Raw genomic sequence first — 56,727 nt, forward strand, 5'->3', positions numbered from 1 at the left:
CCGCGGAGGCCCTGGGCAGCGAAGGAGTGCCCTGGAGCCAGCAGCCCTCCCATCACCACCTCGGGCGAATCGACCTGCTCAGCAGTGAGGCCTACGCCGCGAAGGTCCGTTCGGACAGCCAGCAACGGCTCGTCTACAGCTTCGCTGACCGCCTCCAGGAAACCCTCGGGGTCCTCGACGACGTCCGGCAGGGCGCGGCTCGCGCCGAGACCATGCTCGCGACCTTGGCCAACGACCTGGCCGCGACCGGGCTGCTGAACCGGGCCCCCGCCGACACCCCGGCGCCGGGACCCGCGCAGCCCGAACCGCAGCACACCACCACCGCATCGGCCACCAGGAACGTCCCCGACGGCCGTGCGAGTACCGCTGAATCCCCTCCGGAGGGCGGACACCGAATCGGCGACGCGGTCGGTGCTGCACTCGTCGGCGGCAGCGCGTGGTCGAGCGAGGAACCCGCACACCCCTCGATCAACGATCGGGAGTCCGCCGCGAACGACCCGGAGGTCGGCCGGTGACCCCGCCGGAGCCAACCGGGCCGTCGAACCCACAACGCACCAACGGGATCGGCAACACCATGCGAGCCCGCGGGGTAAGGCCCGTCGCTGGACCGCGTATCGGCGACTGCCCGCCGAGTCGCCGCCGTGACGCGGCAAACGCATTCCCCGCCATTCGGCGTGGCACCTCGCCAGTTGGTGATCACCGAGATCGCCTCTGCCGCACCTGCATCGGTTCCGGCGCCGCGGACGTTCACCGCACCTGCGGAGTCGGGGTCCGACCGGTAAGTCAACCGGTCCCGTGCGAAGTCGAGGAAGGAGTTCGCTCGTGACCGATCCCTCCATGTACCTGTTGTCGGACGTGCCGGCCTGGAAGATTCGGGTGCTCGCACGGATCCATGCCCTGGCCGCGGACTGGTCTGCGACCCGCCGCCGAGGCTACGAGCACTATTCGGGTACTGAACACGACGCCCTGATCAGCTGGCGTACCGACCTGCAGAAGCTGATCGATCAGCGCACCGATCTCGAGGCCCGAGCGGTTGCTGTCGGGATTCCGGAACCGGCGATCGAGTTCGTGCGCGAGAACGGCTACCGGGGACAACGGTTCGCCGACAGCTTCCCCGGCGCGAGTACCAGCGGCAACCCCGCACGGGAGGTCCTGATCGACGCCGTCGCCCAGGATCTGTGGGATTTGCAGCAGATGCTGGTGCTGGGCGCGGCCCGCCAGCACCGACGGTTCGCCGCGGGCAGATTCACCGAAACAAACATCGGGGCCCGGGCCCGCTTCGATCGCAACACCGTCAGCTTGTGGGCACGCGCCGGAAGCCTGGCCGCAGCACTGCAACTGACCGAGACGGAGCGAGATCGGCTGTGGGTCAACGATATTCAGGGCTGGTCCCGGATCATCACCGCAACAGTGGCCCGATACGGCAGGCGTGAGCTCGAGCGGCAGTGGCACGCCCACGCGCGGCGAGATATCGAACTGGCGACGGTTCAGAACCTCGGTGACTTGCCGACGCCGGCACTGGGCACCGCGGCCCGGCGCGCGAGTAGCCTGCCGCCGCTGGGACAGATGATTTCCGCCGCCGAGCAGGCCGTCGCCCAGTACATCGAGCACGGCTCCCCACAGCGCGGCGCCCCGATGGCAACCGCCGTGCAGGAGTTGCTGCCGGACCCGGAGGCAACCGCCAACCCGATCGAGCAACCCCACCATGATCACGGCCTGGATCGGCGGCCCTGTGACCCGGGACTCGAATTATGAACGCCCCCAGCACGGGTGCCGAACACCCCGATCGAGCCCTCCCACGCGACGGCGCACAACCGTCCGGCGGCACGAACTCGGACACGGACACCTCGGCCGGTGTGGAAACCCGGACGCCCGAGGTTCGCGCCGAGCACGCGGAGTTGCTGCGGCAGATCCACCAACTCGCGACAGAGGGTACGCGCAGGCGACAGAACATCACCGCGGAGGCGGCGGGCGATATCGCGGTGATGGCACAGCTGGTCTCCCGCGCCGCCGCGCTCGACCTCCACCGGGCCGCGATCGAGATGCACGCGCGCAGCAGCGGAGTGCTCGACCACTGGATCAACTGGGCGCGCCTTCTAGGACAGACCGGCCGGGACTGGCCCGACAACCGCCCGCCCGAGCTCCCAGCTCTGCGCGGACGACACGCCGGATTGCACCGCGTCGAGCAGGACGCCCGCTGCCTGACCGACATGGCAGCCGTTGCCGCGACACACGAATACCGACACGGCGGCGCGGACTCCACGGCGCGAGGTCCGTTCGGCCGCGCGATGGACGCGCGGTGGTTGCGTGCCGCGTATCGAGCCCGAGCGATCGGCATGACCGGCCACGAACGCAGCGATCTGTGGGCCATGAACTCTCACGACTGGTCCACGCACGTCGCGCAGGTCATGCAGATGACCCGCGAGGACGTGGCCATGCTGTGGGGCCACTACACCGATCCCGCCGCCACCGGCGACCTGCTTGTATCCCTGCACCAACTGCGCCAGCACAGCGGCCATGTCGGAGCACCGGTCTACACGCACGCGGACACCGAGCTGCTGCCCCGTGCCCCGGCCTACTACCTCACGAAAGCCCGCGAGGCCCTGCAAGGGCTGATTGCCCCTCACCCGCAAGCCAATCCAGCGATCGGCGGGGCTATCGCCGATGTCCTGCCGGCCACCGGCGCAGGCAGGGAATGGGACACCTCCGCACCCGACGCCCGAGCCGGCCAGATCCCCGAGACCGCACACAACCCAGGCGCGGGACAGGACCTGTAGCACCCCAACATCTTTCGATCACTGCGACCGGTGAACAACATGAAGGAACCTCCGCCATGACTGAACCCGATCCCACCCCCGACCCGATGCCCGCATGGCACGCCGAACTACTACGACAGATCTCACGCCTGTCCGCCGAAGTCATCCGCGTGAGTCGGCTCGACCTCGACGGCTACGACGGCACCGCCGCCGACGCCCAGGCCGACTGGCAGCATCACCTCAACGCCCTGGCAGGGGAACTCGAGCGCACCGAACAGGTCGCCTTGTCCGCAGGCATCCCCGCCGAAACGATTACCCGGGCCCGCCTACCCGCACACTCGGTGAACCGGTCATCACAACAGGTACCCGAATTGCCGGTGCCGCACACGGTTCCGACGCATGTCGGGGAGTTCCTGGTCGACATGATCGCGGTGGACCAGTACAACCTCGAGCGGATGGTGATCCTCACCGCCGCCCGAGAGCTGCGAATCGGGCAGGGGGCGTACCTGTTCGGCGCAGACCCGGCGTCCATCGCCACGGTCGTCCGCAACATGGCACTGCTGCATCAGCGGATCACCACCATGGCCGCCGCCGCACAGATCACCGAGGCCGAGGGCTCCCGGATCTGGGGCCACCAGATCGAGGACTGGCGGCGAATGGCCCAGGCCACCGTACACAGGATGGACGACCTGGACCTGGAACACGCCTGGCGGCACTACACCATCCCCAACACCGACCCGTCGATCCCGCTCTACCCGGGCATCGACCCACCCGTAGCCACCGGCCACACGATGCCGCCGACCCCGAGCGAACTCATCGCCCAGGCGAAGACCGCCCTGGGCGCGGCCGGTTCGACCACCCCGGCAGAGGGCGCGACGGAACACGCCCCGCGCGCCGGCCAGGCCATCGAGGCGGCCCTGCCGGACGAGGCGACCCGATCGTGGCAACCGGACCTGAACGCCGAGCACGATGCACAACCACCGCAGGGGGACGCCGGCCTGGACCCCTGAACTGTCCCCACGAGCACCTCCTCCCGACCGTGCTGGTCGTAGGCGCCGAACAGCACAGTCCCCCACAACTATTCACACCCACGCGAGGGACATCCACCCTGCCGCACCCTCTGTCCGCGCAACATCGCGCGGCACACAGGTGCGGACCGCTTCGACAGTGCGAGGCCCACCGGCGATGTCCGACAACACCTTTGACCACCAACCATTCCCGTCACGGCCTACCGATGCCCCCGGCTCCGTGGACAATCTGCTACCCCGGCTGTACCGCACCAGAGCCGTGCCCCGCGAATTCCGCGACGGGCCCATCACCCAGCTGTACGGCGCACGCGGCGAACAGGATCTCGCCGCGGCACGGCACCTGCGCGAGGTGCAGAACCTTGCGGCGATGATCACCGGCGCCATCGGCGGTGCGGTGATGGATGAGAGCCCCGCTGTCCGGCAGCGGATCCTGACCCAGGCGCTCGAGCAGGCCCGCCGCGCCGCGCTCGCCGCGGCTGTACCGGCCTGGGATATCGAGGTCGCCGCCGAGCATGGCTCACGCGGCGTGCCCTGGGTACAAGCCCCAGCGCACCGCTACCTCGGACGTATCGAGCAACTCACCGACGAGCTGGCCGCGGCCCAGCAGGAATCCGCCTACCTGTACGACGCGGTCATCGAATCCTACGAGCGCGAACAGAACGCCGAACACGACAACGCAATCCTTCGCGCCCGACTGGCCGAAATCACCACGCCAGCCGCGGACACGGCCGTGCCTACACGCACCGAGAACCTCACCGCGGCCGCATTGTCGGTCGTTCCTGACGCGTCAGGGATCACCGACGACCGGGACGGACCCGGGCAGTCCCGGTCCTGCGGTGAACCCATCGCCGACGCGATCGCCGCGACGACACTCGCCACCGACACGACCCTATGGAATTCCGGTAGCGAGTCGCCGCCTACCCAGCTCCGGCCCCCGACGCAGCCCGGGCGGGAGGTCGAGCGATGAACTGGCCCAGGACCCGACCCGGAATCACCGATCCCGAGCACTACCGGCACATCGCCGAGCAGACGGTGCGAGAGCTCCGTGCCGGTTTCGCGCACCACCACCTGCTGCACAAGACCGCCAGATTCGGCGAAACCGCCGAGCAGACAGCGCAATACAAGAACTGGGCCACCGAACTCGACACCCAGTGGAGCCAACATCCCCATCAGCGGTTGCGCCAGATGTGGGCCGATCTGCACCCTGTGGTCGAATTGTGGGAGCGCCACCCCGAGCTCGCGCGCCAGATCGCGGACCAGCTCGCACGCGCCTGCACCGCAGGAGACCTGTCACCCGACTCGGACCTGTGGAACACCTGGGAACAGGCCCGCGAGCTGACCGGCCACTCGCACCCGGCACCTACCGGATCCGAGCAAGACGGCTACCGGCACTACCCGCAACCAGACCTCGAGCCCGCCGCCACCCGCACCACCGACCGAGCCGCCCTGCCGGGGCCCGATCGCCGTTCCGCGGTCGACAAGACCCTCGGCGCGCCACGCACACCTGCCCCACTGCTGAACCCGGACCAGGTCGCCGACGTGATCAGCAGCACCACCGACGTCCTTACCGTCGAGACGTTCACCGCCCGCGCCGACGAACGAGAACTGCTACTGCCGCCGGTGCTCCGTGGCTATCCGACGGTCGAGAGCAGCAGTCGGGTCGATGACCTGCAGGCGCGGCTCCTTCAGCAAATACAGAACCTGGCCGCCGAGCACGCACACGAGGCCGACGGATTCACCGGCGTGCAGGCCGAGGAGCAGAGGCGCATCGATCGGCTCGACCGAATCGGCAGCGCCCTGAGCCAAGCCCGCGCCGACGCCATCGAGGCCGGGGTAACGCAGCAGGACACCGACCGCGCCTATCGGACCGGCCGAGACGGCAACCTTCTACCTCTCGAGCCCACCGAGCCCGGGTTCGAACAACCCACTGGCCCACTGGCACAGCGTTTTCCAGGCGGTGCCCCGGACTGGCACGATGCCGCACCCGCCGCCAGCAGGGTTCCCGGGGCCGGGCGCGGGGGCATGGCGATCACGGCCGCGGTCCAGGACGTCTTGCCCTCCGAGGGCACCACCGACTGGGACCAGAGTCCTCAACAGCCGTGCGAACCGTCATCGGCGCAGGTGACGGAGGTCGCACCGTGAAAACCAGTGCTGCACATGCCCATTCGCATCCACCCGTTGCGCGGTGGTCGATCCGGGCGGTGCCGTCATGATGGCCCGGGAAACTCGTCGTCGCCGCACCGGAGGCCTGGGGGAGGAGACGTGGCTGCTGCTGGTGGGGCTGGGGGTGATCGGTCTGGTGCTGCTGGTGTGGGCGGTACTGGATCTGGGCAGCTGGCTGTCTGGGCAACCCATCGTCGGCAACCCGTTCATCGCCGCCCTGGACCTGCTGCTAGGTCTGCACCGGTGGCCGTGGCAATCCACCGTGATCACCGCCGTTACCGTCGCTGCCGCAACGCCTCTCGGAGTACGGGCACGTCGACGATGGCCCCGCCCCAGCGGGATCGACGCCGCCGCACGCACGATGCGGCACCCGCGCACCATCACCCTGGCCCGCCGTCAAGACAACGCCGCCGACGCGAAACGGCTGTTGAAGGACGCTCCGGCGCGCGTGCGAGCGATGGCCGGGCCGCCCTTGGGGCAAACCGTGCTCGGCGATGTGGACCTGTACCTGCCGGCCGAGCAAGCGGTGGTGATCGCCGCCGGGCAGCGCATGGGCAAAACGATGGCGTGGGGGATCCCGGCGATCCTGTCCGCGTGGGGTCCGGTGCTGGCCACCTCGAACAAGCCGGACCTGTACCGGCACACCGTGGGCGGGCGCGAGAAGCAGGGCAGGGTGTGGCTGTGCGACCTGCAGGCGGTCACCGGACGCCCCCAATGCACGTTCTGGGTGAATCTCCTGGCCCAAGTGCCGCACCTTCCGGCGGCACGCAAACTTGCCGCGTTCTTCGTTTCCGGCTCCTCGGGCTCGGCATCGGAAAAGGCAAATGCCAAGGTGGACAGTTATTTCGACGGCGGCGCACAAGAACTGCTCGCCCTCTACATGTTCGCAGCCGCCTGTGTCGACGGCGATCTGCTGCACGTGGCCGAATGGCTCTCGGCGGACCAGGACCAAACCCCCGCTTTGATTCTGCACCGCAAGGGCCACCCCGTGCCTGCCCGCCGGATCATGGACGCCCAAGCCCTCTATGCCCGCCAACGCGACGGCCTGTACGACATGGCGCGGAGATTTCTCAACACGTTGTCGGACGAGGGATACGCACAGCTGGTGACCCCGCCCGCCCGTAAGCGGTTCAGCGTGTACGAGGGCGCGCAGGGGGTCGTCATCGATGTCGAGCTTCAACCGATGACGCACCAACTCCCCGAGTTCAAGCCTGCCGACTTCGTCACCAGTACCGCTGACACTCTCTATGCGCTGTCGATGAAGGGCCCCGATTCGGCGGCGGCGCTGACTGCGGCGCTGGTGGGGCAGATCCTGGAAGCCGGGTTGGCCATCGCACGTTCCCGCACAAGCGGGCGGCTCGAGGTGCCGCTGTTGGCGGTGCTGGACGAGGCCGCTAACTGTGCCCGGATCGGTGAACTGCCCGAGTACTACACCTATTGCGCCAGCTGCGGAATCATCCTCATCACGATCCTGCAGGTCCTCGAGCAGGGCGAAGACCTGTGGAGCGTCAGCGGCCTGCGCACCATGCGTGCCCAAAGCATCGAAATATACGGCGGCAACATCAGCACGCCCGGCTATCTCGAAGACTGGGTCAAACTCATTGACGAGCACGACGTCGCCGACCACTCCCGCTCCGTTGGCCCCGGCGGGATCCAACGCACCAGATCCTGGCGCGCCGAACCCGTACTGAATGTAGCCAAACTCGGTGCCCTGCCCAAAGACCGTGCCCTGATCCGACTCCCGGGCCACGAACCGATCCTGATCCGAAAACTCTACTGGTGGAACAACCCTGCACTGGCCCCGATCGTCAATGCCTCACTACGCAAGTTCGACAACCCCCCCGATGGCCCACCATCGCGAACCGGAAACGACAGCGGGCCAACAGGAGTCGAACTATGAGCACTCCGCTGAACCAACTTCCTGCCGGTGCACCGAGCGGGCAGGGAGCAACGCGGGCCCCGATACCCCCGAAATACGGCGACTTCGTGAGCTTCGCCGAGAAATGGCTGTTCCCCTTCGTGACGGTCCGGCTCGCCGAGGCCAACCGGGAACAAACCTTCACCTGGTGCACGCAATGGTGGCGCCACCGCCCCGTCGCGGTCCGAATAGCGCACCTGCACACCGCGTTCGAGCAAACGCGTCGTAGCCGCAGCGGCAGCGCGGTATCGACTTACCTGCTCTCCCACATCGACGGCCACTGCCGGGTAATTCTGGACGCGGCCAACGGGCCCCTGCATCGCTGCACCCGCGCCAAACATGTTGCCCTGCCCTCACTTCCGTTCGACCCGGTGCCGCCGGGATGGTTCGGGCCACCCACGACACCGCCTGCCGAGCGCAAGAACCCGCCACGGTTCGCGCACTTCAGCGACTTCGTCGAGCAGTGGTTACTGCCGGTGATCGCGGTCCGGATCGCGGGCAACAACCGCGAGGGTCAATTCACCTGGTGCCGGCAATGGTGGGCCCACCACGGAGTCGCGGTGCGGTTCGCGGCCCTGCATGCGGTCTTCGAAGCAGCCCGCCTCGCCGACGACCAAACCGCCATGAGCAGCCTATTCATCTCCCACATTGACGCCCACATGCGGCACATCCTCGACGCCGCCGCAGGACCCCTACACCGCTGCACCCCCGACCGGCACATCCCCCACCCCGGCCTGCCCACCAGCAAGGTCCCACCGAATTGGTTCGGCGTCCTCGGCGCTCACCTCAGGGCCGAAGACCTGGGATTCGGCCCGGACTTCCGCGCCCTCTCCAACCTCTGAACGGCTCCGCAGAAGCACGACTTGCGTTGCGCCGCAGCAAATATGCGATCCAACCACGTATCACAGGAAGAAGAATCCAATGAACAACAACCCCAGCGACGCCGACCAGCTGTCATTCGAAATACGGGCCGCGGCCGGCCGCACCGAGTTCCGGAAATTCCGGGGCTTGAACCAGCTGGCCGGGGCACCGAATGCCGAACGATCAGCCCGGCAGATGTGGCTGGCCCACAAATCAGGAATGCTGTCCAGAGCGCTGAGCGTGGAAAACGACCAGACGATCGAACAGGTATGGGCCACAGCGGGATTACAAGGCGCCGTGATCGCGCGCTCCCTCGCGCTGGTGGCCGTGTCACACGGAGAGGTGATCGGCGGCCTGACCGCCGGGCCGCCCCTCGGCCTCATCGCCCACCTCGTCGCGATCGATCGCACCGCGGTCCGGCGTGCGGTGAAGGCGATGGTGAAAATCCACACCCTCGCCGTCCTACCGGAATACGAACGCAACGGCATCGGTCGAGCCCTGCTGAACGACGCCATCAACACCTACACCGCCGCCGATGCCGCGGTCATGTACGGGCAAGTCGCCACCGGCAACACCAGGTTCTATCGGCGCACCGGATTCACCATCCACCCCACAGGACACCCCCTCACGTTCACCCCCCACGAAATCCCGCTGGTACAGATCGCCGAGGGCGGGGAATCCTTCTTCTCTCTACAGCTTTCGCTGCAACCGTGATGGACACCCCGACCCGCGTGCAGCGCAGAATTCTGCGCGCGATCCAGAACAAGACAGTGTCCACGGGACGCCGCGTGGAACGGATGCGGCTGCAACGCCAGCTGACCGGGCAGGAACCGCATCCGGCGTGGTACGAGCAGTTCTTCGCGCGCTCGATGGTGCGGCAACTCGAAGACGCCGCCCTCGCCGGTGGCGTCCCCGCAGCGTGGATCGAGCACGTCATCGAACGAGGCCAGCGAGGAGTCCGGTGGGATCCCGATCGCTACCTGCGCCAACCGGAACCGATCAACCGCGGGCGAATACTTCAGGAGCTGAGCCAGGATTCACAGAGAATCCGCGACATGGCAGCCATCAACGCAATCTACGGTGAACTCGGCCGGGCGGCCGAGGCCGGGACCGCTACGGGGTTCGACCGCAACCTGCGCAACCTGTGGCGCCGCACGGTCGCCGTGACACAGGTCCTCGACATCACTGAGCCCGAAGCCAGCCAGCTATGGCAGACGGACGAATGGGTCCCCACCGCCGCAGCCGACATCGGCGCCGCCGCCCGACGGGGCGAACTTGAGCGCCTCTGGCGCAGCGGTGCTCGCGCCGATACCACGGCGTACAAGCTTCAAGCCGACGCGCTACGCCGAATCGGCCTCACACCCGAACACGCCCAACATCCCCCACCAACACCCCAGCAGATCACCGACCGGATACGCGAAGCACTCGCCGTCGAGACTGCCCCCGAGCCGACCGACCCGGCCATCAAAGACCCTGGCATTGAGATCGCCGCCGCGATCGACGCAGTCACCCCGGCGCTTGACCGAACGCGCGCTATTGATCCGGACAGTATCCCGTGGGAACAAGACAACGGCATGCCGAACTGCTCGGGGATGGATCCATGACTCGCGCTCCCCTGTCACGTAGGTCACAAGTGGCCCTACCTGGTGTTCACGACCCCTGGCAAACGGCAGGTTCGCCGAGCGCAGCCGCATACAACCGTCCGAATCTGCTCGACCACCTTGGGCTCTTCAAGCATGCAGAACCAACACATCTCCCACAGTCTGCCGACGCCCGGACCCTACTGGTCAGCGGATATCAACTATCTCGTCGAGCGCAGTGCGGGCGGCGCTCAAGAGTACGAGACGACTGTCAAGGAACCGCTCGCCGATCTCTTCGATCTGCTGCTGACGGCTGTGCAGGTCATCGGCGGAACGAGCATGGGCCTCAGCGAATTCGCGGACTTCGTGCACCAGCGTGCCGAACTGCGAAAGCAGCTCTTGAGTAGCGGAGGCAACCTGATCCGGGCCCTCGAGCAGCACCGAATCGGCCACCTGCTCGGTCCACGCAGCTACGTCGCTGCGGGCGCCATCGTCACGAAAGATGTTCCGCCGTAGCATATTGCGACTTGGAAGCAAAGTTATTGGTGGGGAACATCATTGAGTAGGGGCAGACGGTCCGATTGCTCTCGGGAGGTCGGATCTGAATCATATAGTTTGTCGCTGTGACCGATGCGGGGATTCTTGATCACGTCAGGCGGGGTCCCACAACGAACCTGGCCGTCTGGCCGATCAGGCGCGTACAAGTCAGCGCGGCCAGCCGATCTCGGATACGTCCAGGTCGCTACGGACGCCCTTGAACGATGGTTGCCTGAGTACTCCGTCCTGGGTGAACTCGCGATAGTCCACATCCACCGCGATGACTGCCTCGCACCAATGGGCGGAGCGTGCGATGTCGCGGGGTGGCTCTACATCCAGCGGAGGATCCGGGCGTGTGATCTGTTCGAGCGCATCCCGCATTGCCCTGCGGCCGGCGACCGTGAAGCCGCTGCCAACGGAACCGACATACTGTAAGCGGCCTTCGAGTCGCCCTGCGACGACAATCGAGCCGAGGTTGCCGCGGTTGGCGCCGCGACCTTCCGACCAGCCGACCACGACGACGGTCTCCCGCTTCCGCAGCGGCACCTTCCGCCATGCCCTGGACCTTCGGCCGGGCTGATACGTCGAATCGACTCGCTTCAAAACGATGCCCTCGACATTGGAATCAGCTGCGAGCTGCAGCATCCGGTCGGGGTCCTCACCGATCCACGTCGGCGGCACGCGAATCGGGCCGCCATCGAGCTGTAGTTCGTCGAGGCGTTCGCGCCGGTCGAGGTAGGGGAGATTCGTGACCGATTCCCCGGCGATCTCGAGAACGTCGAAGACGAAATAGCGTACGGGCACCGACTCGCGCAACGCCGTGGACGGTCCGGTGCCCAGCCTGCGCTGCAGCCTGCCGAAGTCAGGGGCGCCGGTGGCGGGATCCGGCGCGACGACCTCACCGTCCAACACCAATCCAGTGATGCCAGGAAACGCTTCGGCAAGCTCCGGAAACGAGGGAGTCACGTCCTGGCCGTTGCGGGTCCAAAACCGGGCTCCGGTTCCGGAAATCTGCGAAATCGCCCGGATCCCATCCCATTTCAACTCGATCGCTACCGCAGGATCTGCCTGGGACGGCCGCTCGGAAGCGGTCGCCAGCATCGGCATCGGCGGACGAGCCACAATGCAGCAGCATACATTCAGAAACAACCGACTGGTCGTTATTGTGAGAGTGCCGTCAGCCTGCGGCCGTGCGGCAGGCGGATGGCGTGCCGGTGCGGAGTTCAGCTCGGAGGTCTAGGGCCTCCATGCTGGCAGCCAACTTGCTCGCCATGTGTTCGAGCTGGTCGGGTGTGATGTGCTTGCCGAAGGCCGCCGCGTCAAGGAGTTGGCGACGGACCTCATTGATCTGTCGCGTCGCGAACTTCATCAATGGGCATGCAGGCATGCTTCGACTCTTGTCTTGCGTCAAGATCTTGGCAGGGTCTGAAGGTCTGCAACCTGGATGCCGGGTGGACATCCCCGACAGTTCAGGGCGGGCCGATTCGAGACGGTGCGCCGCTATCACCTGGATTTGAACCGCCTTGTGCTGGAAGACCCCGAGGTCTACTCGCCGTGCATCGGCAAGCTTGTCGAGCCGCCTGGCATCGAGGCCCGCCAGTTCTATTACACCGCATCCTGGATGCGGTATGGCCTGATGGGCTATGAGGCCGGCGCCATCAGCGAACAGTCGTTGCGAGACGATGTGGTTGGCGCCTTGTTCCGCAGCGACATCGGCCGCGACTACTGGACTCGGACAAAGCCATTGTGGGGGGAGGCGATGTCGAGCTACAACCGCCGGACGCGGGAATTCAAGCGCATCGTCGACGACGAGTTCCAAAGAGCCGTAGCTGCAGGACCTCCGGTGGTTACGTGGGCTGCGATCCGCGCCTCACAGCAGCAGACAGCTGCTTCTCCCCAGGAGCCATCCGGTTCCCGCAAACGGACGAACCGGCTCACACCCGGTCATGTCGCCGTCCTCACTCTCGGCACTGGCATCGCACTCGGCATCGCGATCTCGAAGTCGACCCTCAGCCGCTTCGAGCGGTGAATCTGCTGTTCCGGCTGGACCCGCTGTCTTGAAACCTTGGATTCGAGACAGCTGCGGCCGGGGTCGCCCCGCGCGACGACCCGCAGGTCGCTCAGTCTCGAAATCTGCACTCATGGGGCGATCCTGCCGACCCCTTGGTACCGGGCCCGCGGGATCCGGTGACGCGAAAAGTCACGCTTATAGGTAGCGGTATGGGTAATTCCACAGATGTGGGGTTGTTGTCTCCGGCGCAGGGTGGTTGTCGTCCAGGAAAAACAGCCCGGCTGGGAACCGAATCACCATGACAACTGCTCTGCTACCCCTTGCCTACGGCTATGTGCGCGACGGTCTCCTCGATGACCGTGACTTCGGTTCGAGTGAAGACAAGCTGCGTGAGACCGCCCGCTCGCTCGGTTACGAACTGGGGACGGTATTCCACGAGCCCGGACCGCAGAACGCGGCGTTGCCTCCCGCGTTCGCCGATATGGTCCAGGAATGCCGGCGCGCTGCAGCGCATGCGGTGATCACTGTTCGTGGACACATGTCGGACATGGCCGTGTGCCGGATGGTGCTGGTGGCGATCCTGGACGTGCGGGCCGGCGCCGCAGTCCACGAAGTCTCGGTGTAAACCGGCTGCCTGCCCTACCGACTCCGGTACCCGATGACCGGGCCGAACGCCTCACGCCACGCGCGTGGCACGTCCAAGCGCCCAAGGTGCTCACCCAGCACCGCGATTCCTGTGCGCCTGGACCACAGACCAGAAAATCCGGGGTGAAGTCGGTGCGGTTGTACCAGCAGGTGAACCCGTTGGCATACACCCCGCACTGATCGCGTCGGGCACGATCACCTCGACCTCGATGTCACCCTCCTGGGGGCCGGGCGGGGCCGGGTCCTCGCTCACCACCGCACACCCTGCGTTCCCCCTTGTTGCGCAGAGGCAGCGCGGCGCGGCGGCCGTACCGGTTTCCCTATACGCCCGCCGCGCCGGCACCGTTGTTCACAGACCGCACGGACCCGCGATCATCGCGGTCAGTTGCCCTGCATGTGACGGGCCTGCTGGCGGATCTGATGCAGGGCCATCTCCCACTGCCCGGCCTTGTCCTGGGCGCGGGTGCCTTGGTCCTCGGCCTGCTGGGCGAGCTGGGTGGCCTGATCGGCCTGATCCGCGGCCGAGGACGCGCGCTGCTGACACTGGGTGGCTTCCCCTTGGGCCTGCTGGGCCTGGGCCACGGCACGGTCGGCTTCACCTTGGGCCTGCTGGGCCTGATTCGACGCCAGCACCGCGGCCTGGCGAGCCTGCTGCGCCTGCTGATTGGCCTGGCTGGCGTTCTGCTGCGCGGTCTGGGCCTGATTCTGCACCTGCCTAGCCTGGGCCTGGGCCTGGCGTGCAAGCCCGGCCGCCTGCATCGCGTACTGGCGTGTGCTCTGAGCCTCCCCCCGCGCCTCGTCCAAGCGCATCCGCAGCATCTCGATCTCCCCGCGTATATCTGCCACATCCCCACGCTGACCCTGCGACGAGGTAGACCGGTTCTCCGTGCTCGTATCCTGCTGTACTGCCATTTCGAGCTCCCTTCCGAAAAGAGTGGATTCGTTGGGTTCCGACTGGGACGAACTCGTGTGACCGGCTGATACTCGCACCACAATCACCGGACATCAGCAATCTTGCGGCAATCATACGGAAATCGTGATGAAACACGCCTGGAGCTACTCACGCAACGCCCGGATCGCCCGAAACGGGCCGATCGGTGTTATTTCCGGTTCGGTCACTACAAGCGTCGTAGAGCTGGGTGAGGGCTGCTGTCTCGCGGGCTGTGGCACGCGCAAAGCACGACACGTGCAGCGTGCCGGTTTTTCGGCGACGAGGGTGATCGGAGCCGTATCAACCGGCAACCGGGTCATGCCCATCGTCGGGGATTCGGGCGGACCTCAGGCAGGGGTGGTAGTTCGATCGTGGGGTCGTCGAGGTCACGGCGCAGCCGGGTGCAGAACGCCTCCAGTGATCCGTAGCGGGCCAGGATCTGCTCCAGCAACCGCCACGCAGCCCCATCGGCCCCGTCGAGTACTGCCGCCTCCACCTGTTGCCCCTTTTCGCGTCGGCCGATCGGCGGGTGAACGTAGCTTGCGGGCGAGGAACTCCGCGCGGAACGGAGCGGAATCCGATCGCAAGCCCGCAGGGTGTTTCGGGGGCCGCGCAGAGTCCTCGCTGTCCCACCGCGAGCAGGCCGAGTACCCGGTCTACGATGGCGCCGATCACGCTATCGCGCACAGTCGCTTTCCTGGAGACGCCACACCTGCTCTGGCCTGCGCCCATGCATACAGCGTTTCCGACTCGGGGTGCGACTGGTATCCGCGAAATGTCACGCTAATTAGCGCCGGATCGGGCGGATTTACTTCTCGCCCCCATGGTGGAGCCGGTGAAGGGGTTGCGGCGGCTGGTGAGTCGCTGGTGCAGCGTCTGCTGGATGGTTTCGCGGACCTGATTGGCGACCTCGAACCGGGTCGTCGGATCCTCGGCGGCCTCCGGGCCGTATGCGCCGGTGGGGATGGGTTCGCCGAATTCGATGTACCACTTCGAGGGAAGTGGGATACAGCCCACAAGGCCCAGGTGCGGGAAAAGGGGCGTCACCGGGAAGTACGGTAGCCCGAGCTGCCGTGCCAGCGGTTTGATGTCGGCGAGCTTGGGATAGATCTCCTCCGAGCCGACGATCGAGCACGGGATGATCGGCACCCCCGTCTTGATGGCCGCCGAGGCGAACCCGCAGCGTCCGAAGCGTTGCAGCTTGTAGCGTTCGCTGTAGGGCTTGCCGACACCCTTGAAGCCCTCGGGGAACACGCCCGTCAGCTCGCCGGTGCGCAACAGTCGCTCGGCGTCGGCGGGGCAGGCCAGGGTATGTCCTGCTTTGCGGGCCAGCTCGCCCACGATCGGTAGGTCGAAGACGAGGCCGGCGGCCAGCAGGCGCAGCGCCCGCTGCTTGGGATGACGATCGTGCACGGCCACCTGCAGCATCAAACCGTCCAGCGCCACCACACCGGCATGGTTGGCCACGATCAGCGCGCCCTCGGACTCGGGGAGGTTCTCGATGCCGTTGACCTGCACCCGGAACCACAGCTGCGCCAGCGGCCGCAGTACCGGCAGGATCACCGACTCCAACAGGTGCTCGTCGAGGCCGAACTCGTCGAGCTGATAGTCCCCGGTGAGGCGGCGGCGGGCGAAGTCGGCCGTGCCGCGGAGGCCCGCGGCGACCTTGCCTCGCGCCAGATCGCCGAGCGTCTGCGGCTGCCGCGGCACTGCCTCGGCCAGCCGTTCGGTCAGCGACAGCACCGGGCTCAGTGCCGACTGCCCCGGCCAGCGGTCGTGCAGCCGAATCACTCGGTCACCTCATTCATCGATGTGCTCCCGCTCCGACGCCGACCAGGCCGAGAAGCCTGGGCTCTGCCGCGTCGATCCACCGTGGATCGAGGACGGGCCGGCTGCAATTCGACTCGCGACAAGTCGAATGCCTGCACTGTTGTGGTGGGTTTCCCGATACGCATGACGTGGACCACCGTTCGATTCGTTCTGAGGAACTGGAACCGTGGAGCGTGGAGCACAGAAACGGGACGAGCGGTTCGAATCGTATCCCGGTCGGGCGTGGAGGCGCTCAGCGCACCTCTCGGGTGTCTATTTAGGGTAGACCTTCACCGGACAGGACTCGCCGATGGCGACGCTGCTGCTATCGGTGATGGGCGCCTTCGCCGAGTTCGAACGTGCCCTGATCCTCGAGCGTCAGCGCGAAGGTATCGCCGCAGCCAAGACCCGTGGCGTCTATACCGGCCGCAAACCCGCGCTCACCGACGAGCAGGCTAATCGGCTGCGCGAGCGCGCCGCGGCGGGTGAGCGGAAGTCGGTGCTGGCCAAGGAGTTCGGTATCAGCCGGGAAACCGTCTACAGCTACCTGCGAGCCGAGACCGCCACAAGCTGAACTCGGCGCCGCGGTCTCTCCGCGCAGACGACTTCGAGCCAAAAGCACCGTGGTGCAGGTGAGTTCGCGCGCGCCGATGTTCGAAGTCCCCTGCACGCACACCAGAAACTGCACGTCACCCGTGCAGACGACTTCGACAACCGACACCACCGATAGATCACCCCCTACCAGGGGATATGCCGAACTTCGTTGGATTTTCGGCGAGTACTACCGGAACCCCGATTACTACCACCGGATCTCGGGAAGGCCGAAGGTGCGGAACAGGGTGGGGGTGTGGAAGATGTCCATCCGTGCAATGCCTTCCAGGGTCGGCGTGAGAACATGCAGGTTGACTGCGTGGAGTCGGCCGTCGTCGCGGCGCCGGTAGCAGCCCAGTGCCGGGCAGTTGTTGGCGCGGGTCGGCAGGAAAAAGAACGGCCCGCCGTGGTCGAAGACCGTGGCCATGAACGTGCCGATCGCCTCCGAGCCCGAGTACCAGGCAAGGTAGGGCGGCATCTGCAGCAGAGCGTCGTCGCGGAGGATCCGTTTGAGCGCGTCGACGTCCATGGTCTCGAAGGCGGTCACATAACGATCGAGCAATGAACGCTGCTCGGTGTCTGTGGGTTCAGCGGGGGTGTCCTCGGTTGCCGTTCGCTCGGCCAGCGCGGCGCGCGCCCGCTGCAGCGCACTGTTGACCGCGGCGACGGTAGCCTCGAGCAGGTCGGCCACTTCCTGGGCGCGCAGGGCGAGCACGTCGCGCAGGATGAGTACCGCACGCTGCTGTGGCGGCAGGTGCTGCAGGGCCACGATGAACGCGAGCCGGATGTTGTCGCGGGTCTCGACGATCGCCGCCGGATCCGAGCCATCCAGCCAGGCGTCGGGACACGGCTCCAACCAGGGCAGTTCGGCGGTGGGCTGCAGCCGCTTCACATCCAGCACGTCGCTGGGTTGCGACAGATCCACAGGCAGGGCGCGGCGCTCGGCCTTCTCCAACGCTGTCAGGCAGGCATTGGTGGCGATCCGGTAGAGCCAAGTTCGTAGCGACGCGCGACCGGGGTCGTAGTTGTCCGCTGCGCGCCAGGCTCGCAGCGACACCTCCTGGACCAGATCTTCGGCGTCGTGGAGTGAGCCGGTCATCCGATAGCAGTAGGTCAACAGCTCCCGGCGGTGGGTCTGACTTGCGGCAACCACCTCGTCGAGCACCGTGGTCATCTTTTTCTGTCTCCCGCCGATGAGTTTTCCGGTTCCGCTCAGTACATACCAGCAAGCACATCACTGACAACGAGAAAGAGGACCATCATGTCCGAGAACAAAAGGGCTCTTGCAACGGCGTTGGCCTACTTCGAGGCATGGAGCAACAAGGATCTGGACGGTGCGATGAGCTATATCGCCGAGGACATCGTCTGCGATGCTCCCCCCGGGCGGTTGTCGGGGGCTGCGGCGTATCGCGAGTTCATGGCACCGTTCTTGCAGATTCTCACCGGCACGCGGATGCTCGGCGCGTTCGGGGACGACGAGACGGCGGTGATGGTGTACGACACGTCGACCATGCCCGTGCCGAGCGCCCCGGCCGCGGAGTGCCTCACCGTGACCGGAGGGAAGATCGTTCGCAGTCGGTTCGTCTTTGACACCGCTCCCTTCAACGCCGCCCGGGCCGCGGCCGACAGATGAGGAATCGTCGAACATTTCGGCGGCACGGGGTCTGAGAACAATGGCGATGCGGCCGGGAGCGGACTTCGCTCTCGCAGCCGAAGCCCGGCACCCCGTGGAACCGCTACGCCCCCGGCGATCACAACCGGTGACGAGCTGCCCATCAGCGGACCGAATAACCGACTACTCGAATAGCGTTCCCTTCCCAGGGGTCCCGGAGTAATCGCCAAAAAACAACGGATATAGGCGTTGTCGCCGGTCAGCGACGGTGTATCACTAACCCCCGAAGGGTCGACTTTGCCGCGTACACGGCATGCGTTACAGGCTCGAACTGCGGAAACACGTTGGGGCTGACAGTGTCTCGCGAACGAAGGTATCCGGACGACCCGCGTAACCGCCGACTCGCATCGGATGCGACTTTCTCGCATCCGATGCTGAGCATGCGGAGGGCCGCAGACACAGCCCTGATGTCCTGTCTCGTTGATGCTGGGGCAGTCTCGTTGATCTGAGGTATTCACCGAATCTGCCTCATGTGTGTGAGATGGGCGGCTAGAGTGGGCCCGTTCGTTCGGCGACGAGGTCCGGAGTGTGATGACGGTTGGTGGTGTGGCGACCGCCGCTTCTGGCGTCGACGCCGCCGGGGCGTTCACGTTGCGGTACTTGGAGATTGACGCTGCGGGTCCGGTCGAGCGGCGTGGGTTGCTGGCGACGTGTTGGGGCGCTCGGTTCGAGGATGTGCCGCCGGTGCGGCAGATCCCAAGTTTTCAGGGGCAGAAGAACTTTCCGGGTTTGTATTTCGCTGCGTGCATGGGCCGGCATGTCGGGTTCGAGTCGTGGCTCGAGCGTGACCATTTGATGCTGCTGGACTTCTTACCACAGGTGAGGGCGTTTGCGGCGCAACCGTTTTGGTTGTCGTGGTCGGCTGATGGGAAGCGTCGGCAGCACGCTCCGGACTTTTCGCCCGGCTGGCCGATGGGCGTGGTGTGGTGGTCGATGTGCGGGCCGACGATCGGATCGCCGATTCCGATGCGGAGGCGTTCGCGGCGACTGCTGCGGCGTGTGAGTCGGTCGGCTGGGTGTATCGCCGGGTCGGTGCGTTGGATGCGGTGCGTGTGGCCAACATTCGCTGGCTGGCCGGATACCGGCACGGACGATGCCTGCGTGCCGAGCACCGGATCCGGTTGATGGAGGTGTTTGCCCGGCCAAGACCGCTGCTGGAGGGCGCTGAAGAGGTGGGCGACCGGCTGTCGGTGCTGCCGTCGCTGTTCCATCTGATGTGGTCGGGAACCTTGTCGGCGGACCTGGAGTCGGCACCGTTGACCGGGGCGTCGATGGTGAGCGTGTCCGGGGAGGATAGATGACCGTGTCACGGCCACCGCGGTTACAGGTGGGTGAGGAGATTCGCTTCGAAGGCGCCAGCTACACGGTCGTTGCGCTGTCCGGAGAGCGAGCCCGTCTGGCGGACGTGACCGGGGCCGAACGCGATCTCGCGCTGGGTGAGTTGTTGTCCGCGAGCGGGTTTGCGATCGTGACAGCGGCGTCGGCTGCGTTGCCGCCGCAGGGACTGTTGGAGGGTGTTCGGCCGGATAAAGTCGAGCAGGCCCGGTGGTGGGAACACCACATTGTCGAGGTGATCACCGGAGTTCCGCCGGAGGCCGGGCGCGCGGCGCGGCCCAGGCCGGAATACGATCCGGCCACATGCAGCCTGCGGCAGCGGGAACTGGCGAAGGTGGACGAGCTGTCGCGGGAGGGAAATTCGGCGCCGCTGAGCACCTTCCAACGGATGCGCCTGGCTTATGAGAAGCAGGGCGTGTGGGGTCTGATCGACCATCGCAGCACCCGGCGACCGGGCGCACGGACCGATGAGCGGGTGCTGGCAGCGATCGGCAAGGCGGTGGCCGAGCAGACGAACCAGTCGACGGGCACTGTGGGCCGGTTGCGGCGTCGGGTCGAGCAACTGCTGGCCGCCGATGAGATCGATCCAGCATCAGTGATGCCGGCGCGGGCGACATTCTATCGGCTGGTCGAACAAATCGCGGCGGGCAAGCACACGTTCGGATCGGCGCGCACGCGCCGGTCGCTGGCGCAGCGCCCGGAAGGGCCGTTCGGCACGGTCATGGCGCTGCGGTCGGGTGAATGGACCCAGATCGATTCCACCCCTTTGGATGTCCGCGTGGTACTCGATAACGGGGTGGTCGATCGGGTCGAGCTGACCTGGCTCATCGACCTGGCCACGCGCACGATCCCAGCGGCCGTGCTGAGGCCGACGACCAAAGCCGTCGACGCGGCGCTGCTGCTGGCGCGGGCGATGACGCCGGAGCCGATGCGGCCGGGCTGGGGTGATGCGCTACGGATGTCGCGGTCGGTGCTGCCGCACCGACGACTCACCGCGATCGATCAGCGGCTCGAGCATGCCGCCGCGCGGCCGGTGATCGTGCCGGAAACCATCGTCTGCGACCACGGCATGGCCTACATGTCGGCCGCGTTCCGCAACGCCTGCCGCGCTATCGGCATCACCCTGCAACCCTCCCATGAGGGCTCACCCTGGGAGAAGGGCACGGTTGAGACCAGTTTCTCCGCGGTGGGCACCCTGTTCGCCCAATACGTCGCCGGCTATGTCGGCTCCAGCGTCGAACGACGTGGACGGAATGCGGATGCCGACGCGGTCTGGTCGATGCTCGAGTTGCAGGAACTGCTGGACGAGTGGCTGGTGACGACCTGGGCGAATCGACCACACGACGGACTACGGCACCCGTTGATCCCGGGAAAGGCGCTGTCTCCGAACGAAATGTATGCCGCACTGGTGGAAACCGCGGGATACGTTCCGGTTGCGCTGGCCGCCGATGACTATATCGAGTTGCTGCCGATACGGTGGCGGGCGATCAACGCCTACGGGGTGAAGATCGCCCACCGCACCTACGACTGCGCCGAGCTGACTCCCTATCGCCGTCAGCATTCCGGGGTGAACGCGCGAAAGGGGTTGTGGGAGGTCCACTACGACCCCTACGACGTCACCCGAATCTGGGTCCGCAACCACCGTGACGGCGGCTGGATCCAAGCCCCATGGACGCATCTGCGGGCCGGGCCGGCACCGTTCGGTGAACAGGCGTGGGACCATGCCCGGCAGATGCTGGCCCGTCGCGGCACCGACCCGGCCACTGAAGCCGAGATCGCCGCCGCAGCAGCGCAATTGCTGGATACCGCAGAACAAGGACCCATCCACGACACAGCGACCAAGGGTGGCGGTCCGAAGAAGAAGGACAAGCGGGTGGCAGGCAGAACCAGGGCAGTCTCGGCTGCCGAACGGCCGGTTCCGCCACGGCAGCAACCAGCATCGAGCTGGGACGAGGACGCCGAGGACGACGTGGCGTTGGCCGAGGTTATCCCGCTGGGTGTGTTCGACGCCCGCGAGGAGGCCAAGAAATGGTGGTAGCCGGTCACAGCGACGAGCCCGCCGACGAGTTCGGCGCACCATTGGAGGCCGACCTGCGCGAGCCGACGATGACGCTGGTGGGATGGCGCAAGTTCGTCGACTCTCCCGCTGCCTCGTTCGACCTGCTCCCGGACAAAAAGTGGGCGGTGCTGTCGGATGCGGATCGGCTCGCCTACGACGAGGCCCGCATCGACTACCACTCCGAGATGATCATCGTCGCGACCTCCACCGTCCGCGAAGTCGCCCGGCAGGGGCGGTTGCTGACCTTGCTGAACCGGCGTGAGATCAGCGCCCGCCGCGGGCTGATCGTGTCCGGACAGCAGACCACCGGCAAGACCACCGCGCTCAAACAACTCGGCCGCACCCATGAGCTGATGGTGCGGCAACGCTATCCGGGCCGGCTCACCGACCGGATTCCGGTGGTCTATGTGACTACCCCGCCCAAGGGGTCACCGCGCAAACTGGCCATGGAGTTCGCCCGCTTCCTCGGCCTGCCGCCGGTCAAACGCGGCTACAACACCACCGACATCGCCGACGCGGTCTGCCAGATCATGCTCCAAGCGCGGGTGGACCTGGTGCTGGTCGACGAACTGCACAACCTGAACCTGGCCACCTCGGCCGGGGAAGACATGTCCGACCACCTCAAATACTTCACCGAGCACCTGCCCGCAACGTTCGTCTACGCCGGTATCGACATCGAGCGCCGCCTGTTCACCGGAGTGCGGGGCAAGCAGATCGCCGGGCGCTGCGTGCTGATCAACACCGGCCCGTTCCCCTGCGACTCCGAATGGAAAGGCTTGATCGCCACCCTCGATGGCGCGTTGCGGCTGCACCGCCACGAATCGGGCGCTCTGACCCGCCACGCCCGCTATCTGCACCGCCGTACCGGCGGCATGATCGGCAGCCTCTCCCACCTGGTCCGAGCTGCCGCACAGCTGGCGATCCTGGAAGGAGAGGAAGCCATCACCCGCAAACTGATGGACTCCATCCCAGTCGACCACGCCGCCGAATCGGCCCGCCACGGCGCCGCCTGATGCTGCCGTTCGGCGTCCGGTCAGGACCACCATCGCGGCTGCCCTTTCCGGTCGCACCGTTCCACGGTGAAACCACCCGGTCATACCTCTACCGGCTCGCCACCGCGAACCTTATCCACCCCGACGACCTGCGCATGCACCTGTCCGACACGCACAACCGGTCCGCAAGGGTCACTCTCGCCGGCTTGGCCGCTGTCACCGGACGATCACCACACAGCCTCGGCCACGCCCTGCCGGAACTGAGTCCCGGGGTCGACCCCGACACCAATCCACCACTGCCCGCGCACATTCGCCGCCGAGTGTGTCTGCGCTGCGCTCTACGTCGCGAGGCATTCGTCTTCGCCATCACCTGGAAACCAGTCCACACCGTGCTCTGCGGCAGACATCGCATCTGGCTGGGATCACGCGGCCGCTCATACCTCGATCAGCAATACGATGTCAACGGCATCACCGACATCCTGCGCGCACAACGTCGCCACCAGCGCCTCACCTGCCACGCCGGGCCCACCATCGGCGCCTTGGCCTTCACCGAAGCCGCCCACATCACAGGCACCTGGGCACGCCACGGCCATCACCGCGACCGACGCGAACTGCTGATCCGCGCCTTCCGCGGCCAACGCCCGCTCACCGGCAAACTGCACAACGGCGACCCACTCACCACCCTGGTCACCTACCCCGAAACCGTTGACCTGGCACAGGTACTCGCAGACTTCCGCTGGCGCTACCCACGCCCCGGACTCGCCTCGGCCGCCATCGGCGAATTCACTCGCACGATCAACCACGCACTCGGCATCGACTACAGACACGCCACCGAAGGCTACGACGGGCTCTACCCCTGGCTACGAACGCGCTATGCCAAGGTCGATCCACATCAACAGCATCTACTGGATCAACTGCTCGCCACGACCACTGTCCTGTGACAGCGAATCTTGCTCTGCGCCAGCGAGTCCTGCTCGTTTCGGCGGGCCGGTCCGGTCAAAGCCCGACGGTTGTCTCGAATCGGTCCCGGGTGGAATACAACTCCCAGGCGGCTTCGGCGAGATCGGCAGGGTCGAGGGGTTCGGGCAGCATCGCCGGATCCCATTGCCGGGCCGCGTATTCGGCAGATTCACTGCCACCGACCATGCCTGCCACCTGGACCAGACCCGCATACACCCCGGTTCCGGCCAGCGACACGTGGAGATTGTGCAGATAGGCCCGGGCCGCTGCGGCAGCGACCGCGACGTTGCCCAACTGCGGGACCGGCATACTCGCCGCGACCGCCAACCCGAACAACACCGCCCCGTCCCCGCGGTCGAGCATGCCCGGCAGCAACGACTCGATCAACACCGCCGGCGTCCGCAGCAGCATATTCAGACCGAACTCGAACGACTCCGGATCACATGCGCGGATGTCGACCTGCCGCTGCATCCACTCCGGCCCGGCCGGCGCATACTCCAGCACATCGATGCGGCCGAACCGGCCCGTGATCGCCTCCACCACACCCGCAAGCTGTTGCTGGTCGGCGAGATCCGCCACGAACCCAGCGGCCTCGACGCCGTCGGCGGCCAGTTCACCGACCATCGCGTCCAACTTCGCACTGGTCCGCGCGACCAGGGCGACCCGGAACCCGTCTCGCCCGAACCGGCGTGCCACCGAACGCCCGAGCCCTGGCCCCGCACCGAACACCGCGATCGTCTTGGACGTCTCGGTCATGAATCCTCCTCGAAAAAACCGCAACTTGACTGTGTCGTCAAGTTAGTTTGGGAGACTACCGCATAACATGACGGTGTCGTCAAGTTATAGAATCGAGAAATGCCCTCCACTACTCCCGCACCTCGGCCATTACGTAGTGATGCCGAGCGCAATCGGGCCCGGGTGATGACCGCGGCGCGGGAGATGTTCGCCGAGCACGGCATCGACGTGGCGATGGCAGACATCGCCCGCCATGCAGGCGTCAGCAACGGCACCCTCTACAACCGATTCCCGACCCGGCAGGACCTCATCGAGGCAGTTTTTGTCGACCGCCTCGAAACACTGGCCACGCTCGCCGAACACGCCGCAGCAGACCTGGACCCCTGGCACGGGTTCGTCTCCTACGTCACGGCAATGTGTGAACTCCAGGCCAGCGACCGCGGGTTCAACGAGGTCGCTGCCCGCGGCCTGAGATCTCCTGCCGCACAACCACTGCGAGACAAGGCGGCAGCAGCGTTGGCGGAACTGTTCGGCAACGCCAAGGACCGCGGTCAGCTCCGTGTCGACGCCACCGTCGACGATCTGGCCTTCATGGTCTGGGGAATCTCACGCACCGTCGAGATGACACGCGACCACGCGCCCGACGCATGGCGCCGTCACCTCGCCCTGCTCATCGACGGATTCCGTCCCACCGGCACACAGACACTCCCGGGACATACGAACTCCCTGCATTCAGCCGCTCGCTGACCTAACAAGCGAAGCCGACGATCGGCGATGAACACGGGTACGTTGGCGGCGATCTGCCTCATGATCAATGAGACGAGTAGCTCATCGATCGTCCCGCGAAGTTGAGGCACCGCAGGCAGGGCCCACGCCCTACCTCAACTTCGATTGGACAGGACACCTGATCAGGGCATATCGCGAACTTCGTTGGATTTTCGGCGAGTTCTACCGGGACCCCAATCCGTTGGGATGTGAACCCTCTCGGATCAGGAACCGGATGTCGACAGATCCGTGAGTATTGAGAAGGGTTAATGCTCAGCACTGTGAGCGGTGTCATCGGGAGCAGCGCTGGTCTGTATCCGGTCAGCGAGAGGTACCCAGGTCGTAGGGTCAAGCCTCGATACGTCGCTTGGTAGGTCTACCCCAATCTCAGCAGTTCGTATATCGACCAACCGGTCGACCGTCGTGTTGGTGACGACGACGCCACGGTGGATGACATGGGAGTTTAGCTGCAGCAGGCCGAGATCGGCTAAATGCATGATCATCACCGACGTGGACGCGACTCGGTCGCAGATACGGGCGATGCACGCCGCGGCCGCGTAGTAGCGCTCGTTGATTCCGAGCGCCTGAATAGCTGGGGACCTCATCGCTTTCGCGTGGACGACATCGCCGTAAAGCCACGCGTACATCAGCTTTCGATCGGTGATCGCACCAGCCTCGGTCACGATGCAGTACGCTTGCGCGTCCTTGCTACCGTCGACGGCTTCTGCCCAGGTCTCGTACCACCAGTCCACGTCGATAACACTGTCCAGCACAGTCCGCCCGACCAGCGTTTCGAGCGCCCGCAAGACGCTTTCGTAGTAGATGGGCTCGCTACTGAGTATCACCGGACGCACGCGACTTGCTAGGGACTCAAGTGCTTCCTCGTCCGGGTGCTCGATTCGCAGCCTGTATGTGTGCTTGCCGGTCTGAGGGTCAGGGATGACGGTGACATCGAAATTTCCTGCGGACAGCTTCTCCATGAGATCCGGCCGCTGCCTGAACAGTGAATGTGCCCCGATTCGACGTGCCCGTAGCACGAATGCTTCGACCACTGATTCCGGTTTGATGTTGTTGGCCATTAGCTTCCGATGTGTGCCCGATGCTATCTGGGGGTTCAGGTCGCGGCGTCGCGGCCGGCGGGCCTCGACTCGGGCTAGCAGTGAACGATGCCGTCCGATCCCTTGTTTTCGCCTCCGATGTCGACGAGGGCGAGGTGGATGTCACCGACGTTGTATCCGCGATCGGAGCCATCCGAAGCGGTCGAGTTCCCGGTGTAGAGAGTGACTGAGACTTTGTCGAAACTACCCGTCCACTGCGGATTGGCTTGCCGCGCCGCAGCCGCGAAGGTGTCTGAGCGGTAGACGATCTGTTTGCAGGAGCCACCCGGAATCGACGAGGCATCATTGTTGACCCCATCGAAGGACCCCACCTGTTGTATGTCGGCTGGCAGGATGTTGCCTGCCGAGGCCAGTGCGTGCTGTTCATCCTGGTGCGGGCTGAAGTAGAGGTCAGCGCTGATAATCCGGCCGTTCCACGCATTGGAAATCGGTGCGATCGGGTCCTGGACGCAGGCGAGCACGCCAGTGGACAAGTGCCAGGCATCCTCGGAGTTCAATTGATCAGCGCCTTCGGATCGGCACTCGTCAGAGGTGGCGGGACCAAACGTAGTCCGCCAGTAGTCGACCGGACTCAGTATGCCCCTCGTCCCGATCGGCGATACCGCTGCCGACGATCGTGGCGGCACTGCCTTCGGTGGAACGGAAGTAGTTGTAGCCGCAGTCGCCGACACCGGAGCGCCCGCAGGACTAGCACCCCGACTACTGGCTGTCGGCGCACCAGACTGTGACGCAGCATGCGGAGTCACGGCCCCGGCGACGATCAACACCACAACCGCTGCAGCGAGCAGGAGACCCGCTCCCTTACGGTTGCGAATCCTCAGCCAGTCGAGATGCCCTCGGAACAAGGCGATGAGCGCAAGAACGAACATCACCAGACACAGAAAAACGAGAGTCGCACCGACAGCCCTCATGCCTGCCACCACTTCCACTGGACGTCCACGTGGAGACCCCGACCTCTCCGTTGAGGGCAATCGATACCAGATCGAAAGAAGCGCGGTGTCGACTCTCCGAAAACCCCCCACTTGGGTAACCAACAGTCGATGAGTTCCTGATCTCTCCGGCTTCTCTCACCCCACCCCTCCGGGCCTGGACCTGGGCCATCCTGTGCGCCCTCAGCGCCGAATGTCTCACTGAAGTGTTGTTGCCTCGGCCGAACGAATTGCGGTCGGGCCGACGGTTCCTCACTGCGGGTGAAGACAAGGAGGCGTGGGTTGGGTCTGGCGGCCGTGCGCGATCTGCGGGATCTGCGGGCTCCGGCGACCGGCGAGGAGATCGCCGACTTCGAGACCGATGTGCTGTCGGGGTTCGTGCTGGCGCGGGCGTCGGCGGGGCTGGTGGACTCCACGATCCGCAACGACGTCAATCATCTGGAGCTGATCCGGGAGTGGTTCGGCCGGCCGTTGTGGGAGATGCAGCCTGCCGACGCCGACACTTATTTCGGCAAGGTGCTGCGGGAGGCGAAGCCATCGACTCGGACCGGCCGTGCGTCCGCGCTGACAGTGTATTTCCACTTCCTGGAGCTGCGGCACAAGGTTGAGCTGCACAACCTCACCGGCCGGGTCGTGGAATGCCCGCTCGACGAGATCAACCGGCCGCGGGCGTCGGTCGATCCGCAGCTGCGGATCCCACCCACCTCCGAGGAGATCGAGACGCTGTTCGCCGGGTGGCGCGAAGAGCTGACGACCTGCCGCAAATTCGCGCCGGCGGCCCGCAACTACGCCGTCGCGCGCCTCGCTGCCGATGTCGGGTTGCGGATCAACGAGGCCCGGATGCTGGATCTGGATGATGTGCGGTGGGAGCTGGGTCGGTTCGGGAAGCTGAATGTCCGTCACGGCAAGGGATCTCGCCGCAAGGGCCCGAAACCGCGGCTGGTGCCGTTGATCAACGGTGCCGACCGCAGCTTGCGCTGGTTCATCGAGGACGTGCTCGGCCTGTTCGACCTCCATCCGTCCCGGCACGGGATGCCGCTGTTCCCGTCCGAGCGCAAGAACACCGACGGCACCGCCATGCGTGCGACCGCCGATGTGTTCCGTCGGTCCCTGGCCGAGGCCACCGACCGGCATCTGCCGGCCTGGTCGGGGAAGCTGACTCCGCATGTCCTGCGGCATTTTTGCGTTATCTGTAGTGCCTCTACCCCTGTGAGGTATGTGGGTTCACTGGTGTGACACGCCGGTGACTCACGAATATCCACCCCTGTGAGGCACGTTGGTTACCTTCGCCCGGTGACGTCGTTCAGTGCCGAACGGGCGGTTTCTCCCCTCGATGGGTCGCAGTCGTGGGTCGTGCTCGACCCCGGGTATCTGGTGCATCGGGAGGCCAGCGACTTCCTGCGGGCGCTGCACGGGGCGGGGCGGTCGCCGCACACGATCCGCGCCTATGCCGGCCGGGTGGCGAGCTTCCTCGGCTGGTGCGCCGACCAGGGCGTGGTGTGGCCATCGATCAGCCTGGCGACGTTGGCCCGGTTCAAGCACTTCGTTGAGGTCACTCCCTATCGCGGCGGCCGATTACGTTGCGGCACAACGGTGAACGCGACCCTGACGGCGGTGTGCGAGTTTCTGCGGTTCTGCGCGCGAACCGGGGTGATCGACATGGCGGTGGCCGAGCGGTTGTCCGAGCCGCGCTGGTTGCGGTTTACCCCGCCGGGGTTCGATGCCGGCGAGTCCGGCCAGTTCCGCACGGTGCGGGCCCGGGCGTTGAAAACGCGTGCGGTGACACCGTTTCCGGAGGCGCTCACCGCGGAGCAGGCTGATGCGGTGCTGGCCTGCTGTCGGCGGCCTCGTGAACTGTTCACGGTGATCCTGCTTCGCGACACCGGCCTGCGGATCGGGGAGGCGCTGGGGTTGCGCCGGGCGGATATGCATCTGCTTCCGGACTCGCGTGCGCTGGGTTGCACGGTGGTGGGCGCGCACCTGCACGTGCGGCATCGGATCAACCCGAACGGCGCGTTGGCCAAGTCGCGGTTCCCGCGCACGGTGCCGGCCAGCGACGCGGTGCTGGCGGCCTACGCCGACTACCAGCACGAACGGTCCGGGCTGGGCGGCGCGGACGACACCGACATGGTGCTGGTGAACCTCTACCACGCCCCGCTCGGCGCGCCGATGACCTATCGGGCGGCGAAGGGCTTCTTCGAGCGGCTGGCCCGCGGCTGCGGGTTCCCGGTTCGACCGCATATGCTGCGGCACACTGCGGCCACCAACTGGGTTCGCGCCGGAGTCGAGCTGGACGTGGTCAAGGCGCTACTCGGGCACGCCTCGCTGGCGTCGACGACTGTCTACCTGCACGCCCGTGACGAGGACCAACGCCGGGCAGTGGAGGCCGTCGCGGCAGGACGGCGATACCGGTGAGCGGGCACGCGCCACGGCTGGTCGCCGCCGGGCGGGTCGAGCACCGACCCGTCGAGGCGGGGTGGCTGGACTGGTTGCGGTCGAGGCTGGATCCGGCCTGGCGCGCCGGGGAGTGGGACGAGCCGACGCTGCTGTTCACCGGCGATCCGGCGTCGCCGCGGACCGCGGCGTGGTCGTGCCGCACCCCGGGATGCCCCACGATGACGCCCCGCCCGTCGGCCCGCTGTGACGGTTGCCGGCGCGCCCGCACTGGCGAGGGCCTGGGCTGGGCGGAATTCGACACCGCGCCGCCGCCGCGGGCCAGGCGCCCGCTGCGTCCGGGGCGCTGCACAGTGCCCGGCTGTCAGGGCGATCTGCACTGCAGCGGGTTGTGCTTCCGGCATGAACGCTCGTGGGGCAAGAATCGCCGCGAGCCGCTGGAGGCGTTTATCGCGCGGGCACAGCCGCTGACCCGCGCCGCTGACTGCCGGGTACCTGGCTGCGGCCGTGAGCACACCAGCCGGCGCGGATTGTGTCGTTTCCACGACAACAGGTTCCTGCGCGCGCATCGTGGAGTCGCGTTGCCGGGTGACCCGCAGGCATGGATCGCCGCCGAGCGGCCCCGGCTGGGCGGGCACCAGTTCTCCCTGGCCGGGCTGCCGCAGCTGCTGGCCGCTGAGCTGCTTTACGGCCTGCAGTGCCGTGATCAGGCGCCGCCGCCGCTGGACCCGACCCAGGTGCGGATCCTGCTGGCCCGTCTCGGGGACGCGCCCTCGCTGCGCGAGGCGGACCCTGATGCTGTCTGCGAGTCCGGCGGCACGCTCTACAACGCCGCGACCCGCGGGCTGTTCCGCGACCTGCGCCGGCACGTGGACCGGGCCTGGACCCAGTACGCCGGCACGGACCCGTTCACCGGCGACGTCTGGCAGGTCGCGCTGCTCGACCTTCCCGTCAATTCTTCCCGGAGCTGGCCCGCCACCCAGGGCGTGGTCGATTTCGGTGTGATCGAACTGCCCTGGCTCCGCGAGATCGCCAAGGACTGGGCTCGGACCACCCGCCCCTACCTGCAGCGGCTGCGGGAGACGCTGCTGGCCGGTCAAGCCGCCTGCCACGCCCTGATCGTTGCCGGCCGCACCGACGAGACCCGGCTGGACGCCGGCGACTTCACCCGAATCCTCGACGCGATCAGCACCCAGCAGCGAGCCGACGGAACCCTGTATTCCGCCTCGCACCGCAATCTGCTGCTGCACCAGTTCTGCCGACTCATCGAGCACGGCCGCGCCAGTGGCCTGATGAGCGCGGTGCCCGACCCGTTCCACCCCGTCCGCCGCCACCGCGTCGCGCGCGAGGACCCCAACGAGGACGAGCTGGGAAAAGCCTTGCCCGAGAAGGTGATCGGCCAACTCGACGCGCACCTGCACCTGCTCGGCCCGACCGGTCGCGCCGGGGTCATCGCCAGCGCCGACCTGCAACGGATGCACCAGACGATCTACCAGATCCTGCGTGACACCGGGCGACGCCCCGGCGAAGTGGTCAGCCTGCGCATCGATTGCCTCGAGGTCATCGACGGGCAGCACAACCTGATCTACGACAACCACAAGGCGGGCCGGATGCGCCGCCGCCTGCCCATCACCACCGACACCGCCCGGTTGGTCGCATCCTGGCAGCAACGCAGAACCGAACTGCCCACACCGGACTCTCAACGGCGCTGGCTGTTCCCCAGCCCGTTGCTACGCGCGCACCGATCCCGCGGACACCTCACCTCGCACTGCATCGGCCGGGCATTCAAGCACTGGATCGCCCAGATCGGCACCATCGACTCCGACCTGCTCGGCCCGGACGGCACCCCGGCCCCGTTCGATCCGTCGTTGATCATCCCGTACTCACTACGCCACAGCTACGCTCAACGCCACGCTGATGCCGAGGTCCCGGTCGACGTGCTCAAGGAATTGATGGACCACGTCGCGGTCGCCACCACGATGGGGTACTACCGGGTCGGATTGAAACGCAAGCAACAGGCCATCCGCACGGTCGGGGCGCTGGCCGTCGACGCCGCCGGGAACCCTGCCCCGTTCACCAGCCCCACCGCCTACCAGCGCTCCTCGGTGTCGGTGCCGTTCGGCAACTGCACCGAGCCGTCCAACGTCACCGCCGGCGGCGGTGCCTGCCCGATCCGCTTCCAATGCGCCGGATGCGGCTTCTACCGGCCCGACCCGTCCTACCTGCCCGCACTCGAACAGCACATCGCCGAACTACGCACCGACCGCGAAACCGCGCACGCGATGAACGCCGCCGCCTACGTCACCGACAACCTCACCGCCCAGATCGACGCGTTCGGCCGCATCGCCGAGCAGATGCGCCGCCGTCTGGCCGAACTCACCCCCGACGAACGCGAGGAGATCGACCACGCCAGCAAACTGCTGCGCCGCGCCCGCGCCGCCCGCCTACTGCCCATCATCGAACCCACACCCCACGAAGCCACCGGATGACCACCACACCCGACCGCACCGCCGGGCTACGCGCGGCCCGCACCCAAGACAGCGCCGACAAACGCCGCCGCGCCCTCGACGCCATCGGTGCTCTCGAAGCCGCCGGTTCCCCGATCACCGCCGCCGCCGTCGCCCACGCCGCTGGAGTATCAACCTGGCTGCTCTACACCGCCGGCCTGCGCGAACACCTCGACGCCGCCCGCCGCCGTCAAGCCCAATCCGCCAGCACCCCAACCCAAGTCGGCACGACGGCCAGCCAGGCACCGCTCACCCCGACCGGCCTGCGCACCGACCTCGCCCTCGCCCGGGCCGAGATCGGCCGCCTCCGCGCCGACAACGACAAACTCCGCCACCGACTCCGGCTACAACTCGGCGCCGAGATCGACCAACCCGACCCGGCGAAGCTCCTTTCCCGCGTCGCCGAACTGGAATCGCTCACCCGACAGCTACTCGCCGAACGCGACGCCCGCACCACCGAAGCCCGCCACGCCCAACACCGCGTCCACGAACTCGAAGACGACCTCACCGCCGCCCGCGAAAGCCTGCGACGCGTGATCAAAGACCACAACCGCCCAGCCACATAACCCACGTGACAAACACTCGAAAATACATTACTACCAGCACTTTTCGGTGAAAAACTACAGATAATTTGCGCCAGTCAGCTCTATCTGGCCGGGATGAACTTGTTCGCGATCCAGGAATTATGTGGTCACGCTTGGACCGCCACGACAGCCCGGTATATCCACGTCCACGCCACTCACGTCGAAGACGCCTGGGTGACCGGGCAACGCCGAGTCGCCGACCGATGGAAAGGACTGGCCCAATGAAGTGGAACCTGCGCCTGGCCGCGGCCAACCGCGGCATCTGGAAGGCCAGCGAACTGCAACGCATGCTCGCCGCCCGCGGCCTCGTGATCAGCGCCGGCAAGATGTCCGGGTTGTGGTCGGGTGACCCGAACGTGGTCAAGCTCCGCGACCTGGACGTCATCTGCGCAGTTCTCGGCTGCGGCGTCGAGGAGTTGCTGATTCCCGAGCCGGAGACCGTCAGCGAGCCGAAACCGGCGATCGAGGAAGAGGCAGCCGCGGTCGGCGAGGCCCTGCCGGTCGTTCCGCGTGCTCGGACCGGTAGGTCGCTGCCGCCCCGATGAACTGCGCGCGTTGTGGCAAGCCACTGCCGGAGAAGCGGCGCAGGAACAAAATCTATTGCAGCAAAAGCTGTTCCGCACTCGCCTCCTACTGGCGGCGCAAGAACGGGGAACCAGTCCCGCCCGGCTGGCAACATCCGGCACTGACCGCCGATGACCCGGTGCTGAGGGCCGCGGCCCAGCACACCCGTCAGCTCGGCCAGGCTCGAGGCTGGAGCCGGTCCACCACGCTATGCGTTCTCGACGGCCTGGTCACCGTTCTGACCGGGCAGCCTGGGGGCGAACGGGTGCTGCTCAGCGAGGTCCGGTCCCGTCCTCACCGGCGGGTGTCACGCCCCCGCCTCATCGAAGTCCTGGCCGATCTCGGGCTGCTCGAGGACGATTCGACGCCCTCGATCCAATCCTGGATCCACTGCGTGACAACCGATCTCACGCCAGGATTCGCCGAACCAGTCCGGCACTGGCTGACGGTATTGCTCGAAGGCGACGCTCGCGCCCGGCCCCGCTCAGCCTCCACCCTCCACGTCTACTTCGGTTGCGCCCGGCCATTTCTCGAACACTGGGCCACCCGCTACGACCACCTGCGTGAAGTCACCCGCGCCGACATCACCGCCGCGCTCAAACCGTTGACCGGCTCGCAGCGCTTCAACGCGACCTGCGCTCTGCGATCACTGTTCCGGTTCGCCAAGAAACGCGGCCTGATCTTCGCCAACCCCACTGCCGGGCTCAAGACCCGCCCCGCCGACTTCGCTCTGCTGCCGATGACCGACGAGCAGATCCGCGCCGTCGAGCAGCTCGCCACCGACCCCGCCTGGCGGGTCATCGTCGCCCTCGCCGCCGAGAACGCCGCCCGCACAGGCGCTATCCGGAGCCTGAAACTCACCGACGTCGACCTGGCCAACCGGCGCATCACCCTCGCCGGACGCCGTCAACGCCTCGGCGACCTCGGTCACCGCGCCATCCGCCGCTGGCTCGACCACCGCCGCACCACCTGGCCGACCACCGTGAACCCGCACCTGCTGGTCGGCCCGAAGACCGTCCACAGCACCGCACCGATCAGCCAGCGGACAGTGAGCCTGCGCACGCAGCCCAGCGGCTGCACCGTCGACCGGATCCGTCGCGACCGCATCCTCCACGAGGCCCTCACTGCCGGCCCCGACCCGCTGCACCTGACACTGGTCTTCGGCATCGCCCACAACACCGCCGCCCGCTACGCGGCCGTCGCGCAGCTTTGCGCCCAATTTCGCAAATTCTGGACCCTTTCCGCTGGTAGGAACGTGGTGAACGTGTTCGTGACGTGTGGGCTGACCAAGTCAGGGCTGCACGTGAGTTCTGTTCTCCCGCAAGAGCCCGAACCAGGTGATGAGCCGATGTTCGTGTATTACGAGCCGGTCGCGGGCGCGATGGCGGTGAAGCGGTGGGATCCGGGGAAGGGCTGGCTGGAGGCACCGCACGAGAAGTTCGCGTGGATGGGCATCCTCACCTGCGTCACGTGCGGATGCGATCTGCGCCCGAACGTGCCGCAGCGGCGGAGCGCGTTCAACATCCCGGACCAGGACCATCCGGTGATGCGCTTGTACTGCGGCGAGTGCTGCAACGACGGCGTTGATGAGATGGAGCGGTTGACCGCGCTGGCGGGCAGCCCGGGGCGCCGGTAGAGGTGAGATCGCCTCCCGTGCCGTACCCGTGTTGTTGCTGGTGGGCGGGACGAAATGCGGTTGCAGGGGTGTGTGAGGCTTGACGGCATGCCTTTGCTGCGTGTCGCTGTCCCGAACAAGGGTTCGCTGAGCGAATCGGCGTTGACGTTGCTGACCGCGGCCGGGTATCGGTTACCTCGGGTGCGGAACAAGGAGCTGAACTGCTTCGACCCGGAGAACGACATCGCGTTCTTCTTCCAGCGCCCGCGCGATATCGCGGTGTACGTGGGCGCGGGAACCCTGGATCTGGGGATAACCGGCAAAGACCTCCTCGACGCCGCCGCCGCGCCCGGACGGGCCGACGTCGGTGTCGGACCTGGCGGGTAAAGCGGTGGCGACCTCGTATCCGGAGCTGAAGCGTGGGGCGGGGCGCTCGCATGTCAGCTCGGCGCAGCACGCCGGCCGTGGGAGTTGTTGCGGTGGAAGAGATCACCAAGTCTTTTCAGCGGCCGCAACCTGGGCCCAGCGCGCCGTCGACGGTCAGCGGCAGCGTTGCGGTACGTCGTCGGGGTTGGACAACGTGGCGGCCAGGCCGGTCAGCAGGCTGTCGAGCCCGCGCTCGAGTTCGGTGGCGCCGTCGTAGGCGGCGAGCGCGGGGGCGAGGTTACGCAGCATGGGGAATTCGGTGATCGGCAGCCGGTGCAGGCCCAGCCGCAGCACGTCGTCGGTTTCCTCTGGTCGCTCGACAATTTCTTGCAGCTCGTTGAGGACGTGGCCGTGGAGGAACCCGAACAGTGTCCGGTAGATGTGCAGCGCGTCCACGCCGGTGAAGCCGGCTCGGGTGAGCAGTGTCAGGATGGCTTCCAGAGGTCGTAGCGTTCCCGGCGGCCGCAGCCCGAGCGGGGTCGCCAGCGGTCGGGTGACCAGCAACGGCACCACATTCGGGTGGGTCAGTGCCAGTCGGCGGAAATCGCGCGCAATGGTGCGCAGCTGTTCGTCCCAGGCGGTGTCGGTGGTGTCGGCCGACAGTTGCTCGAGCACGATCTCGGCGATGCCGTCGAGGACCGCCGCCTTGCTCGGCACGTGCCGATAGAGCGCCATCGCGTCTCGGCCCATCGCCTCACCGAGGCGCCGCATCGACAATCCGTCGACTCCATCGCGGTCGACGATCTCGAGCGCCACCGCCAGCATTGCGGCCCGGGTGATCTGCCCGTCGGGCTCGGAATTCATCTGACCGCTCGGCGATTCGGTCATCGGCGCCGCGCCTTCCTTTCACAGGACCAACACAATTCAGCCTCGAATATACACCGCAGTTCTACACTGTTGACACAGTGGGTGTGCGGTGGTTGAGTGAGTACTACACCGTAGATCTGGTGGGTAGCACAATGATCGTCATCATCGGGTTGGTTGTTCTGGTCGCGGCCGCCATGGTCGGGCTCGCGGGGGTGCTGGCCAACGGAGGTGTCGGCCACGCGTTGACCGACAATTTCGCCGTGTTCGGTTACCACGTCACCGGTTCGACCGGCATGTTGTTTCTCTACGGCATCGTGGTCGGCGTGGCCGGACTGATCGGGCTGAGCCTGCTGTTGGCCGGCGCCCGGCGCACCGCCCGCCGCGGCCGCACCGCGCGCAACGAACTCCAGGTGTCGCGCCGCGAGACCGCCGCGGTAAGCCAGGAGCGCGACGACCTCGCCGACCGGCAGTCCCACCTCGACGAGCAACATCGGCGCGCCACTGCATCCCCCGCCCTGGACGACACGCGAGATACCCGCGATGCCGGAGCCGACGGTGCTGCGCGTCACGACCGATTCCACCTTTTCGGATTCGGCAACCGATCGGGGGACCACCGCGCCGCGGGCAACCCGCACTCGCGGCGCGGCTGACGCGACCCGCAATAGATGTTCGCCGCATCCGTGGCGACGGCACACGTGAAAGGGACCATCACCATGAGCATCGGTAAGAAGATCGCGCACAAGGCCGAAGCCGCCAAGGGCGCCGCCAAGAAACTGGTCGGCCGGGGCACCGGCAACACTCGCCTGCGGACCGAGGGTCGCACCGATCAGGCCAAAGGCGATACCAAGCAGGCCGGAGCAAAGATGAAGGACGCCTTCAAACACTGACTCCCCCCGCAACCACCGGTGTGGCCCACCGCCCTGTCACTCCCCAACGAAACCAGGTATCGGCCATGATCATTCTCGGAATCATTCTTCTCGTCGTCGGATTCCTGCTGAAAATCCAGATCCTCTGGGTCATCGGGATCGTGGTCCTCATCATCGGTCTGGTGCTCCTGGCCTTGGGGTCGATGGGCCGCGCCGTCGGCGGGCGACGCCACTACTTCTGACGCCGGTGTTGGTTCATCCATCGACTCCAGGAGGCCAGTGATGCGGTGGCTGACACTGCTGGTGCTGGTATGGCTGATCATCGGCGCGATCGCCGCCGGACAACGCTCCGGGGTCAATCCCAAGGCGACCAACTGCCATGTGCCCCAACCCAGCCGCTGACAACATCGGTGCCCGGCACGCGGGCCGCGGTCAACCGAACCCATTCCCGACACCGGTGCCAACCACATGAACCACGCTCAACCAAGTTTCCAGGAGCCGACATGACTACCACCACGATCGTCGTCATCGTTGTTGTCGTGATTGCGGCAATTCTGATCGTCGCCGCGCTCACCTGGGTGGTGTTGAACAAGCGTAAGGAACACCGCCGCGTCGAAGCCGCGGGCATCCGTGAGAAGGCAACCGAACTGTCCCACAAGGTCGGCCAGCGTGAAGCGCTCGCCGACGAGACCGCGGCCAAGGCCCGAGCGGCTCAAGCCGAGGCCGATGTCAGGGCAGCGCAGGCGGCGGGCCTGCAAGAACAAGCAGCGGCCCACCGCGGCGAAGCGGTCACCTCGCGCGACGAGCTGAAACAGGATTTCGAACGCGCCGACAAGATCGATCCGGACTCCCGAACACGCGACACGCGAGAAGAATCCGGTTAGGAAGCTGCGCAATGTCGAAAGTGATTGAAAGCGACTCGGCTTCCACCGCAACACGGCTGGCCCAAAATGGCGTCTTCGAACGAGTGGCTCGCGCGGGGTATGTCGTGAGCGGACTGCTGCACCTGGTCATCGGCTATCTGGCCATTCGGATCGCCCTGGGGGGTGGCGGGTCTGCCGATCAATCCGGAGCGTTGGGAGAATTGGCGGGCAAACCGGGCGGTATCGTCGCGCTGTGGGTGGCCGTCGTCGCATTGCTCGTGATGGGGCTGTGGCGGCTCGTCGAAACCGCGCTGGGACGCTCCACCGACCCCAAGTCCCAGGGCGCGCCGTCGGAAGCGTTGGATCGCGCCAAGGCTTTCGCCCTGGCGGTGGTCTATTTCGGGTTCGCGTTCTCCGCGTTCGGATTTGCGCGGGGTGCCGGCAAGTCCACCGGCACGCAGAATTCGGGGATCAGTGCACGGTTGATGCAGACCGGCGCCGGGACGGCCGCGCTCATCGCGGCCGGTGTGATCGTCGTCGGGGTCGGCGGATACCACGTCTACAAGGGGGTCAGCCGCACGTTTCTCGAGGATCTCGAGGGGAAGTCCAGCGACCTCGTGCGACGACTGGGCACTGTCGGCTACATCGCCAAAGGACTGGTCATTGCCGGTGCCGGGGTGCTGGTCGTCGTCGCCGCGGCCTATTCCGAGCCAGGCAAGGCCACCGGACTCGACGGTGCGCTCAAAACGCTCGGGGCTCAACCCTATGGCGCGGCATTGCTCATCCTCGCCGGCCTCGGAGTCATCACCTATGGCCTCTACAGCTTCGCCATGGCGCGCTACACCAAAATGTGAACGGGTATCGCCACCGCTGACAGCGGGCGACGGCCTGGTCCAGCGCCTGCTGCATGCGTTGAAGGACGACCCGGGTGATCTCGGCGGGGCAGGTCGAAACCGGCTCGACACCGAGTTTCATTGCGCGGCTCGCGATATGCCCGATCCCGCACCACCGCCTACTCCGCCCAGTGCCTGCGCGTTGACCTCTACCGCTTCACCGCCATCATCCTCGCCAACCCACCGAACCCGAACCTGCCGCAGATCCCACGCCCGACTGCCTGTCTCGTGGCCGGGGGCGAGCGTCGGCGAGGTGGTTTGATCGCCGTGTTCGGGGTGGTGTCGGGTTGGGCCGGTCTCGCCTTGCAGGGACGAGCCACGCGGGCCGCCCGGACCGGCGAACTCGCCGAGATCGCACGTGCCCGTCACGCCAGGCATCCATCGGCATCACCACCGACCAGAGCGGATAACTCGGCCAGGAGGTGCCGGCTCCGCGATTTATCTGTGGGAGCGGCCTGAGCGCCGGAGCGCTCGTCACTGGCCCTCATATGCCTTCTAATTCCGTAGACCTACAGTCGCGGTCGCGAGCCACTGGACGGTGCCGCACACCGTTCCCACCGCGCACCGACCGTGGGGGTCGAGCCCCTCCGTCGCCGGTCGGCGGGGGCGGAGGGTCGGCCTCGAGACCCACTGCCGGATGGCACCCTCGTAATTCCTCGCCTCCCGAACCGCGTGTTGACATCGGGGTTCGCTCGGCGTGTTCCGAGAGCGCCTGACGGTGTCCGATCGTCATCGTCGGGCTCGTCATCCTCATCGTCGCCGCGCTCATCGGCGTCGCGGGAGTATTCGCCAACGGCGGCACCAATCACGTGACGGACCGGGCGCCGTTATGGATGCGACCGTCACTTCGATCCGGTCGCCCGCAGAATTTGCGTTCGGACGCCGTTCACGTGCGTCGTCCGCGGTGGCGGTAAGGAACCAATCCGGAAGCGCTAGTTTGTGGATAGTGCGCAGCGCCAACAGGTATTGGCGTGGCAGCGGACCGGTGGTGTAGGGAATGTCGTACTTGTCGCACAACGCTTGGACACGCCGGGCGATTTCGGCGTAACGGTTGCTGGGCAGGTCCGGGAACAGATGGTGTTCGATCTGATAACACAGATTCCCGCTCATGAACGCCAGGACCGGCCCCGCATCGAAGTTCGCCGTGCCGAGCATCTGCCGCAGATACCACTGTGCTTTGGTCTCCTGCTCCACCGCCATCGGCGTGAATTTCTCGGCGCCATCAGGGAAATGGCCGCAGAAAATCACCACATGTGCCCAGAGGTTGCGCAGGGTGCTGGCTGCCAGATTCGCTACGAACGTGCGACGCCAGCGCCGACCATTCAACACCGGGGCGAGCACGTAGTCCTTCCCAGCTTGTCGGGCAATCTTGCCGATCAGCGCTTTGGCTTGCGATCTTCGCTCCGCGCCGGTTGCCACACGCTCCTGCTCGGAGTACAAGCCGTGCAGGGCGATCCCCCACTCGAAGGTGACCGCCAGCAACACGTACCTCAGCGGCTGCAGCAGGAACCGAGGCCGCCACGGCTGGTCTCTGGTCACCCGCATCACACCGAAACCGATATCGTCGTCAAGACCCAGCACGTTCGTGTACACGTGATGACGGACGTTGTGCGAGTACCGCCACTGCGAGGACAGCCCGACCATGTCCCATTCCCATGTGCTGGAACAGATTTCCGGATCGTTCATCCAATCCCATTGGCCGTGGCAGACGTTGTGGCCGATTTCCATATTCTCGATGCTTTTGGCCGCCGCCAATCCCACGGTGCCCAGCACCCAGCCGACTCTGCTGCGGCTTACCGCTATCGTCAGCCGCGACAGGGCATCGAGTGCGCGTTGAAACGCGATCGTGTGCCGGATGTACCGCGCATCCCGCGCCCCACGCCGGTTCTCGATGTCCCGGCGAATCTCATCGAGCTCGCAACCGAGCGCCTCGACATCAGCCGGGCTCAGATGCGCGTAGGCTGCAACGTCTGTAATTGCCATTCCTGAGCCACCCCTGCATCTTCCGAATACGTGGTCGGCCAGGACAGGCCGGTGAGACTTCAGCAACGATACCTGGGCGCGAGAAGCGGAATCAGCGCCGGAGGCATCTCTTGCCACACCTGCGTGCCCGCTGGTGCCACGCACCACCGCGCCACCAGCGGGTAGAGGCCCTGAACGGCCCGAGCGGCGAACCCGGTCCTGCCGGTCGGGCTACGGGGGGTCACGCCGCGCTGCGGCCGTCACCCGGCCGAGCGCTGCGGAATCCCTATGGGTGCGCTTGCGGCGCTTCCGAGTCCGGGAACCCATAGCAATCGACTCTAGACAGTTCCTGCAGTGCGCGTAGATGCGTTTCTCGCGTCTGGCAGCTGTCCTGGGGATCGGTCATGGCTCAATTCTTCCTGACGGCTTATTGCTGGTAGGTCCAGTTCTGGCTGGTGAGCCGTCGCGGGCCAGCCGCATCAGCGCCTCGAGCCCGGCTCCCTCATCGGTTGTGGCCATCTAGTTTCTCGATCGTCTGCTGCGACAGCTTCGCGCAGATGTCGAGCATGTCGTCGGTGAGCCGGTCGAGTTCGTCGAGCGCGGCGACGTAGGTGGCCAGCGCGCTTCTCGCCTGCGGTGGCCACTTCGCTCGCCCAGCGGTCGGCCTGGTTGCGGAACAGCACCTGGTCGGCGTGCTGGTTCTCGTAGACGCGGATGGCTCGGATCACCGTGGCGTCGTCGAGCCGGTACGGCTCGGCCAGCGCCGGCTCGAACAACTCGATCTGGCCGCGGGTGAGGTCGATGCCTTCGCGGACAAGGTTGGTGAAATACCCGATCCGGGTAGTCGGATACCAGTTCTGCTCACCGCGCTCAGCCACGACGAGCACCCTAGCCGTGCTCGCTTCCTGCCGCGCGGGATTCGTTGCCGGACAACGACTCTTCGGAATCGGAGACAGCCGCGTAGGAGATTGTCGGGTCGTACAGCGGCTGATCGTGGGGCTCCGGATTCGGTGGTTCGCGGTGATCTTCGGGCTGCGGGGTGCCATCGGCGGGTTTGGATCGGATGGCCAGGACGGGCACGCCGTGCTCGCCGGCCATGTTCGGCATGCTGAGCGTGCTGGCGGAGTTGCAGCGCGAGCTGATCATCGCCAACACCCGCGACGGCCTCGAAGCCGCCCGCGCCCGCGGGCGCACCGGCGGACGGCGACCGAAGCTGACCGCGGATCAGGTCGAGCAGGCCCAGCGGCTCTACGACGAGGGCCGCCACACCGTCGCGGCGATCGCGAACATCCTCGGCGTCAAACGCGGCACCCTCTACGGGCACCTCGACCCGGCCAGCGTCTGCGGCCGACCCCGCTCCGGCCCCGCCAACCCCGCGCCCGCTACGACTGCGGCTCCGATGCCCGTGGCTACGGAAACCGTTGCGACGGTATCTGATCCGGAACAAATGCCCGTGGCCGTCGCGGACGCGGCACCACCTGCGGTGCCGGTGGCCGACGGTCCGTCGATCCGTGAGCTCGCGCGGGAGAAGATGCACCGCCGCCGCGAAGAACTCGGCATCGCACCGTGCCCGAGCTGCGGCAACCGTCCCGCCGAGGCGTATGCGCAGCAGCAGCAAACCCAGGACCTGACCATCAACTGGCTGCAACCCGACCCCGACCGCCCCGGCGAGGTGATCGAGGCGCGGCACTGCACGGCCTGCCAACCGCGCGAGCAGATCGCCGCCGCCGACTGCGGCCTGTGCGATGCCGGCCCCATCCTTGTCGGCGACCTGGCCGCCGAACTCATCGAATGGCACACCGTGCCCGCATCCGTGCGCGCATGGCTGCTCGACGCCGGATGGCGCCAGCACCCCCGGCACGGCTTCATCTGCGCCGACCACTCCGGGATCGCGTAATCGCCTACTGCGCTGAGCATTTCGAGCCGATACAGACATCGCGTGCCCACCGACGTGACGATCAGCCCATCTATCGGCGGGGGCGCCGGTGGGCGGTGTGCCGCAGTTGCAGGATGCGGGCGGTCCCGACCAATGCGACCGACAATGCCCCGGCGACCGCGGCCAGCAGCATGGCCACCCCGATCGGCAAGCTACCCGAGCCACCGAGGTAGAACAGTTGGGCGCGGGTGAGGTTCTGCAGGATGAAGACCAGCAGACCCAGCAGCACGAGCAGGGCCACAATGACGGCGACCCAGGTGCTGCTGATCCTGGTCCGCGCGATGCGCGGCTTCCTGCCGCGGCGTGCCGGCTCGGTGACCGGCGGGGTGCGCGCCGGTGCGTCGGGGAGCGTTTCGGCGGTGAGCTGCGGATTCTCCGGCGCAGCGACGGCGGAGGACTGCGGCTCGGCCGCCAGCTGGTGCGGGTCGGTGGAGCGGGCAGCGCGGGGGCGGGGCGGCGGCGAGCGCGGCGAGCACGCTCCAACAGGGTCGACATGACGGACTGCCTTGCGTAGTACCCGGCCTGGCGGGGCGGCATATCGGCGTCACGTCCTCTCCGGATATTGCCAGTCTACGCCCATTCCCGTACACTGTAGGACTACATTGTTGACAGGCAACAATCCGAGGAACCGCTGCCTCCCGGCACACTGTTCCACCGGTTTACCGGCGCGGCCTACTTTGCTGCTCGGGCCACGCGCCACGGACCTCCTTGAGTTCGAGACCTGGCCCTGCTGTTGCGGTAGCGCACCGGATATCGCGGCGGCCATCACCGAAACCGCTACCGCCACACCGCAAACCCTCGGTGTTCGCGCCGGAGATCCCACCGCCGGTCCGCCCGATGCCCCGGGCACGGACTCATTTGCGGCGACCATCCCGGGATCGCGTAGTCGGTTGCCGCGTCGGCGATCTCGGTATCCCTCTTCCGGGCGGGAACAGCCGTCTCCGGCGCCCTGACGCAACGATTCGCCCCGCATCGGCCTCGGCGCACAGGCGCGTGGGCACGGCTGGCGAAGCCGACCTGATCGGGTCGTTGGTTCTGCGAAAATGGGCCGGGCGCGGCATGAAAGTCGGACGGATTCGATCTGACGGGCCGACACCCACACGGTGGGGTGGTTTTCCTGCGATGCCCCGAAGGTCCATCGTGCGTACGCGCGCATCGGGCCGGTGTACCCGGCGGTAGGATGAGGGTGTCGGGGACTTTTGGTACGAAACCACCCGTGGTCTCGTCGTCGCCCGGCGAATGAACAGGGACCGCCACGCGGTCCCGGTCAGGAGCGTCGTGATGACGCTACAACACGAGCCGATCCTGCTGGACCGCTCTTCACGCCTCGCCCTCCGCGGCGCCCTGCGGTCGTCACGGCGGTTACCGACACCGCGAGCACCCCGCCCCGGGGCGGTGGACGGGGCTTGGTGGCCCCGCACGACCGACTTGGTCGCCGAACTAGCCGATCTGGAGGTGCTGCTGGCCGGGCGGGCAGGGCGCGTCGACCGAATCATGTACAACATGACCGCCTGGCAGCCGGCGCCGCGGCGCACGATGATCGGCGGACGTTCGGTGCACCTGGACGGATACCAGCATCTGCCCACCCACACACTCTGCGTCCTGGGACTGGACCGCACCCGCCTCGTCCTGCTGGTGATCCCCGCAGGCACCGCCACCGCCACCGCCCAGGCGTTGCTGTCGGCCGCATCCCAACCGGGCAATGAACTCACCACCGACGAACTCGTGGCCGCCGGCACCCGGCACAGCCTCGATCACACCCAGAACGCGGCCGCGTTGCGCCGCTGGGACGACGAAGGCGGTCACAGCGCGGTGGACCCGGAAGACCGGCGCTCATCCTTCGCAGGATCCCCGTCTCCTGCGGGCGGTCTGATATGACACAGAACCCGTCGCAGGACAGGGGCGGTGCCGCCGCCGACCGCGGCCTGGGCCGATTCCGGGCAACCGCCGGTGGTGGGCAACCATTCGGCACGCCGACCCGCACACCGCGATTGCTGCTGCGCGAGGGTGACGAACAATCCAGTGGCGTCGACGGCGCCTGGTGGCCCAGAACCGACAACCTCACCGTAGAACTGCATGACCTGGTCACCGCCCTCACTACGCGACTGGGCGCGACCGCCCGGATCAGCTTCGATTGGAATTCGCTGAGCCTGTCCCAGCGTGGCATCGACCCTCCCGATGGGATCGAGGTCGCCGGCCCGCTTCCGGGCCAGCCACCCCTGGTGATGTATGTCTTCGGTCCGCACGATCGGCGCCTTCGATTGTTGGTGATCGACCCCGCCACCACCGCAGACCGCGCCGACGCGCAGATGCGCAAGGCCGTAAGCACCATCGCCGACCAGCCGCAATCATGAACCACCTCGGCAGCGACATGGCTCGGCCGCCTTGCCGCTGCCCGCTGCTATACGATGGTGAAGTTCCTCAATCGCGACCACCCTGTATCGCCGCGGCACCGACAGTGGACGGCTCAGTCGTCGTCGCGGGCGTCGGGATCCAGCGGCCGATGCGTTCCGCCTAGATCGGGCACGTAGAAGCTGTAATGCCCGTCAATGCCGATACGGTCCGTATGAACGGCGACAACCGTGCCACGTCCGCGTCCAGCACCACACCTACTCACTCATCTCGCTGAGCCAAGTGTGGAGAATCGATCGCATGGTGGGACTCATCGATGTGGTGCAGACCCTCACAACGCCGCACTCGCTCGACCGGTACTTGGAGTTGGTGCGTCCGACCTTCACGCTGTGCGATATGCGTGCCGAAATCACAGATGTGCGCCGCTCGGTTCCCGGCTCGGTGACCCTCGTGCTGCGGCCGACGCGGCAGTGGCGCGGGCATCTGGCTGGTCAGTTCGTGCAGATAGGTGTGCTGATCGACGGCGTCAAACACACCCGCTGCTATTCGCCGGTGAACTCGCAAGCGTGCCGTGATCGGCGTATCGAGCTCACCGTCAGGGCGCATCCGAACGGGCTCGTGTCACGATACCTTTATCACCATGCGACGCCCGGAATGGTGGTCGACCTCGCCCCGGCCGCGGGCGTGTTCCAGCTGCCCGATCCGCGCCCACAGCGGATCCTGCTGATCAGCGGCGGCAGCGGCATCACCCCGGTGCTGTCCATGCTGCGCACGCTGGCCGACGAGGACCATGGCGGTGAGGTCGTGTTCCTGCACTATGCGCGCTCGCCGCAGGTCGTGCCGCATCGGGGCGAACTCGACGCACTCACGCGGCGGCACGCCAACTTCGGTATCGCACTGCGCTACACGCGGGATGCCACAGCGCAGCAGCCGATGGCCGCCGGCGCCGCGCGGTGGACCTGCGCGGCCACTGCGCCCGCCGTCGGCCGCTTCGGCTACGACGAGCTGCAACGAGTTGCGCCGTGGTTCGCCGACGCACAGACCTACCTGTGCGGCCCACCGTCGCTGATGGCGGCGGTACGCACCATCTACACGGCCGAACAGCTCGACGACCGCCTGCACAGCGAGGAATTCACCGTCACCTCCGCCCCCGCGGACCCGGCGGATGCCAGGGGGACGGTGCGCTTCTTCGGCAGCGGTGTCACCGCAGAGAACACCGGCGCCACCCTGCTCGAGCAGGCCGAATCCGCCGGCCTCACACCGGCATACGGCTGCCGCATGGGAATCTGCCTGTCCTGCACCGCGGTCCGGCGCTCGGGCACTACCCGCAATATCCGCACCGGCGGGCTCGACAGCGACCCCGAACAGCCCATCCAGCTCTGCATCAATACTCCTGTCGGCGACGTCGACATCGCAATCTGAGAAAGGAGTGCCCCATGGCCATACTGACCGGAACGAAGAACGGACCGGTCGTGCTGTCCGCCGAGCAAGTGACCGAGCTCGGGCGCGCGCTGGACGAGTTGCGCGACCACCTCACCGCCGACCTGGGCGAACGCGATCGCGAATACATCTACTCCATCATCACCGCGCAGCGCGGTTTCGAGATCGCCGGCCGCAGCCTGATGTATCTGGGCTTCCTGCCGCCGTTGTGGCTGGCGGGCGTCGCGGCACTGAGCATTTCCAAGATCCTGGACAACATGGAGATCGGCCACAACGTCATGCACGGCCAATGGGACTGGATGCATGAACCCGGCCTGAATTCACGTGTGTTCGAATGGGATAACGTCTGCCCCGCCGATCAGTGGAAACATTCGCACAACTACGTGCACCACACCTACACCAACATCCGCGGCCGTGACCGCGACCTCGGCTACGGCGTGCTGCGTATCGACGAGGGCCAGCAGTGGAATCCGTACTACCTGGGCAACCCGGTATACGCAGTCGCGGCGATGCTGCTGTTCGAGTGGGGTGTGATGCTGCACGACCTGGAGTTCGACAACATCATCCAGGGCAAACGCACATGGACCGACATCAAACGACTGCTCGAGGGCCAGTGGCGCAAGGCTCGTCAACAGATCCTCAAGGACTACATCGCCTTCCCGCTGCTCAGCGGCCCCCTGTTCCTATCCACCCTGGCCGGGAACGCCACCGCAAACCTGATCCGCAACATCTGGGCCCACTCCATCATCTTCTGCGGACACTTCCCCTCCGGGGTACAAACCTTCACCGAGGAAGAAACCGCGAACGAGACCCGCGGCGAATGGTACGTGCGGCAGATGCTCGGCTCGTCCAACATCGACGGCGGCCCACTGTTCCACATCATGTCCGGCAACCTGTCACATCAAATCGAGCACCACCTGTTCCCCGACCTCCCGGCCAACCGCTATCCGGAAATCGCACCACAGGTGCGGGCACTGTGCGAAAAATACCGGCTTCCCTACAACACCGGACCGCTGAGCAGACAAATCGGGTCGGTATGGCTGAAGATCTTCCGCCTCGCGCTGCCACCACGCCGGGCCCGAGCACGCCCCGACAGCCCTGCTCAGCCATAGCGAAACCGCTTAGGGACTGCCGATAAATAACACGTAAGCTTCAGTGTCGTTGGGTGAATTTGGTTGCGTCAGAGATGAATTCGTGTATTTCGGTGGCGGTGGTGAGTGTGGTTGCTGTCGGTTCGGGCAGGTGGCCGGTGTCGTCGAGGAGGGCGCGAGTGCGTTTGATGGCTTTGGTGATGGCGGCGGGGCTTATTCCGATGAGTTCGGCGAGAACGGTCCAGGGTGTGGCGAAGCGTTGTTTGGCCAGGGTGATGGCTACACGGTCCGCGAGGGAGGTGGTGGGGTTGCGGCCGTTGGTCCTGGCGCGGCGGCTGGCCTGGTCTTTGGGGGTGAGCATGGTGACGAGTTGGTCGAATTGGCCCGATGGAAGGCCGGTCAGTTCGGGAGCGTGGAGCCAGAGCAGGTCCTCGCGTTGCCGCCCGGACACGGTGGAGATGTCCTCGCTGGTGCTCGATTCCGGTGTGGTGGTGAGGGGTTCGGGGCTGATGGTGTAGTTCCATTCGCCGTGCCAGTCGTGGCCGGTGATCGGCACAGCGGCGAGCTGTTCATCGCTGACGGTGACGCCGGTCGGGTAAGTGCCGGTATCGAGGTGCGCGGCCACGCTCAGCCCGGTGCGGGTCCTGGTCGCGGCGATGGTGTTGATGACGACGTCGTGGCTGGTCAAGGGTCGTCCGCGCCAGTTGGTGGAGATGTGGGAGAACAGGCGGTGCTCGATGGCGTTCCATTTTGATGTGCCTGGCGGAAAATGACAGACCGTGATCTGCAGGCCGACCTCGGCGGCGAATGCGGCGAGTTCGGTTTTCCAGGCTCTGGTGCGGTAGCTGTTGGAACCACCGGCATCAGCGGTGACCAGCAGTTCGGTCGCGGCCGGGTAGTCGATGCGTCCTTGCCCGTTCCACCAGCGGCGCAACGATTCCACGGCGAACGCGGCGGTGTCGTGGTCGGTGCCGACGTTGACCCATCCGGTGTTGGCGGCGAGATCGTAGATCCCGTAAGGCACCGCTTTGCCGACAGCGGAGCTGGGGAAATCATGGGTGCCGACCTTCACCGGGTCGCCCTGGGGCCGCCATTCACGGCCGGCGCTCTTGAACGGCCCGACCAACTCCTTCTTTTTGGTGTCGACACTGACCACCGGTTGCCCCTCGGCCTGATGGGCCTTGACCTTATCGTTGATATACCGGAACTGGGCATCGCGATCCGGGTTCTGCTTGCCTTCAAGGGTTTTGACGTTGGACTGCAAACTGAACCCCTGCTCACGCAGCAAATCGGCGACCACGTCGGATCCGACCTCATGGCCCTGCGCGGTCAATGCGGCAGCGAGGTTGCGGGTCGAACGCGTCGTCCACCGCAGCGGCGACATCGGATCCCCACGCTCGTCGGGCTCGACCAGCGCCAGCAACGCCGGGACCAGGCCCGCGTCGAGATCAGCCACCCGTTTACGACCACCGCCGGGCCTGCGGACCCGCCCCAACGGAGCCACCCCGGACTCCAACTCGGTGACTCCCCGCGACACCGTCGCCTCCCGGATCCCCGTGGCCCGGGCGACGAGCCGTCCCCCACCCCGGCCCAACGACCGCGCCTCAGCTCCCAACACCAGACGCCGCTGCCGCTCATCCAGATGCGGCAGCAACGCCTCGAACTTCGCCGCCAGAGACTCTACGGTCACCACGAAATCACCCATACCACAATATCTTTCGATATCACGGTATGTTACGACTTAATCATCGTCGGCCCCTTAACGTGACGTTTCTCGAAAGTGTGCCTTCTGTCGTCGATTGCATAGGATGCGATCTCGCTACAGTATGCGAATCACTGTGGCGAGGTCCGGCAATGTCGCTGACTACCAATGGAATTGGTCTCATCAGTCGGTCGTGACGGTCGTCGGCGCCGTGACCGCCGATGGGTGCGGTAGATCCGGTGCACTCGGGCAGTGACGCAGGAGAGGTGATGGTCATGACGACACCGGTGCTGGATGATCTGCAGGTCGCCCCTCCAGGTATTCGACGAGCTGGCCAGCAACGCCCGCCGCCACGGGCAGGCACCGCGCCTATGCCGGGTCACGCTGTGTGCAGACCGGCCGCGGGTGCGCATCGAAGTGGACGCCATCGGCCCCGGTGACCCGCAGCTGCGCACCCCCGACGCCACCGGCGGTCGCGGCATGATGCTGATCGACCGACTCTCCACAACCTGGGCCTGCACCCGACATCACGGGCGCAAGACCGTGTGGGCCGAGGTTCCCCTCGAACCGGCCCCCGCCACCCGGTCCTACCGGCAGTCGAATCAGCGACTCGGCTCCCAACGTGCCGCCGGGTCGCTGTCGGCCTGATAGCGCTGGACCTCACGGGCCGCGCCCTAGCCGTTTCTGGCGTGTTCGGATCCCACCCCATATACAGCGGAATCTCGTCCCCGGGCCGGATCACCGTCGAGGCCGAAAACCCCGGTACGCCTACTGATCTGCGAATGCGACAGGGGTGACACCCAACCGCGCCTACGCCCAGCGTTTTCTGCGCGAACTGCCCGACTCGGCCGATCGAATTCTGGTGCCCGGCGCCGGACAGGTCCCCATTCTGGAGGCCCCGGACCGAGGCAGAGCGCATCGCGCCGAATGCTGATGCCGACCATGTGATCTCGAGATCTACGTTTGGGCAAGCCTCGGTTTCAGTGTGCTCGACCTCGGTGTACACCGGTTGGGCTGTGATCTGTGGGGTTGCTGGACGGTATAGTCATCAAGCGTTGCACCTTGCGTCGACCCGATGTTGTCACCAACGCCGAAGGGACGAGATCCGCATGAGTACACGCGACACGACTACCTTGTCGGCGCAGTTGCGCGCCGTTCTCGCTTTGACCAACGCCGAAATTCAGGTCGCCGACACCCGGATCGCGCAAGCCCGCAATGAGGCGGCACGCCGCGTGCTGGTCGACAACGCCGACAATGCCCGCGACCGCGCTCGCGCCATCGAGGCAGCCATCCGTGAACTGGGTGATATCCCGGAGCTGGTCGCCCCCTTCCTCGGACGCGGCGCCGCTGCGGTCAAGGCCGTGGTCGACCAGGCCCAGCCGTTCGATGAAGCCCTGCTCGGTGACCTGTCCCTCGAACACCGACTCCTGGACCGCGCCCGCTACATCAAGGCCCTCGCGACAACCGCCGGGCACCCCGAGATCGTGACATTGGCGCAACGGTTGATCACCGCGCATACCGAGACCGTGGACTGGCTGACCACCGTGCTGACCGAAGACGCCCTCGGCGGACCGGCCGCACTACGCCACACCCGTCTGCAAGCAGGCGCCGGGACGCTGGTGAAGCTGATCAACCTCCCCGTCAGCTGGTCCGCGCGTGGCCTGGACCGGGTATTGGACACCGTCCGCGCCACTCCACCCGCGCTCGGTGAGTTACTCGCCCAGGGCGCGCACGCCGGAGATGTCGCGGTCAAAACCCTCACCGCCTCCCGCGACACCGCGCTCGCCACCGCCGAACAGGTCGCCCGCGATGAAGGCGCCGACACCGCCGCGGACGCGTTGCATTCCGTCCGCACCGCCACCGGCACACTCGAACCGAGTGAGTTGCCCATCGGCGACTACGACGATTTGACCGTCGCCCAAGCCGCCGCCGCGATCAAGGAACTCACCGAACCTGCCGACATTCGAGCGATCCTGCTCTACGAGCAAGCCAACAAGGACCGCCACGGTGTCGTCGCGGCGGCGCAATCCCGGCCCACGACCATCGCCCAAGAAGTCGCCGGTCTCAGCTGACTGTGGGCCCAGGTGGTTGACCGTCCCGAAGGATCCCGAGTATGGGGTGATGGTCGATTGGCCGGATACGCCTGCGTTGAGCATCCGGCGGTGATCAAGGGCCCCGATGCCCAGCCGAGTCGCCCAGCAATTGCGCGGCACCGGCTGTAACCGGAGATAAGTCGCAGTGGCCGGTGTTAATGTCGGACGGTCGGCAAACCGCTCCTCCCGCTGGTGTTGCCGACGGGATGAAGGTGTGAAGTCCACCGCCCAGGGCCCACCGGCACCAGGCACAAGGTCCTGGGCGGTGCATGGTGTGCAGGGCCTCTTCGATGATGATGTACCGGCTGTTCGGCCCGTTCCCGATGCCTATCGCGGTTTTGTCGCCTCCCCGAAGCGCGCGATCACACACGCGATGCCAACGCCCGGCGCGGCGCCTGCCGCACCGTGACGGTCGGCGACCATGAAGGTAGCCCGGGGCCGGTTGGTTTGTATCCGAGCAAATGCAAAGGCCCGCCCGCTCCGCGGTGGCAAGTAAACCGATTCGTTCGAGGAGGTTGAGCGTGCAGTTGATCTCACCGGCGGATGCCTTGTTCCTGATCGCCGAGTCTCGTAACCATCCGATGCACGTGGGCACGCTGGCGCTGTTCGAGCCACCCGAGGGCCTCGACAGCGTCGAGTTCGCGCGCCGGACGTATCAGCGTCTGATCTCCGCGGACGAGGTGATCCATCCGGTGTTCCGCAAACGCCCGTCCCGGCTGCTGGGAACCCCGCAACTGCTATGGGCTCAGGACACCACCGTCGACCTGGGCCATCACGTCCAGCACTGGGCGGTCCCCGCGCCGGGACAGCTGGGTGGGCTACTCGAGCTGGTGTCGGGGATGCACGCGAGCCTGCTGGACCGGCATCGCCCGTTATGGCAGATGCACATCATCGAGGGCCTGCGCGACGGACGCGTGGCCCTCTACGGCAAGATCCATCACTCCCTCATCGACGGGGTCGGCGCCCAGCGCCTGCTGCACCGAGCCCTCACCGACGACCCGTATGCCGACTATCCACCGCTGCCGTGGCAGCTGCTGCCATCGCCACCCCGCCGCCAACCAGCGCGTCCCCCTGGCATCGCCGCGGTCGTGCGGGCGGTGGCCGAGCCCGCCGCCGGCGCGAGTCTGCTGCGGGTAGCGCGTGCGGTGCTGGGCGCCCAGCAGCAGGCGCTGCCGTTCTCCGCCCCGCGCACCGTCTTCAACGGCCCGATCGGGGAAGCACGCCGCTGCGGCGTGCGCTCGTGGCCGCTGTCGCGGATCAAACAGATCGCCAAGGCCGCAGACGCGACCGTCAACGACGTGGTGCTCGCGGTGTGCGCCGGCGCCCTGCGCGACTACCTCGACAGTCGCAACGCGCTACCGGATACTCCGCTGGTTGCGATGGTGCCGGTCTCGGTCCGCGGCGACGATCCCGGCGACCACGACGGCAACAAAATCGCCGCGGTGCTGTGCCCACTGGCCACCCACCTGACCGAGCCCGCCGACCGACTCACCACCATCAGTGCCGCGATGCGCCGCGGCAAAGCCCTCTACAACGGCCTGTCCCACCGCGAAGCATTCGCGGCCACCGCACTGACGCTGAGCCCGCTGGCGTTGACGCTGTCGGCGACCGCGGTCTCGCTCACCCGCCCGCCGTTCAACCTCGTCATCTCCAACATCCCCGGCGACCGCTCCCCCCGCTATTGGAATGGTGCGCGCCTGGACGCGAGCTACCCGCTGTCGATCCCTGTGCACGGTCAAGCCCTCAACATCACCGTCACCGGCACCGGCACCGGCGAGAACCTCGACTTCGGGATCGTCGCCTGCCGCCGCACCGTGCCCGACCTGGACCGCCTCATCGACTACCTCGACATCGCCCTGCACGCCCTCGAAGACAGCACCAGATGAACGACCCGACGCCTCGCGTGCAGATCATTGCCGAAGCTCGACACAGCGTCCAAACGGTTGGACATCAAGGGTGGGCGGTAGTTCGATCGTGGGGTCGTCGAGGTCACAGCGCAGCCGGGTACACAACGCCTCCAGCAACCCGCAACAGACCAGTGCTCAGCAACCGCAGCACAGCCGCGTCGCTCCCGTCGGCTGCCATTGTCCTCACTTGCCGCCCCTTTTCTCTTTTCTCTGCGCGTCGACCGATCGCAGGGTGACCGAGCACGCCTGAGACCGCGGCTCGGGGGCGAGGAACTCCGCGCGGAATGGAATCGCAAGCCCGCAGGGAGGGCGTGTCGGGGCCCGCGCGGAGTCCTCGTGTCCCACCGCGAGCCAGCCGGGCTTACACACCCGGCACCCGGTCCGCGGTGGCGTCGGTCACACTACCGCGCACGGGTCGCTTTCTTGGGAGGCGAAACGCCTGCTACTTTCCACACGCGCAGCGGACCGGCATCCATCACCTCTGGGCCGCCCCACCGACGGCGCAGTCTGCGGGGACACCACTGATAGCCTGTTGAAACGTCTTGCAGGCTGATCAGTTGGCGGACGCGGGGCGCGCGCTGGGTCGCCGGGCGCGGATTTCGGGGACCTTTCCCGCGGCCTGGTTCTGATCGCGAAGGTGGGCAGCGTTTGGTCGTCGTGAATCTCGGCACCGCCTGTGGGAGCGGAATGCTCGTGGTCATGAATTTCGACACGATGGTGGTGTTGCGGTGGCGGGGTGATCGTGCTTCACCGTTGAGGCATCTGGTCGGAAACTGCTCAGACAGCTAGCGGCCCGGTAGTTCTCCGTCGGACTGCGCGTCCCCAAAATAGTGGCCGGTGGTGATGACGATGGTGCGGCGGCCGACCTCGACGGCGTGGTCGGCGAACCGCTCGTAATAGCGACCTGGTTGCGGCCGGCATCGACGAGGTCCACTATACGAACGTGCCGCTCCTGCGGACCTTCGTATCCGATCGCGGCAAGATCCGCAGCCGCCGGGTCACCGGACTCACCCCACAGCAGCAACGACAGGTAGCTATCGCAGTGAAGAACGCCCGCGAAATGGCCCTTCTTCCCTACGCCGGAAAGTAGTTGGAACCACACCGCACCCGGCGCACACCGAGCGGCCCCGCACTGCCCATCTCGGCTGCGGCCCAGGAGGGTGCCGAATCACGGTATCGGTCGCAACCGAGCACCGATGGCTGCGCGGGCCGCACCGCCCGCGGCGGGATCCGCCGGCGGGCCGGTTGCCGACCCCGCACCGGCAGAAACACATCGGCGAACCCGTCGTCACGCTGAACGCCATCCGCCGGGATCGGCCCGGACATCGGCGGCACCGAGGGCGCCGTCGTGATCGTGGACCCGGACAGAGCCGCCACCACCTGCAACTCGGAACGAAACTGCTCGCCTCGGCGCGGCCCCAGACGGCATCGATTGCCTTGTCTCCGCAGGAACTCCGCGACACCTACTGGCAGAACATTTGGGTGACGTTGCGTTCCCGCTCGCGTTTGACGTTGGCGCGTGCGCCGTCGAGGGAGCGCCGCAGTGTCCGGTTTTCGGTCCTGGCGGCAGTGAGGTTTTCGTTGAGAGCCGTGACGAGGGCCCGGAGCTTGGCGTTTTCGTCGGTCAGGTGGTTGCCGTCGGGGTCGTAGAGCTGCCCGACGAGGTCACCGATGCGAGCGTCGCGGTCTTTGACCGCTGCACGGAGCGAGCTGACCAACGCCTCGGCGTTGAGTGCGCGTTCACGCCAGGACGAGCTTTCGGCATCGTGGGCTTGGTCGGCGCGGGCGATGGTCGCGGCCTGGGATGCGTCCCGGGCGGTCAGGACGGCCCGGGTGAGTTCCGGGCGGCGCTTGTCGTAGATGAACGTTCTGCCGACTCCAGCCAGGTCACGAACGTTTTCGATGGTGAACGGCACCTTCGCTTTGGTCAGTTTGATCAGGGCCTTGCGGACGCGCTTTTCGCATTCGGCGCTGGTGCGGGATCGCTGTTCGATCAGCTCGACCGGACGGCGCCGCTTGTTGTTGGTGGCCAACGGGTTTCGTTCTCCTAGATCACTTCGCTCGGTGTGTTGTCCGGTGTTTTCAGTTGTTTCGGTTGCCATCCGGCGGAGAACACCGGGGCGAAGTAGTCGTGCGTGGGGGCGCGCAGGTCCAGTTTCTCGGCTTCTTCGAGCAGGCCGAGTTCGTTCAGGGCCTCGCGCAGGCCGGTGAGGACGGGTTCCCAGGGCTGCCACTGGCCGAGGATGTAGTCGCGGGCCTCATCGTTGGGTGCGCCTTCGGCGAAGTGGTATGCGGCGTCGCGTTTGCGTTCCCAGTAGGCCAGATCCGCGCCGGTGAGCACGAAGTGCTCACACGGTCCTTTCGGTCCGTCGGTGCAGTTCTTGCTCCAAGGGCATTGCGAGCCGCCGACGACCGGGCCGTAGCGGCAGAGGCCGTGTTCGACCGGAACCACGGTCAGGTCGATCCGGGCGGCTGCTGCGGCGGGGTTGTCGGCCTTCACTTCGGCGGGGCGCAGCAGGATCGTTCCGGGCTTGTCCATGCCGGGGCCGGCGGCCCAGATCTGTTGCAGGTGACGGGCCATGGTCGTGTTGCTGTAGTTCGCATAATACGCCAGAGCCTCCTCGGAGAAGTGTCCGAGTAGCTGGCGCACCAGCGCCGGAGGCGCGCCGTTGTTCAGCAGCGATGTCGCCAATGTCGCGCGGGTCTGATGGCAGGTCACTTGTTCACTGAGCCCGAGGCCCCCGAACCATTCGGTCCAGACCTGCCGGAACCAGCACTGCGAAACCTCCAGCGACAGATCAGGATTCATTGTCACGCGAGGGAACAGCGGCATCTCACGATCCCAGGACGCCTCCAGCCGGGCGCGTCCGCGCTTGTCGAGCTGATTGAGGGTGTCGCTGTAGCGGATACGCAGTTTCGCCAGGGTGATCTCCCGGCGGAGCAGCAGCCGCTCGTAAACCGGCCGGTAGCAGGGCATCCCGTAGTCGAGAACGCCGACTTTGGCGATGTCGCGCCAGAGGTAGGGCTGAGCGGCGCCGACGAGGCCGATGCAACCGAGCCGCACCCGCAGCGTCTCGCTGATCCGCCCGCCCTGGAACGCTTGAGTCATCCAGATGTCGGAGAACCCGACATTCTCGAAGTCGAGAGCATCGAGCGCGAGCAGATTGTCGGGGCTGATCAGCAACTGGAAGTCGCCGTAACTCATCGGCCGGGGCCGAGGCTTGCGTGGCGGTCTGGCATATTCGGGCAGGTTCAGGATGAACACGTCCATCGCGGCGCCGGAGCGGCCTGCCTGGCGGGCTTGTCCGAGCACCGCCCGGACACTCATGG

General features: G+C 66.4%; 57 protein-coding genes and 4 pseudogenes (1 of these 61 cut by a window edge). 43 read left to right on the top strand and 18 right to left on the bottom strand.

Going from position 1 to position 56,727, the window contains the following annotated elements; translation table 11 throughout:
• The 11 genes from ABH933_RS27145 to ABH933_RS27195 form a co-directional block, all read left to right on the top strand.
• Positions 1-515: the 3' portion of a hypothetical protein gene (locus ABH933_RS27145; protein WP_429426570.1), read on the top strand. 436 nt of this gene lie to the left of the window's left edge; only the last 515 of its 951 coding nucleotides appear in the window; its start codon lies beyond the left edge, outside the window; it ends in the stop codon at positions 513-515.
• 307 nt (positions 516-822) lie between these two features.
• Complete coding sequence (locus tag ABH933_RS27150) at positions 823-1,755, top strand: hypothetical protein (RefSeq protein ID WP_429426568.1); 933 nt, start codon at positions 823-825, stop codon at positions 1,753-1,755.
• A complete protein-coding gene (locus ABH933_RS27155; protein ID WP_429426566.1) occupies positions 1,752-2,777 on the top strand; it encodes a hypothetical protein in 1,026 nt (341 codons plus the stop codon). Before ABH933_RS27150 ends, ABH933_RS27155 begins: the two co-directional genes overlap by 4 nt.
• Positions 2,778-2,833: 56 nt before the next feature.
• Positions 2,834-3,766, top strand: a complete 933-nt coding sequence (locus ABH933_RS27160; protein WP_429426563.1) for a hypothetical protein — start codon at positions 2,834-2,836, stop codon at positions 3,764-3,766.
• 238 nt (positions 3,767-4,004) lie between these two features.
• Positions 4,005-4,751: a hypothetical protein gene (locus tag ABH933_RS27165; RefSeq protein ID WP_429426562.1), complete on the top strand. Its 747-nt coding sequence runs from the start codon at positions 4,005-4,007 to the stop codon at positions 4,749-4,751.
• Positions 4,748-5,926, top strand: a complete 1,179-nt coding sequence (locus tag ABH933_RS27170) for a hypothetical protein (protein WP_429426560.1) — start codon at positions 4,748-4,750, stop codon at positions 5,924-5,926. Before ABH933_RS27165 ends, ABH933_RS27170 begins: the two co-directional genes overlap by 4 nt.
• A 67-nt stretch (positions 5,927-5,993) precedes the next feature.
• Positions 5,994-7,847, top strand: coding sequence for a type IV secretory system conjugative DNA transfer family protein (locus tag ABH933_RS27175; protein WP_429426558.1), 1,854 nt, complete (start codon positions 5,994-5,996; stop codon positions 7,845-7,847).
• Positions 7,844-8,707, top strand: a complete 864-nt coding sequence (locus ABH933_RS27180; protein WP_429426556.1) for a DUF4913 domain-containing protein — start codon at positions 7,844-7,846, stop codon at positions 8,705-8,707. Before ABH933_RS27175 ends, ABH933_RS27180 begins: the two co-directional genes overlap by 4 nt.
• 79 nt (positions 8,708-8,786) lie before the next feature.
• Positions 8,787-9,440, top strand: coding sequence for a GNAT family N-acetyltransferase (locus ABH933_RS27185; protein WP_429426553.1), 654 nt, complete (start codon positions 8,787-8,789; stop codon positions 9,438-9,440).
• A complete protein-coding gene (locus ABH933_RS27190; protein ID WP_429426551.1) occupies positions 9,437-10,330 on the top strand; it encodes a hypothetical protein in 894 nt (297 codons plus the stop codon). The genes ABH933_RS27185 and ABH933_RS27190 overlap by 4 nt, the downstream gene beginning before the upstream one ends.
• A 132-nt stretch (positions 10,331-10,462) precedes the next feature.
• Entirely contained in the window at positions 10,463-10,822 is a 360-nt protein-coding gene (locus ABH933_RS27195) for a hypothetical protein (protein WP_429426546.1), read from the top strand.
• A 189-nt stretch (positions 10,823-11,011) separates the two neighbouring features.
• On the opposite strand, the gene ABH933_RS27200 is transcribed toward ABH933_RS27195, so the two are convergent.
• Positions 11,012-11,950, bottom strand: a complete 939-nt coding sequence (locus tag ABH933_RS27200) for an ATP-dependent DNA ligase (protein WP_429455141.1) — start codon at positions 11,948-11,950, stop codon at positions 11,012-11,014.
• 70 nt (positions 11,951-12,020) lie between these two features.
• Positions 12,021-12,302 (bottom strand): DUF6374 family protein, encoded by a 282-nt coding sequence (locus ABH933_RS27205; protein ID WP_429455129.1) that lies wholly within the window; start codon positions 12,300-12,302, stop codon positions 12,021-12,023.
• Here ABH933_RS27205 and ABH933_RS27210 point away from each other — a divergent pair.
• Both ABH933_RS27210 and ABH933_RS27215 read left to right on the top strand, forming a co-directional pair.
• Positions 12,288-12,872 (top strand): DUF6082 family protein, encoded by a 585-nt coding sequence (locus ABH933_RS27210; RefSeq protein ID WP_429426544.1) that lies wholly within the window; start codon positions 12,288-12,290, stop codon positions 12,870-12,872. The two genes, ABH933_RS27205 and ABH933_RS27210, sit on opposite strands and share 15 nt — an antisense overlap.
• Positions 12,873-13,152: 280 nt before the next feature.
• Complete coding sequence (locus ABH933_RS27215) at positions 13,153-13,479, top strand: hypothetical protein (protein ID WP_429426542.1); 327 nt, start codon at positions 13,153-13,155, stop codon at positions 13,477-13,479.
• A gap of 401 nt (positions 13,480-13,880) precedes the next feature.
• Here the strand turns inward: ABH933_RS27215 and ABH933_RS27220 are convergent, their stop codons facing one another.
• The 3 genes from ABH933_RS27220 to ABH933_RS27230 form a co-directional block, all read right to left on the bottom strand.
• Complete coding sequence (locus tag ABH933_RS27220; RefSeq protein ID WP_429426540.1) at positions 13,881-14,345, bottom strand: hypothetical protein; 465 nt, start codon at positions 14,343-14,345, stop codon at positions 13,881-13,883.
• 401 nt (positions 14,346-14,746) lie between these two features.
• Positions 14,747-14,926, bottom strand: coding sequence for a hypothetical protein (locus tag ABH933_RS27225; RefSeq protein ID WP_429426538.1), 180 nt, complete (start codon positions 14,924-14,926; stop codon positions 14,747-14,749).
• Between the two features lie 287 nt (positions 14,927-15,213).
• Positions 15,214-16,221 (bottom strand): lysophospholipid acyltransferase family protein, encoded by a 1,008-nt coding sequence (locus tag ABH933_RS27230; protein WP_429426536.1) that lies wholly within the window; start codon positions 16,219-16,221, stop codon positions 15,214-15,216.
• Between the two features lie 304 nt (positions 16,222-16,525).
• Here ABH933_RS27230 and ABH933_RS27235 point away from each other — a divergent pair.
• Positions 16,526-16,813 (top strand): annotated as a pseudogene (locus ABH933_RS27235) (helix-turn-helix domain-containing protein); the annotation flags it as partial.
• A 225-nt stretch (positions 16,814-17,038) separates the two neighbouring features.
• Here ABH933_RS27235 and ABH933_RS27240 read toward each other — a convergent pair.
• Positions 17,039-18,004, bottom strand: a complete 966-nt coding sequence (locus ABH933_RS27240) for an RNA polymerase subunit sigma-70 (protein WP_429426534.1) — start codon at positions 18,002-18,004, stop codon at positions 17,039-17,041.
• An 87-nt stretch (positions 18,005-18,091) separates the two neighbouring features.
• On the opposite strand from ABH933_RS27240, the gene ABH933_RS27245 reads away from it, so the two are divergent.
• Positions 18,092-18,463, top strand: coding sequence for a nuclear transport factor 2 family protein (locus tag ABH933_RS27245; RefSeq protein WP_429426532.1), 372 nt, complete (start codon positions 18,092-18,094; stop codon positions 18,461-18,463).
• 528 nt (positions 18,464-18,991) lie between these two features.
• Here the strand turns inward: ABH933_RS27245 and ABH933_RS27250 are convergent.
• On the bottom strand, positions 18,992-19,294 hold the full coding sequence (locus tag ABH933_RS27250) for a hypothetical protein (RefSeq protein ID WP_429426786.1): 303 nt from the start codon (positions 19,292-19,294) through the stop codon (positions 18,992-18,994).
• On the opposite strand from ABH933_RS27250, the pseudogene ABH933_RS27255 reads away from it, so the two are divergent.
• The 4 genes and pseudogenes from ABH933_RS27255 to ABH933_RS27270 all read left to right on the top strand — a co-directional run bounded on the left by ABH933_RS27255 (position 19,187) and on the right by ABH933_RS27270 (position 23,829).
• Positions 19,187-19,803 (top strand): annotated as a pseudogene (locus ABH933_RS27255) (TnsA-like heteromeric transposase endonuclease subunit). The gene ABH933_RS27250 and the pseudogene ABH933_RS27255 sit on opposite strands and share 108 nt — an antisense overlap.
• Entirely contained in the window at positions 19,800-21,875 is a 2,076-nt protein-coding gene (locus tag ABH933_RS27260; RefSeq protein ID WP_429426530.1) for a Mu transposase C-terminal domain-containing protein, read from the top strand. The pseudogene ABH933_RS27255 and the gene ABH933_RS27260 overlap by 4 nt, the downstream one beginning before the upstream one ends.
• Positions 21,866-22,909: a TniB family NTP-binding protein gene (locus ABH933_RS27265; RefSeq protein ID WP_429426528.1), complete on the top strand. Its 1,044-nt coding sequence runs from the start codon at positions 21,866-21,868 to the stop codon at positions 22,907-22,909. The genes ABH933_RS27260 and ABH933_RS27265 overlap by 10 nt, the downstream gene beginning before the upstream one ends.
• Positions 22,909-23,829, top strand: a complete 921-nt coding sequence (locus tag ABH933_RS27270) for a TniQ family protein (protein ID WP_429426526.1) — start codon at positions 22,909-22,911, stop codon at positions 23,827-23,829. The genes ABH933_RS27265 and ABH933_RS27270 overlap by 1 nt, the downstream gene beginning before the upstream one ends.
• 55 nt (positions 23,830-23,884) lie before the next feature.
• Here ABH933_RS27270 and ABH933_RS27275 read toward each other — a convergent pair whose 3' ends face one another.
• A complete protein-coding gene (locus ABH933_RS27275) occupies positions 23,885-24,604 on the bottom strand; it encodes an SDR family NAD(P)-dependent oxidoreductase (protein WP_429426524.1) in 720 nt (239 codons plus the stop codon).
• Positions 24,605-24,703: 99 nt separating this feature from the next.
• Here ABH933_RS27275 and ABH933_RS27280 point away from each other — a divergent pair, with 99 nt between their 5' ends.
• Entirely contained in the window at positions 24,704-25,330 is a 627-nt protein-coding gene (locus ABH933_RS27280) for a TetR/AcrR family transcriptional regulator (protein ID WP_429426522.1), read from the top strand.
• A 284-nt stretch (positions 25,331-25,614) separates the two neighbouring features.
• Here the strand turns inward: ABH933_RS27280 and ABH933_RS27285 are convergent, their stop codons facing one another.
• The gene (locus ABH933_RS27285; RefSeq protein ID WP_429426520.1) at positions 25,615-26,427 is read right to left on the bottom strand and encodes a hypothetical protein; all 813 of its coding nucleotides are present in this window, start codon (positions 26,425-26,427) and stop codon (positions 25,615-25,617) included.
• A gap of 74 nt (positions 26,428-26,501) precedes the next feature.
• Complete coding sequence (locus tag ABH933_RS27290) at positions 26,502-26,963, bottom strand: hypothetical protein (RefSeq protein WP_429426518.1); 462 nt, start codon at positions 26,961-26,963, stop codon at positions 26,502-26,504.
• Positions 26,964-27,677: 714 nt separating this feature from the next.
• Between ABH933_RS27290 and ABH933_RS27295 the strand changes: the two genes are divergently transcribed.
• The 7 genes and pseudogenes from ABH933_RS27295 to ABH933_RS27325 all read left to right on the top strand — a co-directional run.
• The gene (locus tag ABH933_RS27295; protein ID WP_429426516.1) at positions 27,678-28,631 is read left to right on the top strand and encodes a tyrosine-type recombinase/integrase; all 954 of its coding nucleotides are present in this window, start codon (positions 27,678-27,680) and stop codon (positions 28,629-28,631) included.
• Between the two features lie 57 nt (positions 28,632-28,688).
• Positions 28,689-29,810 carry a tyrosine-type recombinase/integrase gene (locus ABH933_RS27300; protein ID WP_429426514.1) on the top strand — a complete coding sequence of 374 codons (1,122 nt, stop codon included), beginning with the start codon at positions 28,689-28,691 and terminating at the stop codon, positions 29,808-29,810.
• Positions 29,807-32,278 carry a tyrosine-type recombinase/integrase gene (locus ABH933_RS27305; protein ID WP_429426512.1) on the top strand — a complete coding sequence of 824 codons (2,472 nt, stop codon included), beginning with the start codon at positions 29,807-29,809 and terminating at the stop codon, positions 32,276-32,278. Before ABH933_RS27300 ends, ABH933_RS27305 begins: the two co-directional genes overlap by 4 nt.
• Entirely contained in the window at positions 32,275-32,862 is a 588-nt protein-coding gene (locus ABH933_RS27310) for a hypothetical protein (RefSeq protein WP_429426510.1), read from the top strand. Before ABH933_RS27305 ends, ABH933_RS27310 begins: the two co-directional genes overlap by 4 nt.
• Positions 32,863-33,101: 239 nt before the next feature.
• A complete protein-coding gene (locus tag ABH933_RS27315) occupies positions 33,102-33,425 on the top strand; it encodes a helix-turn-helix domain-containing protein (protein WP_429426508.1) in 324 nt (107 codons plus the stop codon).
• A 158-nt stretch (positions 33,426-33,583) separates the two neighbouring features.
• On the top strand, positions 33,584-35,080 hold the full coding sequence (locus tag ABH933_RS27320) for a site-specific integrase (protein ID WP_429426506.1): 1,497 nt from the start codon (positions 33,584-33,586) through the stop codon (positions 35,078-35,080).
• A 93-nt stretch (positions 35,081-35,173) separates the two neighbouring features.
• Positions 35,174-35,389 (top strand): annotated as a pseudogene (locus ABH933_RS27325) (ATP phosphoribosyltransferase); the annotation flags it as partial.
• 210 nt (positions 35,390-35,599) lie between these two features.
• Here the strand turns inward: ABH933_RS27325 and ABH933_RS27330 are convergent.
• A complete protein-coding gene (locus ABH933_RS27330) occupies positions 35,600-36,313 on the bottom strand; it encodes a TetR/AcrR family transcriptional regulator C-terminal domain-containing protein (RefSeq protein WP_429426504.1) in 714 nt (237 codons plus the stop codon).
• Between the two features lie 119 nt (positions 36,314-36,432).
• Here ABH933_RS27330 and ABH933_RS27335 point away from each other — a divergent pair, with 119 nt between their 5' ends.
• The 5 genes from ABH933_RS27335 to ABH933_RS27355 all read left to right on the top strand — a co-directional run bounded on the left by ABH933_RS27335 (position 36,433) and on the right by ABH933_RS27355 (position 38,875).
• Positions 36,433-36,942, top strand: a complete 510-nt coding sequence (locus ABH933_RS27335) for a hypothetical protein (protein WP_429426502.1) — start codon at positions 36,433-36,435, stop codon at positions 36,940-36,942.
• Positions 36,943-37,005: 63 nt separating this feature from the next.
• Positions 37,006-37,179: a CsbD family protein gene (locus ABH933_RS27340; RefSeq protein ID WP_083895858.1), complete on the top strand. Its 174-nt coding sequence runs from the start codon at positions 37,006-37,008 to the stop codon at positions 37,177-37,179.
• 65 nt (positions 37,180-37,244) lie between these two features.
• Complete coding sequence (locus tag ABH933_RS27345) at positions 37,245-37,400, top strand: DUF6131 family protein (RefSeq protein WP_195154064.1); 156 nt, start codon at positions 37,245-37,247, stop codon at positions 37,398-37,400.
• A gap of 261 nt (positions 37,401-37,661) precedes the next feature.
• On the top strand, positions 37,662-38,042 hold the full coding sequence (locus ABH933_RS27350) for a hypothetical protein (protein ID WP_429426500.1): 381 nt from the start codon (positions 37,662-37,664) through the stop codon (positions 38,040-38,042).
• 11 nt (positions 38,043-38,053) lie between these two features.
• Entirely contained in the window at positions 38,054-38,875 is an 822-nt protein-coding gene (locus ABH933_RS27355) for a DUF1206 domain-containing protein (RefSeq protein ID WP_429426498.1), read from the top strand.
• An 804-nt stretch (positions 38,876-39,679) separates the two neighbouring features.
• Here the strand turns inward: ABH933_RS27355 and ABH933_RS27360 are convergent.
• The 3 genes from ABH933_RS27360 to ABH933_RS27370 form a co-directional block, all read right to left on the bottom strand.
• Positions 39,680-40,897, bottom strand: coding sequence for a fatty acid desaturase family protein (locus ABH933_RS27360; protein WP_429426496.1), 1,218 nt, complete (start codon positions 40,895-40,897; stop codon positions 39,680-39,682).
• Between the two features lie 458 nt (positions 40,898-41,355).
• A complete protein-coding gene (locus tag ABH933_RS27365) occupies positions 41,356-41,754 on the bottom strand; it encodes a hypothetical protein (protein WP_429426494.1) in 399 nt (132 codons plus the stop codon).
• Positions 41,755-41,764: 10 nt separating this feature from the next.
• Complete coding sequence (locus tag ABH933_RS27370; protein ID WP_429426492.1) at positions 41,765-41,974, bottom strand: hypothetical protein; 210 nt, start codon at positions 41,972-41,974, stop codon at positions 41,765-41,767.
• 7 nt (positions 41,975-41,981) lie between these two features.
• On the opposite strand from ABH933_RS27370, the gene ABH933_RS27375 reads away from it, so the two are divergent.
• On the top strand, positions 41,982-42,773 hold the full coding sequence (locus ABH933_RS27375) for a helix-turn-helix domain-containing protein (RefSeq protein ID WP_429426490.1): 792 nt from the start codon (positions 41,982-41,984) through the stop codon (positions 42,771-42,773).
• 70 nt (positions 42,774-42,843) lie between these two features.
• Here the strand turns inward: ABH933_RS27375 and ABH933_RS27380 are convergent, their stop codons facing one another.
• Entirely contained in the window at positions 42,844-43,053 is a 210-nt protein-coding gene (locus tag ABH933_RS27380; protein WP_429426488.1) for a lipopolysaccharide assembly protein LapA domain-containing protein, read from the bottom strand.
• A gap of 1 nt (position 43,054) precedes the next feature.
• On the opposite strand from ABH933_RS27380, the gene ABH933_RS27385 reads away from it, so the two are divergent.
• The 5 genes from ABH933_RS27385 to ABH933_RS27405 all read left to right on the top strand — a co-directional run bounded on the left by ABH933_RS27385 (position 43,055) and on the right by ABH933_RS27405 (position 47,716).
• Positions 43,055-43,309 carry a hypothetical protein gene (locus ABH933_RS27385; protein ID WP_429426486.1) on the top strand — a complete coding sequence of 85 codons (255 nt, stop codon included), beginning with the start codon at positions 43,055-43,057 and terminating at the stop codon, positions 43,307-43,309.
• Positions 43,310-44,093: 784 nt separating this feature from the next.
• Positions 44,094-44,690 (top strand): DUF5994 family protein, encoded by a 597-nt coding sequence (locus ABH933_RS27390; RefSeq protein ID WP_429426484.1) that lies wholly within the window; start codon positions 44,094-44,096, stop codon positions 44,688-44,690.
• Entirely contained in the window at positions 44,687-45,166 is a 480-nt protein-coding gene (locus tag ABH933_RS27395; protein ID WP_429426482.1) for a DUF5994 family protein, read from the top strand. Before ABH933_RS27390 ends, ABH933_RS27395 begins: the two co-directional genes overlap by 4 nt.
• Positions 45,167-45,464: 298 nt before the next feature.
• Positions 45,465-46,586: a ferredoxin reductase gene (locus tag ABH933_RS27400; protein WP_429426480.1), complete on the top strand. Its 1,122-nt coding sequence runs from the start codon at positions 45,465-45,467 to the stop codon at positions 46,584-46,586.
• A gap of 14 nt (positions 46,587-46,600) precedes the next feature.
• Positions 46,601-47,716, top strand: coding sequence for a fatty acid desaturase family protein (locus ABH933_RS27405; protein ID WP_429426478.1), 1,116 nt, complete (start codon positions 46,601-46,603; stop codon positions 47,714-47,716).
• 40 nt (positions 47,717-47,756) lie between these two features.
• Here the strand turns inward: ABH933_RS27405 and ABH933_RS27410 are convergent, their stop codons facing one another.
• A complete protein-coding gene (locus tag ABH933_RS27410) occupies positions 47,757-49,385 on the bottom strand; it encodes an ISAzo13 family transposase (RefSeq protein ID WP_429426476.1) in 1,629 nt (542 codons plus the stop codon).
• A 306-nt stretch (positions 49,386-49,691) separates the two neighbouring features.
• Between ABH933_RS27410 and ABH933_RS27415 the strand changes: the two genes are divergently transcribed.
• The 5 genes and pseudogenes from ABH933_RS27415 to rpsR all read left to right on the top strand — a co-directional run.
• A complete protein-coding gene (locus tag ABH933_RS27415) occupies positions 49,692-50,045 on the top strand; it encodes an ATP-binding protein (RefSeq protein WP_429426474.1) in 354 nt (117 codons plus the stop codon).
• A gap of 145 nt (positions 50,046-50,190) precedes the next feature.
• Positions 50,191-50,331: a hypothetical protein gene (locus ABH933_RS27420; RefSeq protein ID WP_429426472.1), complete on the top strand. Its 141-nt coding sequence runs from the start codon at positions 50,191-50,193 to the stop codon at positions 50,329-50,331.
• 175 nt (positions 50,332-50,506) lie between these two features.
• A complete protein-coding gene (locus ABH933_RS27425; RefSeq protein ID WP_429426470.1) occupies positions 50,507-51,469 on the top strand; it encodes a ferritin-like domain-containing protein in 963 nt (320 codons plus the stop codon).
• A gap of 542 nt (positions 51,470-52,011) precedes the next feature.
• Positions 52,012-53,376: a WS/DGAT/MGAT family O-acyltransferase gene (locus ABH933_RS27430; RefSeq protein WP_429426468.1), complete on the top strand. Its 1,365-nt coding sequence runs from the start codon at positions 52,012-52,014 to the stop codon at positions 53,374-53,376.
• An 895-nt stretch (positions 53,377-54,271) separates the two neighbouring features.
• Positions 54,272-54,487 (top strand): annotated as a pseudogene (rpsR, locus tag ABH933_RS27435) (30S ribosomal protein S18); the annotation flags it as partial.
• Positions 54,488-54,860: 373 nt separating this feature from the next.
• On the opposite strand, the gene ABH933_RS27440 reads toward rpsR, so the two are convergent.
• Positions 54,861-55,430 (bottom strand): hypothetical protein, encoded by a 570-nt coding sequence (locus ABH933_RS27440; protein ID WP_429426466.1) that lies wholly within the window; start codon positions 55,428-55,430, stop codon positions 54,861-54,863.
• A 14-nt stretch (positions 55,431-55,444) separates the two neighbouring features.
• On the bottom strand, positions 55,445-56,725 hold the full coding sequence (locus tag ABH933_RS27445; RefSeq protein ID WP_429426464.1) for a tyrosine-type recombinase/integrase: 1,281 nt from the start codon (positions 56,723-56,725) through the stop codon (positions 55,445-55,447).
• Positions 56,726-56,727: the final 2 nt, after the last annotated feature.

This window comes from Nocardia sp. GP40, assembly GCF_050434125.1.
Classification (GTDB): Bacteria; Actinomycetota; Actinomycetes; order Mycobacteriales; family Mycobacteriaceae; genus Nocardia; species Nocardia albiluteola.

Excerpts from the sequence above, each read along its gene's own strand:
- ABH933_RS27155 (WP_429426566.1), top strand. The coding sequence starts at position 1,752 with ATGAACGCCCCCAGCACGGGTGCCGAACACCCCGATCGAGCCCTCCCA.
- ABH933_RS27160 (WP_429426563.1), top strand. The coding sequence starts at position 2,834 with ATGACTGAACCCGATCCCACCCCCGACCCGATGCCCGCATGGCACGCC.
- ABH933_RS27170 (WP_429426560.1), top strand. The coding sequence starts at position 4,748 with ATGAACTGGCCCAGGACCCGACCCGGAATCACCGATCCCGAGCACTAC.
- ABH933_RS27175 (WP_429426558.1), top strand. The coding sequence starts at position 5,994 with ATGATGGCCCGGGAAACTCGTCGTCGCCGCACCGGAGGCCTGGGGGAG.
- ABH933_RS27180 (WP_429426556.1), top strand. The coding sequence starts at position 7,844 with ATGAGCACTCCGCTGAACCAACTTCCTGCCGGTGCACCGAGCGGGCAG.
- ABH933_RS27185 (WP_429426553.1), top strand. The coding sequence starts at position 8,787 with ATGAACAACAACCCCAGCGACGCCGACCAGCTGTCATTCGAAATACGG.
- ABH933_RS27195 (WP_429426546.1), top strand. The coding sequence starts at position 10,463 with ATGCAGAACCAACACATCTCCCACAGTCTGCCGACGCCCGGACCCTAC.
- ABH933_RS27200 (WP_429455141.1), bottom strand. The coding sequence starts at position 11,950 with ATGCCGATGCTGGCGACCGCTTCCGAGCGGCCGTCCCAGGCAGATCCT.
- ABH933_RS27210 (WP_429426544.1), top strand. The coding sequence starts at position 12,288 with ATGCCGGGTGGACATCCCCGACAGTTCAGGGCGGGCCGATTCGAGACG.
- ABH933_RS27205 (WP_429455129.1), bottom strand. The coding sequence starts at position 12,302 with ATGTCCACCCGGCATCCAGGTTGCAGACCTTCAGACCCTGCCAAGATC.
- ABH933_RS27215 (WP_429426542.1), top strand. The coding sequence starts at position 13,153 with ATGACAACTGCTCTGCTACCCCTTGCCTACGGCTATGTGCGCGACGGT.
- ABH933_RS27240 (WP_429426534.1), bottom strand. The coding sequence starts at position 18,004 with ATGACCACGGTGCTCGACGAGGTGGTTGCCGCAAGTCAGACCCACCGC.
- ABH933_RS27245 (WP_429426532.1), top strand. The coding sequence starts at position 18,092 with ATGTCCGAGAACAAAAGGGCTCTTGCAACGGCGTTGGCCTACTTCGAG.
- ABH933_RS27250 (WP_429426786.1), bottom strand. The coding sequence starts at position 19,294 with ATGGTCACGCTCGAGCCACGACTCGAACCCGACATGCCGGCCCATGCA.
- ABH933_RS27260 (WP_429426530.1), top strand. The coding sequence starts at position 19,800 with ATGACCGTGTCACGGCCACCGCGGTTACAGGTGGGTGAGGAGATTCGC.
- ABH933_RS27265 (WP_429426528.1), top strand. The coding sequence starts at position 21,866 with ATGGTGGTAGCCGGTCACAGCGACGAGCCCGCCGACGAGTTCGGCGCA.
- ABH933_RS27270 (WP_429426526.1), top strand. The coding sequence starts at position 22,909 with ATGCTGCCGTTCGGCGTCCGGTCAGGACCACCATCGCGGCTGCCCTTT.
- ABH933_RS27275 (WP_429426524.1), bottom strand. The coding sequence starts at position 24,604 with ATGACCGAGACGTCCAAGACGATCGCGGTGTTCGGTGCGGGGCCAGGG.
- ABH933_RS27280 (WP_429426522.1), top strand. The coding sequence starts at position 24,704 with ATGCCCTCCACTACTCCCGCACCTCGGCCATTACGTAGTGATGCCGAG.
- ABH933_RS27285 (WP_429426520.1), bottom strand. The coding sequence starts at position 26,427 with ATGGCCAACAACATCAAACCGGAATCAGTGGTCGAAGCATTCGTGCTA.
- ABH933_RS27310 (WP_429426510.1), top strand. The coding sequence starts at position 32,275 with ATGACCACCACACCCGACCGCACCGCCGGGCTACGCGCGGCCCGCACC.
- ABH933_RS27315 (WP_429426508.1), top strand. The coding sequence starts at position 33,102 with ATGAAGTGGAACCTGCGCCTGGCCGCGGCCAACCGCGGCATCTGGAAG.
- ABH933_RS27330 (WP_429426504.1), bottom strand. The coding sequence starts at position 36,313 with ATGACCGAATCGCCGAGCGGTCAGATGAATTCCGAGCCCGACGGGCAG.
- ABH933_RS27340 (WP_083895858.1), top strand. The coding sequence starts at position 37,006 with ATGAGCATCGGTAAGAAGATCGCGCACAAGGCCGAAGCCGCCAAGGGC.
- ABH933_RS27345 (WP_195154064.1), top strand. The coding sequence starts at position 37,245 with ATGATCATTCTCGGAATCATTCTTCTCGTCGTCGGATTCCTGCTGAAA.
- ABH933_RS27350 (WP_429426500.1), top strand. The coding sequence starts at position 37,662 with ATGACTACCACCACGATCGTCGTCATCGTTGTTGTCGTGATTGCGGCA.
- ABH933_RS27355 (WP_429426498.1), top strand. The coding sequence starts at position 38,054 with ATGTCGAAAGTGATTGAAAGCGACTCGGCTTCCACCGCAACACGGCTG.
- ABH933_RS27360 (WP_429426496.1), bottom strand. The coding sequence starts at position 40,897 with ATGGCAATTACAGACGTTGCAGCCTACGCGCATCTGAGCCCGGCTGAT.
- ABH933_RS27370 (WP_429426492.1), bottom strand. The coding sequence starts at position 41,974 with ATGGCCGGCGAGCACGGCGTGCCCGTCCTGGCCATCCGATCCAAACCC.
- ABH933_RS27375 (WP_429426490.1), top strand. The coding sequence starts at position 41,982 with ATGCTGAGCGTGCTGGCGGAGTTGCAGCGCGAGCTGATCATCGCCAAC.
- ABH933_RS27385 (WP_429426486.1), top strand. The coding sequence starts at position 43,055 with ATGACGGCGACCCAGGTGCTGCTGATCCTGGTCCGCGCGATGCGCGGC.
- ABH933_RS27390 (WP_429426484.1), top strand. The coding sequence starts at position 44,094 with ATGACGCTACAACACGAGCCGATCCTGCTGGACCGCTCTTCACGCCTC.
- ABH933_RS27395 (WP_429426482.1), top strand. The coding sequence starts at position 44,687 with ATGACACAGAACCCGTCGCAGGACAGGGGCGGTGCCGCCGCCGACCGC.
- ABH933_RS27400 (WP_429426480.1), top strand. The coding sequence starts at position 45,465 with ATGGTGGGACTCATCGATGTGGTGCAGACCCTCACAACGCCGCACTCG.
- ABH933_RS27405 (WP_429426478.1), top strand. The coding sequence starts at position 46,601 with ATGGCCATACTGACCGGAACGAAGAACGGACCGGTCGTGCTGTCCGCC.
- ABH933_RS27415 (WP_429426474.1), top strand. The coding sequence starts at position 49,692 with ATGATCTGCAGGTCGCCCCTCCAGGTATTCGACGAGCTGGCCAGCAAC.
- ABH933_RS27425 (WP_429426470.1), top strand. The coding sequence starts at position 50,507 with ATGAGTACACGCGACACGACTACCTTGTCGGCGCAGTTGCGCGCCGTT.
- ABH933_RS27445 (WP_429426464.1), bottom strand. The coding sequence starts at position 56,725 with ATGAGTGTCCGGGCGGTGCTCGGACAAGCCCGCCAGGCAGGCCGCTCC.